This is a genomic window from Kitasatospora sp. NPDC057015, from assembly GCF_042673745.1.
Classification (GTDB): domain Bacteria; phylum Actinomycetota; class Actinomycetes; order Streptomycetales; family Streptomycetaceae; genus Kitasatospora.
This window is the reverse complement of the sequence record NZ_JBHUSG010000003.1, coordinates 1-57,671: the sequence shown is the minus strand read 5'-3', so window position 1 is coordinate 57,671 and position 57,671 is coordinate 1. Positions and strand designations below refer to the sequence as shown.

At 74.1% G+C, this 57,671-nt stretch carries 46 protein-coding genes, 2 tRNA genes and 1 pseudogene (1 of these 49 running past the window's edge); 38 read left to right on the top strand and 11 right to left on the bottom strand.

Annotated features, from left to right (window positions below; translation table 11 throughout):
• From ACFTWP_RS03555 to ACFTWP_RS03545, 3 genes are all read left to right on the top strand, one after another.
• Positions 1 to 1,072: the 3' portion of an EamA family transporter gene (locus ACFTWP_RS03555; RefSeq protein ID WP_380262248.1), read on the top strand. It extends 23 nt beyond the left edge of the window; the window shows 1,072 of its 1,095 coding nt (coding positions 24-1,095); the start codon falls outside the window, past its left edge; it ends in the stop codon at positions 1,070 to 1,072.
• 53 nt (positions 1,073 to 1,125) lie between these two features.
• Positions 1,126 to 1,764 (top strand): NAD(P)-dependent oxidoreductase, encoded by a 639-nt coding sequence (locus tag ACFTWP_RS03550; protein WP_380262246.1) that lies wholly within the window; start codon positions 1,126 to 1,128, stop codon positions 1,762 to 1,764.
• Between the two features lie 212 nt (positions 1,765 to 1,976).
• The gene (locus ACFTWP_RS03545) at positions 1,977 to 2,888 is read left to right on the top strand and encodes an LAETG motif-containing sortase-dependent surface protein (protein ID WP_380262244.1); all 912 of its coding nucleotides are present in this window, start codon (positions 1,977 to 1,979) and stop codon (positions 2,886 to 2,888) included.
• A 202-nt stretch (positions 2,889 to 3,090) separates the two neighbouring features.
• Here ACFTWP_RS03545 and ACFTWP_RS03540 read toward each other — a convergent pair whose 3' ends face one another.
• Complete coding sequence (locus ACFTWP_RS03540; protein ID WP_380262242.1) at positions 3,091 to 4,011, bottom strand: peptidase; 921 nt, start codon at positions 4,009 to 4,011, stop codon at positions 3,091 to 3,093.
• Positions 4,012 to 4,013: 2 nt separating this feature from the next.
• Positions 4,014 to 5,345 (bottom strand): VWA domain-containing protein, encoded by a 1,332-nt coding sequence (locus ACFTWP_RS03535; RefSeq protein ID WP_380262240.1) that lies wholly within the window; start codon positions 5,343 to 5,345, stop codon positions 4,014 to 4,016.
• Positions 5,346 to 5,455: 110 nt separating this feature from the next.
• Between ACFTWP_RS03535 and ACFTWP_RS03530 the strand changes: the two genes are divergently transcribed.
• From ACFTWP_RS03530 to ACFTWP_RS03500, 7 genes are all read left to right on the top strand, one after another.
• Positions 5,456 to 6,400 carry an ATP-binding cassette domain-containing protein gene (locus tag ACFTWP_RS03530; RefSeq protein WP_380262238.1) on the top strand — a complete coding sequence of 315 codons (945 nt, stop codon included), beginning with the start codon at positions 5,456 to 5,458 and terminating at the stop codon, positions 6,398 to 6,400.
• Positions 6,397 to 7,068, top strand: a complete 672-nt coding sequence (locus ACFTWP_RS03525) for an ABC transporter (protein WP_380262236.1) — start codon at positions 6,397 to 6,399, stop codon at positions 7,066 to 7,068. Before ACFTWP_RS03530 ends, ACFTWP_RS03525 begins: the two co-directional genes overlap by 4 nt.
• 180 nt (positions 7,069 to 7,248) lie before the next feature.
• Positions 7,249 to 7,755, top strand: a complete 507-nt coding sequence (locus ACFTWP_RS03520) for a DUF1269 domain-containing protein (RefSeq protein WP_380262234.1) — start codon at positions 7,249 to 7,251, stop codon at positions 7,753 to 7,755.
• Positions 7,756 to 7,960: 205 nt separating this feature from the next.
• Entirely contained in the window at positions 7,961 to 9,313 is a 1,353-nt protein-coding gene (locus tag ACFTWP_RS03515; RefSeq protein ID WP_380262232.1) for an FtsW/RodA/SpoVE family cell cycle protein, read from the top strand.
• Positions 9,313 to 10,830 carry a penicillin-binding transpeptidase domain-containing protein gene (locus tag ACFTWP_RS03510; RefSeq protein ID WP_380262230.1) on the top strand — a complete coding sequence of 506 codons (1,518 nt, stop codon included), beginning with the start codon at positions 9,313 to 9,315 and terminating at the stop codon, positions 10,828 to 10,830. Before ACFTWP_RS03515 ends, ACFTWP_RS03510 begins: the two co-directional genes overlap by 1 nt.
• Before the next feature lie 225 nt (positions 10,831 to 11,055).
• Positions 11,056 to 12,546: an amino acid permease gene (locus tag ACFTWP_RS03505; protein WP_380262228.1), complete on the top strand. Its 1,491-nt coding sequence runs from the start codon at positions 11,056 to 11,058 to the stop codon at positions 12,544 to 12,546.
• Positions 12,547 to 12,717: 171 nt separating this feature from the next.
• The gene (locus ACFTWP_RS03500; RefSeq protein ID WP_380262226.1) at positions 12,718 to 14,148 is read left to right on the top strand and encodes a hypothetical protein; all 1,431 of its coding nucleotides are present in this window, start codon (positions 12,718 to 12,720) and stop codon (positions 14,146 to 14,148) included.
• Between the two features lie 183 nt (positions 14,149 to 14,331).
• On the opposite strand, the gene ACFTWP_RS03495 is transcribed toward ACFTWP_RS03500, so the two are convergent.
• Together ACFTWP_RS03495 and ACFTWP_RS03490 are read right to left on the bottom strand one after the other, a co-directional pair.
• The gene (locus tag ACFTWP_RS03495; protein ID WP_380262224.1) at positions 14,332 to 16,038 is read right to left on the bottom strand and encodes a penicillin-binding transpeptidase domain-containing protein; all 1,707 of its coding nucleotides are present in this window, start codon (positions 16,036 to 16,038) and stop codon (positions 14,332 to 14,334) included.
• A 188-nt stretch (positions 16,039 to 16,226) separates the two neighbouring features.
• Positions 16,227 to 18,041 (bottom strand): dolichyl-phosphate-mannose--protein mannosyltransferase, encoded by a 1,815-nt coding sequence (locus tag ACFTWP_RS03490; RefSeq protein WP_380262717.1) that lies wholly within the window; start codon positions 18,039 to 18,041, stop codon positions 16,227 to 16,229.
• A 180-nt stretch (positions 18,042 to 18,221) separates the two neighbouring features.
• Here ACFTWP_RS03490 and rsmI point away from each other — a divergent pair, with 180 nt between their 5' ends.
• From rsmI to ACFTWP_RS03450, 8 genes are all read left to right on the top strand, one after another.
• Positions 18,222 to 19,079 carry a 16S rRNA (cytidine(1402)-2'-O)-methyltransferase gene (gene rsmI / locus ACFTWP_RS03485; protein ID WP_380262222.1) on the top strand — a complete coding sequence of 286 codons (858 nt, stop codon included), beginning with the start codon at positions 18,222 to 18,224 and terminating at the stop codon, positions 19,077 to 19,079.
• A gap of 215 nt (positions 19,080 to 19,294) precedes the next feature.
• Positions 19,295 to 19,720, top strand: coding sequence for a hypothetical protein (locus tag ACFTWP_RS03480; protein ID WP_380262220.1), 426 nt, complete (start codon positions 19,295 to 19,297; stop codon positions 19,718 to 19,720).
• A 151-nt stretch (positions 19,721 to 19,871) separates the two neighbouring features.
• Positions 19,872 to 21,491 (top strand): methionine--tRNA ligase, encoded by a 1,620-nt coding sequence (metG, locus tag ACFTWP_RS03475; RefSeq protein ID WP_380262218.1) that lies wholly within the window; start codon positions 19,872 to 19,874, stop codon positions 21,489 to 21,491.
• The gene (locus ACFTWP_RS03470; RefSeq protein ID WP_380262216.1) at positions 21,491 to 22,369 is read left to right on the top strand and encodes a TatD family hydrolase; all 879 of its coding nucleotides are present in this window, start codon (positions 21,491 to 21,493) and stop codon (positions 22,367 to 22,369) included. The genes metG and ACFTWP_RS03470 overlap by 1 nt, the downstream gene beginning before the upstream one ends.
• 77 nt (positions 22,370 to 22,446) lie before the next feature.
• Positions 22,447 to 23,046: a Uma2 family endonuclease gene (locus ACFTWP_RS03465; RefSeq protein ID WP_380262214.1), complete on the top strand. Its 600-nt coding sequence runs from the start codon at positions 22,447 to 22,449 to the stop codon at positions 23,044 to 23,046.
• Positions 23,047 to 23,074: 28 nt separating this feature from the next.
• A complete protein-coding gene (gene rsmA, locus ACFTWP_RS03460) occupies positions 23,075 to 24,022 on the top strand; it encodes a 16S rRNA (adenine(1518)-N(6)/adenine(1519)-N(6))-dimethyltransferase RsmA (RefSeq protein ID WP_380262212.1) in 948 nt (315 codons plus the stop codon).
• A complete protein-coding gene (locus ACFTWP_RS03455; RefSeq protein ID WP_380262210.1) occupies positions 24,019 to 24,948 on the top strand; it encodes a 4-(cytidine 5'-diphospho)-2-C-methyl-D-erythritol kinase in 930 nt (309 codons plus the stop codon). The genes rsmA and ACFTWP_RS03455 overlap by 4 nt, the downstream gene beginning before the upstream one ends.
• Before the next feature lie 102 nt (positions 24,949 to 25,050).
• On the top strand, positions 25,051 to 26,844 hold the full coding sequence (locus ACFTWP_RS03450; protein ID WP_380262208.1) for an ABC-F family ATP-binding cassette domain-containing protein: 1,794 nt from the start codon (positions 25,051 to 25,053) through the stop codon (positions 26,842 to 26,844).
• A gap of 163 nt (positions 26,845 to 27,007) precedes the next feature.
• On the opposite strand, the gene ACFTWP_RS03445 is transcribed toward ACFTWP_RS03450, so the two are convergent.
• Positions 27,008 to 28,840 (bottom strand): FUSC family protein, encoded by a 1,833-nt coding sequence (locus tag ACFTWP_RS03445; RefSeq protein WP_380262206.1) that lies wholly within the window; start codon positions 28,838 to 28,840, stop codon positions 27,008 to 27,010.
• A gap of 749 nt (positions 28,841 to 29,589) precedes the next feature.
• Between ACFTWP_RS03445 and ACFTWP_RS03440 the strand changes: the two genes are divergently transcribed.
• From ACFTWP_RS03440 to ACFTWP_RS03400, 9 genes are all read left to right on the top strand, one after another.
• Positions 29,590 to 30,147 carry a hypothetical protein gene (locus ACFTWP_RS03440; RefSeq protein WP_380262204.1) on the top strand — a complete coding sequence of 186 codons (558 nt, stop codon included), beginning with the start codon at positions 29,590 to 29,592 and terminating at the stop codon, positions 30,145 to 30,147.
• Between the two features lie 34 nt (positions 30,148 to 30,181).
• Positions 30,182 to 31,828: a hypothetical protein gene (locus ACFTWP_RS03435; protein ID WP_380262202.1), complete on the top strand. Its 1,647-nt coding sequence runs from the start codon at positions 30,182 to 30,184 to the stop codon at positions 31,826 to 31,828.
• A gap of 105 nt (positions 31,829 to 31,933) precedes the next feature.
• Entirely contained in the window at positions 31,934 to 33,454 is a 1,521-nt protein-coding gene (mycP, locus tag ACFTWP_RS03430) for a type VII secretion-associated serine protease mycosin (RefSeq protein ID WP_380262200.1), read from the top strand.
• A gap of 89 nt (positions 33,455 to 33,543) precedes the next feature.
• On the top strand, positions 33,544 to 33,966 hold the full coding sequence (locus ACFTWP_RS03425; RefSeq protein WP_380262198.1) for a hypothetical protein: 423 nt from the start codon (positions 33,544 to 33,546) through the stop codon (positions 33,964 to 33,966).
• Positions 33,967 to 34,268: 302 nt separating this feature from the next.
• Positions 34,269 to 36,146 carry an ATP-binding protein gene (locus ACFTWP_RS03420; protein ID WP_380262196.1) on the top strand — a complete coding sequence of 626 codons (1,878 nt, stop codon included), beginning with the start codon at positions 34,269 to 34,271 and terminating at the stop codon, positions 36,144 to 36,146.
• A gap of 339 nt (positions 36,147 to 36,485) precedes the next feature.
• A tRNA-Thr gene (locus ACFTWP_RS03415) sits at positions 36,486 to 36,561 on the top strand.
• A 205-nt stretch (positions 36,562 to 36,766) separates the two neighbouring features.
• Positions 36,767 to 37,435 carry a helix-turn-helix transcriptional regulator gene (locus ACFTWP_RS03410; RefSeq protein WP_380262194.1) on the top strand — a complete coding sequence of 223 codons (669 nt, stop codon included), beginning with the start codon at positions 36,767 to 36,769 and terminating at the stop codon, positions 37,433 to 37,435.
• Positions 37,436 to 37,699: 264 nt separating this feature from the next.
• The gene (gene galE / locus ACFTWP_RS03405) at positions 37,700 to 38,674 is read left to right on the top strand and encodes a UDP-glucose 4-epimerase GalE (RefSeq protein ID WP_380262192.1); all 975 of its coding nucleotides are present in this window, start codon (positions 37,700 to 37,702) and stop codon (positions 38,672 to 38,674) included.
• Positions 38,675 to 38,882: 208 nt separating this feature from the next.
• Entirely contained in the window at positions 38,883 to 39,887 is a 1,005-nt protein-coding gene (locus tag ACFTWP_RS03400; RefSeq protein WP_380262190.1) for a LuxR C-terminal-related transcriptional regulator, read from the top strand.
• A gap of 50 nt (positions 39,888 to 39,937) precedes the next feature.
• Here the strand turns inward: ACFTWP_RS03400 and ACFTWP_RS03395 are convergent, their stop codons facing one another.
• A complete protein-coding gene (locus ACFTWP_RS03395; RefSeq protein WP_380262188.1) occupies positions 39,938 to 40,435 on the bottom strand; it encodes a MarR family winged helix-turn-helix transcriptional regulator in 498 nt (165 codons plus the stop codon).
• A 111-nt stretch (positions 40,436 to 40,546) separates the two neighbouring features.
• Here ACFTWP_RS03395 and ACFTWP_RS03390 point away from each other — a divergent pair, with 111 nt between their 5' ends.
• The gene (locus ACFTWP_RS03390; RefSeq protein WP_380262186.1) at positions 40,547 to 41,368 is read left to right on the top strand and encodes a methyltransferase domain-containing protein; all 822 of its coding nucleotides are present in this window, start codon (positions 40,547 to 40,549) and stop codon (positions 41,366 to 41,368) included.
• 73 nt (positions 41,369 to 41,441) lie between these two features.
• On the opposite strand, the gene ACFTWP_RS03385 is transcribed toward ACFTWP_RS03390, so the two are convergent.
• Both ACFTWP_RS03385 and ACFTWP_RS03380 read right to left on the bottom strand, forming a co-directional pair.
• Positions 41,442 to 42,170 carry a TetR family transcriptional regulator gene (locus ACFTWP_RS03385; protein ID WP_380262184.1) on the bottom strand — a complete coding sequence of 243 codons (729 nt, stop codon included), beginning with the start codon at positions 42,168 to 42,170 and terminating at the stop codon, positions 41,442 to 41,444.
• Between the two features lie 26 nt (positions 42,171 to 42,196).
• The gene (locus tag ACFTWP_RS03380; RefSeq protein ID WP_380262182.1) at positions 42,197 to 43,162 is read right to left on the bottom strand and encodes an acyl-CoA desaturase; all 966 of its coding nucleotides are present in this window, start codon (positions 43,160 to 43,162) and stop codon (positions 42,197 to 42,199) included.
• Between the two features lie 188 nt (positions 43,163 to 43,350).
• On the opposite strand from ACFTWP_RS03380, the gene ACFTWP_RS03375 reads away from it, so the two are divergent.
• The 7 genes from ACFTWP_RS03375 (at position 43,351) to ACFTWP_RS03345 (ending at position 49,061) form a co-directional block, all read left to right on the top strand.
• Positions 43,351 to 44,040 carry a hypothetical protein gene (locus tag ACFTWP_RS03375; protein ID WP_380262180.1) on the top strand — a complete coding sequence of 230 codons (690 nt, stop codon included), beginning with the start codon at positions 43,351 to 43,353 and terminating at the stop codon, positions 44,038 to 44,040.
• Positions 44,041 to 44,053: 13 nt separating this feature from the next.
• A tRNA-Gln gene (locus ACFTWP_RS03370) sits at positions 44,054 to 44,128 on the top strand.
• A 142-nt stretch (positions 44,129 to 44,270) separates the two neighbouring features.
• Positions 44,271 to 45,737 carry a bifunctional UDP-N-acetylglucosamine diphosphorylase/glucosamine-1-phosphate N-acetyltransferase GlmU gene (glmU, locus tag ACFTWP_RS03365; protein WP_380262178.1) on the top strand — a complete coding sequence of 489 codons (1,467 nt, stop codon included), beginning with the start codon at positions 44,271 to 44,273 and terminating at the stop codon, positions 45,735 to 45,737.
• A gap of 202 nt (positions 45,738 to 45,939) precedes the next feature.
• Positions 45,940 to 46,917: a ribose-phosphate diphosphokinase gene (locus tag ACFTWP_RS03360; RefSeq protein WP_380262176.1), complete on the top strand. Its 978-nt coding sequence runs from the start codon at positions 45,940 to 45,942 to the stop codon at positions 46,915 to 46,917.
• A gap of 288 nt (positions 46,918 to 47,205) precedes the next feature.
• On the top strand, positions 47,206 to 47,796 hold the full coding sequence (locus ACFTWP_RS03355; protein WP_380262174.1) for a 50S ribosomal protein L25/general stress protein Ctc: 591 nt from the start codon (positions 47,206 to 47,208) through the stop codon (positions 47,794 to 47,796).
• Positions 47,797 to 47,906: 110 nt separating this feature from the next.
• Positions 47,907 to 48,488, top strand: a complete 582-nt coding sequence (gene pth, locus ACFTWP_RS03350; protein ID WP_380262172.1) for an aminoacyl-tRNA hydrolase — start codon at positions 47,907 to 47,909, stop codon at positions 48,486 to 48,488.
• Between the two features lie 261 nt (positions 48,489 to 48,749).
• Positions 48,750 to 49,061: a hypothetical protein gene (locus ACFTWP_RS03345; RefSeq protein ID WP_380262170.1), complete on the top strand. Its 312-nt coding sequence runs from the start codon at positions 48,750 to 48,752 to the stop codon at positions 49,059 to 49,061.
• 198 nt (positions 49,062 to 49,259) lie between these two features.
• Here the strand turns inward: ACFTWP_RS03345 and ppc are convergent, their stop codons facing one another.
• Entirely contained in the window at positions 49,260 to 52,067 is a 2,808-nt protein-coding gene (gene ppc / locus ACFTWP_RS03340; protein ID WP_380262168.1) for a phosphoenolpyruvate carboxylase, read from the bottom strand.
• Between the two features lie 303 nt (positions 52,068 to 52,370).
• Here ppc and ACFTWP_RS03335 point away from each other — a divergent pair, with 303 nt between their 5' ends.
• Complete coding sequence (locus ACFTWP_RS03335; protein WP_380262166.1) at positions 52,371 to 53,666, top strand: sensor histidine kinase; 1,296 nt, start codon at positions 52,371 to 52,373, stop codon at positions 53,664 to 53,666.
• Positions 53,667 to 53,748: 82 nt separating this feature from the next.
• Here ACFTWP_RS03335 and ACFTWP_RS03330 read toward each other — a convergent pair whose 3' ends face one another.
• Together ACFTWP_RS03330 and ACFTWP_RS03325 are read right to left on the bottom strand one after the other, a co-directional pair.
• Positions 53,749 to 54,282, bottom strand: a complete 534-nt coding sequence (locus ACFTWP_RS03330; RefSeq protein WP_380262715.1) for an SUKH-3 domain-containing protein — start codon at positions 54,280 to 54,282, stop codon at positions 53,749 to 53,751.
• 52 nt (positions 54,283 to 54,334) lie between these two features.
• Positions 54,335 to 54,805, bottom strand: coding sequence for a YwqJ-related putative deaminase (locus ACFTWP_RS03325; protein WP_380262164.1), 471 nt, complete (start codon positions 54,803 to 54,805; stop codon positions 54,335 to 54,337).
• Between the two features lie 622 nt (positions 54,806 to 55,427).
• Between ACFTWP_RS03325 and ACFTWP_RS03320 the strand changes: the two genes are divergently transcribed.
• Entirely contained in the window at positions 55,428 to 56,429 is a 1,002-nt protein-coding gene (locus ACFTWP_RS03320) for an SMI1/KNR4 family protein (RefSeq protein WP_380262162.1), read from the top strand.
• A 63-nt stretch (positions 56,430 to 56,492) separates the two neighbouring features.
• A pseudogene (locus ACFTWP_RS03315) lies at positions 56,493 to 57,671 on the top strand (hypothetical protein); the annotation flags it as partial.

Genomic DNA, 57,671 nt, shown 5'->3' with positions numbered 1-57,671 from the left:
CATCCTGCTGACCGCGCTGGCGCCCGCCGTCTGGGGCAGCACCTACCTCGTCACGACCGAACTGCTGCCGCCCGGCCGGCCCCTGCTCGCCGGCGTGGTGCGCGCCCTGCCGGCCGGGCTGCTGCTCGTCCTGCTCACCCGGCGGCTGCCGCGCGGGGCCTGGTGGTGGCGCTCCCTGGTGCTCGGGGCGCTCAACATCGGCGCCTTCTTCGCCCTGCTCTTCGTCGCCGCGTACCGGCTGCCCGGGGGAGTCGCCGCGACCGTCGGCGCCGTCCAGCCGCTGCTGGTCGCCGGGCTCTCGGCCGGCCTGCTCGGTGAGCGCCTCACCCTGCGCACCGCCCTGTCGGCCGTCGCCGGCGTGGGCGGGGTCAGCCTGCTCGTCCTGCGCGCCGACGCGCGGCTGGACGGAATCGGGGTCGCCGCCGCCCTGGGCGGCGCGGTCGTGATGGCCGCCGGCGTCGTGCTCAGCAAGCGCTGGGCCTCGCCCGCACCACTGCTCGCCACCACCGGCTGGCAGCTCGTCGCGGGCGGCCTGCTGCTGCTCCCGGTCGCGCTGCTCGTCGAGGGGCCGCCGCCGGCGACCGTGACCGCCGCGAACCTGCTCGGCTACGGCTACCTCACGGTGGTCGGCGCGGCGGTCGCGTACGTGCTGTGGTTCCGCGGGATCCGTGCCCTGACCCCCACCAGCGTGACCTTCCTGGGGCTGCTGAGCCCGGTGGTCGCCACCCTGCTCGGCTGGCTGGTCCTCGGTCAGGACCTCAGTCTGGCGCAGGGCCTGGGCGGGGCGATCGTGCTCGCCGCCCTGATAGCGGCCCAGCTGCGCCGGCCCGTGCGGCGGGCCCCGGCCGTCCCGGGCCCCGGCGACGCCTTCCGGTCCGCCGACGCCCCCCTCCCGGTCGGCGCTCCTCTCCCGGCCGACGCTCCCGTCCCCGCCGGCCGCACGGAACCTGCCGACCGACCGGCCCCCGCCGACCGACCGGATCCCGCCGGCGGCCGGGCCCGCGGGGCCACCCGGTGGTCGCAGGCTCCGGCGGCGGCCGGCCCGGCCCGTCTCGGCAGCCGCGCCGGATGACCCCGCCCGGGCATCACCGAGAACCGGACCATCGAACGAAGGAGCTGACGGGTATGCGCATCACGGTGTTCGGAGCGGCAGGGAACGTGGGGAGCCGGGTGGTGGCCGAGGCGCTCGCCCGGGGGCACGAGGTCACCGCCGTCGTCCGCGACGCCGCCCGCTTCGCGGACCTGGACCCGGCGGCCCGCGCGCTGACCGGTGACGCGGGGGTGGTCGAGGACGTGGTCCGGCTGACCGGCGGGCAGGATCTGGTGATCAGTGCGACCCGTCCGGCGCCGGGCCGGGAGGGCGAGTTCGCCGCCGTCACCCGCGCGCTGCTGGCCGGGCTCGCCCGTACCGGCGTGCGCCTGCTGGTGGTCGGCGGGGCGGGCAGCCTGACCGTGCCCGGCTCCGGCGGCGCCCTGGTGACCGACGATCCGCATTTCCCGGCCGAATGGCGGCCGATCGCGCAGGCCTGCGGCGAGCAGCTCGCGGTCTGCCGGGCCGAGCCGGCGGTGGACTGGGCGTACGTCAGCCCGGCGGCCCTGCTGGAGCCGGGCGTCCGCACCGGCGGCTACCGGCTGGGCGCCGACGAGCTGCTGGTCGACGACCGGGGCGTCTCGGCGATCTCCATGGAGGACCTCTCGGTGGCCCTGCTCGACGAGGCCGAGCGGCCGCGCCACCACCGGGCGAGGTTCACCGTCGCGTACTGACGGTCGCCCGTGCGGTCGCGGGTGGTGCTGCGACGTCAGATTCCGTACGTGTACGGCTGACCGGAGGTGACCTGCACCTGACCATCGGCAGGGGAACCCAGCCTTCGGTGGCCGGTTTCGCTCGTGTACTGTCACCGGATTCGCACCACTCAGCTCCCGGCCGTGCTTTCCCCGCCCCGGGACCAGGCGAACACCGCTTGAAGGAGCATCCCGTGTACCGATCACTTCGCAGGTCGCTGCCGGCACTGGCCGCTGTCGGCATAGCAGTCAGCACCCCCCTCGTCCTCGCCGGAAGCGCGCAGGCCGTCTCCCACGGCAACCGCTGCGACTCGGTCAACGTGCAGTACTCCGTCGACAACGGCCAGCACTGGAAGGAGGACGGCCGACTGTCCCAGCCGTCCACCAAGATCCAGGTGCGCCTCGACCCCAAGTCCCAGCCCGCCGAGGGCTGCGAGTACAAGGTCTCGCTGGCCTCGTACAACACCGAGGGCCCGACCTGGGCCAAGTCCGGCACCCAGACCTTCCTCGGCTGGGACACCACGGTGCTCGGCGCCGACAAGCGTCAGGCGACCCTCGACGTCAGCTCGCACGCGCCGACCTGTTTCGGACAGATCGACCTCTACGGCACCGACAAGAAGCACGACGGTGCCAGCGCGCCCCTCCCGCACTACCCGAACGCGGTCTTCCCGCACGACCTGATCACGGCCTGGAACGGCGGCCAGCCGTGCAAGCCCACCCCGAGCACCAGCCCCACCGCCACCGTCACCCCGTCGACCTCGCCGTCGCCGACCGCCACGGTCTCGCCGACCGCGACCGTCACCCCGACCACGAGCGCCAGCCCCTCGGCCTCGCCGTCGGCCACGCCCACCACCTCGGCCTCGCCGTCCGCCTCGACGACCCCGACCACCACCGCGAGCGCCTCCGTGCCCGCGCCGGTGCCCACCGAGGCCGGCCCGGTCGGCACCCCGACCGTCGCACCCGTCTCCACCACGCCGGCCGAGAACCTGGCCAGCACCGGTGGCAACAGCTCGCAGACCATCGCCATCACGGCCGGTGGCGCCGCGCTGCTCGCCCTGGGCGGTGGCGCGGTGGTCCTCAGCCGCCGCCGCGCGCGCCGCAGCTGACGCACCGGGACGCCCCCGGGCGTCCGGGCAGCGGTACCTGAGCGGGCGTACCTGAGTAGGCCGCGCCCGAGCAGGAGCGCCTGAGCACCCGACCCCGGCGGTCGGGTCGCTCAGGCGGAAGGGCCCGACCGGGCGGACGACGTCCGCGCGGTCGGGCCCTTCGTGCTGCCGTCCGGGGGCGGATCGCCCCCGGACGGCGCGGTCAGCGTTGCCCGGCGCCCGGGTACTGGCCGGACTGCGGTGCCTGGCTGGGGCCCTGCGCCTGCGGTGGGACGGCGCCGTAGCGGGCCGGGCGCCGGCCGCGCGGGTGCCGGGTGAGGGTGTAGCCCGCGACGCCGGCGAGGGCGGCCAGGGCGCCGCCGGCGACCGTCCAGAACCACCGGCTGTTCACGCCGGAGAACCAGCCGGTGTACCAGTGCGACTCGGGCTCGACCGGGGCCGCGGCCCGGGCGCCGGCCGCCGGCACGGCGGTGCTGCCCGGGGCGACGGTGGCGCCGGCGTTCACCGGCGGCACCAGGGGGGCCTTGAGCGAGCCGCCCTCGGGCTGGGCGTCGTCCGGGTCGCCCTTGGCGGTGATGTGCAGCTGGACCGAGGCGGCCAGACCGAGGTCCTGCTGCGGCGCGTCGGCCACCGAGAGCCGTACGTAGTACGTGCCCGGCAGCGGGTCGCCGGACCACGGCTCGGCCCAGGAGCGGACCTGGCGCAGCGTGCAGCTGAGCGCGAGCGAGGTCGCGGTGGCCTCACCGGTCGCGTTCTGGGTGCCGGCGGTGCAGGACTGGCGCCGGCGCAGGCCGTCGAAGACCTCCACGCTCCAGGTCTGCGGGCCGTGCCGGTCGGCGGCCGCGGCCAGGGCGACGTTCAGCGTCACCGCGGGCGTCTGGCCCTCGGCGGCGGCGAACGCCCAGTAGAGGTAGTCGCCGGTGGAGGCGGAGACCTTGGCGTCCTGCCCGGGGGCCAGGGTGGTGGCGGTCAGGAAGGTCGTCCCGACCTTGCTGCTGGGCGCCGTGCTGCTCGCGGAGGGCGAGGGGGACGGCGACGCGGCCGAGGCGGCCGGGGCGGCCAGCGGCACCAGGACGGGTGCCAGGGCCAGGGCGGCGAGCGAGGTCCTGAGAGTGGTACGCATGGTCAGTTCTCCCGCCAGACAGCGATGCGCCAGCGTGCGATCCAGCCGAAGAGGAGGCCGGTCAGCAGGCCGGCGAGGGTCAGCACGAGCAGCAGGATCCAGCCGTGGCCGAGCCCCATCGCCGCGCCGTCCGGAGCCGGCGAGGCCGCCGCCAGGTCGACGGTCAGCTCCAGCGGGAGGCCCGGGTCCGCGGCCACGCCCGGCTGCGGGGCCAGGGAGTTGCTGATCACCAGGCAGACGTCGGTCTGCACCGCGCCGCTGGCCGAGGCCGAGGCGGAGGCGGAGACGGACGGCGAGGCCGAGCTCATCGCGGCCGACCAGCGCAGGCCGGTGGAGGCGACGTCGGTCCGGCCGCTGCTCGCGTCGGTGCCGCGGACCAGCTCCTGGCCGGCCGTGCTGGTCGCCTGCAGCAGTACGCCGTAGTCGCGGGCCACCGCCCGGTCGACCGAGACGCTGACGGAGGCGCGCAGCTCCTGCCCGGCCTTCACCGGCACCCGGTAGACGCGGTGCTCGGAGAACTTCTCCCGGTCGCTGTAGACGCCGGGCGTCAGCACCGGCGCGGTCGCGCAGGTGTCGGTGCCGGCGGTCTTGGTGGGCGTCACGGTGTAGGTGTCGACCGAGCGGTCGACCAGCTGCTTCACCTTGTCGGTGAGCTGCGCCTGGGTCCGGACGTCGGTGTAGGTGCCGCCGGTGGCGTTGGCGATGCAGAGCAGCTGCTGGCGGGTCTTGTCGTCGTGCGCCAGGCCGAGCGTGTCGACCACCAGGTGGATGCCCTGGGCGGCGAGTTCACGGGCCACGTCGCAGGGGTCCGGCGGGGCGCAGGAGTCCTCGCCGTCGGTGATCAGCACGACCCGGCGGGTGGTCTCGCCCTTGCCGAGGTCCTGGGCCGCGCCGCGCAGCGCCAGGCCGATCGGGGTCCAGCCGGTGGGCCGCAGGGTGGCGACGGCGGTCTTCGCCTCGACCTTGTTGGTCTTGCCGACCGGGAAGAGCTGCTTGGTGTCCAGGCAGCCCTGCGTCTTGTCGTCCCCGGGGTAGTTGGCGCCGAGGGTGCGGATGCCGAAGTCGGTCTCCGCGGGCAGGGCGTCGATCACCTCGTTCAGCGATTGCTGGGCCACCGAGATGCGGCTCTTGCCCTCGATGTCGGTGGCCCGCATGGAGCCGCTGACGTCCAGGACGAGGTCGACCTTGGGGGCCTCCCCGGTGGCCTTGGCGGTGGCGCCGCCTGATGGTTCGTCGGCATGGGCGGGCAGGCCGCTGAGCAGCGCACCGCCCGCTATCGCGAGAGCGGCCAACAGGCTGCCGAGCCTGGCCGTCGGTCGTCGGTCGGTAGTCACCCGGCGAATCCTAGGGATCATCAGTTCGCGATGGCCAACGCGGGGCCCGCCCTGACGCCGATCGAACACGCCGCGAACTACCCTGCCGGGCAAAGGGATGGGAGGGGCGGATGCGGCTGACGGGCGTCGGCAAGCGCTACGGCCGGGGCGGGCGGTGGATCCTGCGCGGAGTCGACCTCGCCCTGGAGCCGGGCGCGCTGGTCCGGATCGAGGGGGCCAACGGCAGCGGCAAGTCCACCTTGCTGAAGCTGGCGGCCGGCATCGAGCGGCCGAGTGCGGGGCGGGTGCAGAGCCCCGGGCGCCGGGCGTACGTACCCGAGCGGTTCCCGCCCGCGCTGCCCTTCGACGCCCGCGGCTACCTGGTCGCGCTCGGGCGGGTGCACGGCCTGCCGGCGGCCCGGGCGCGGCAGCGGGCCGAGTACTGGCTGGAGCGCCTCGGCGTCGCCGGGCAGGCGGGCGTCCCGCTGAGCCGGCTCTCCAAGGGCACCTGCCAGAAGGTGGCGGTCGCCCAGGCGCTGCTCGCCGACGCGGACCTCCTGCTGCTGGACGAGGCGTGGACGGGACTGGACGGGCCGGCCCGGGCCCTGCTGGACGAGGCCGCCGCCGAGCGGGCCGGGTGCGGCGGCGTCGTCCTGTTCGTCGACCACGACCCGAACCGGCTCGCCGGGCTGACCACCGCCGCGCACCGGGTCGGGGAGGACGGCGGCCTGCACCCGGTGGCCACCGCGACGGCCACCGCCGGGGGCCCGCGGGTGGAGATCGACGCGGACTCCCCGGACGGGCCGCTGGCCGCACTGCTGCCCGCCCGGCTGCCCGGCGACCCGGTCCGGACCGCACTGGCCGGGGCGGGGGTGCGGCTCACCGTCCCGGCCGGGCACGCGGAGGCACTGCTGCGCCGACTGCTCGCCGGCCGGCCCGCCGTCCGGATCCTGGCGCTGCGCCGCCTGCCGGAGCCGTCGGCGGGCCCGCCCGGCCCGGGTGCGGCCGGGGCGGGTTCCGGGGCGGCGCGGACGGCGGCCGGGGCGGCCGGGGCGATCGGGGAGGCGGGCGCGTGAGGGCGCTGGTCCGCTATCAGGCGGCGCTGCTGCTGCGCTCGTACGGCTGGCTGCCGCCGTTCCTGGCGTACGTCCTGCTGATGGTGGTCGGGGTCACCCCGGGCGATCCGCTGCTGGGCAGTCAGGCGGTCGGTGCGGCCGTGCTGCTGCCGGTGAGCGCCTGGCTGGTCCGGGCGGTGCTGACCGCGGAGCCGGCCGCCTCGCGGGCCTGCCTGGCGGCGGCGGCCACCGCCCCGCGGGTGCAACTGGCGGCGCTGCTCACGGCCCTCTCGGCCGGCCTGGCGCTGGCGCTGGGCGGGGCGCTGGGACTGCTGGCAGTCTGCGGTCCGGTCGGCGACGCCGGGGTGCCGCGGACGCCGGCCGCGGCGGCGGTGGCGGCCGGGCTGCTCGCCTCCGCGGTCTGCGTGCTGCTGGGGGTGGCGGTCGGCGCGCTCTGCAACCGGCCGGTGCTGTCGCGCGCCCAGTACGGGATCCCGCTGGCCCTGGCCGCGGCGACGCTGGTACTGGTGGCGCCGTCGTCGCCGGCCAACGCGGCCGTCCGGGGCCTGGTCGACGCCGCGCGGACGGGACGGGTCGGGTACGCCTGGGGGCCGCTCGTGCTGGCGGGGGCGCTGCTGGCGGTGGTGGCCGCCGTCACCGGCCGGCTGGCGGGTCGGCGGGCGGAGTGAGCCGCCGGGGCGGGCCGGGCGGTAGGGGCGGCCGGGCTCGGCGCAAAAACAGGACACACCGGCACTAAAGGAAATAAATATGGCTATTCCTCGCTAGGGTGACGCGCAGGGCCCGGGGCACCGCCGCACCGGTGTCTCCCGGCCCCGGCCGGCACGCTCGACGAGTTGGAAGGACCTCCCGTGAGCAACCTGTTCGCGATCGCCTACCCGGATGTCGCCACCGCCCAGGCGGTACGCAGCGAAGCCCTCGGCCTGCAGAAGCAGAAGCTGATCGACCTGGAGGACGCGGTCGTCGTGGAGCGCCGCGACGACGGCAAGATCAAGCTGCACCAGGCGGTGAGCACCACGGGCGCGGGCGCCGCCTCCGGTGCGCTCTGGGGCGGGGTCATCGGTCTGCTCTTCTTCATGCCGTTCCTGGGCGCGGCGATCGGCGGCGCCACCGGCGCTGCGGTCGGCGCCTCCACCGACATCGGGGTGGACGACAACTTCATGCGCCAGGTCGGCGACAAGCTCCAGCCGGGCACCGCCGCCGTGTTCCTGCTGGTCCGTACGGCGACGGCCGACAAGGTCGTCCCGGCGCTGGCGCGCTACGGCGGCGAGATCATCCAGACCTCGCTGTCCGACGAGGCGGAGGAGCACCTGAAGTCCGCGATCAAGTCCGCCCAGGGGCACGCCGCCTCCGTCTGAGGCCGGCGCCGCGGCGACCCCGGGGGCGGGCGGGCCACGGCCCGCCCGCCCCCGGGGCGGTTCCCCGTCCGGGACGGGCGCCTGGGCTCCGCCCGAGGCGGTCCGACCGGCCTCGACCCGGTCCGACCGCTCCGATCAGCGCGCACAGGGCCGAGCGGCCCCGCCGACTCCGAAGACCCCCCGACGAGCCCCGACAGGACGGTCCGTGGCGTCCCCATCCGCCGTGGCGCGCTCGACCGCCCGGCCCCGGCCGGTGAGCACCCGCCGCAACACCGAGCTCGCCCTGGTGCTGGCCGCCGTCCTGATCGCCGTGTTCGGCTACATCGAGGTCGGCGTCAACATCGACGGCACGGTGCCCTCCGGCGCCGCCGGCTACGGCGCGGCGCTCGGCGTCCTCGCCCTGCTGGCGCACGGTGTGATCCGCTGGAAGGCCTCCTACGCGGACCCGCTGCTGCTGCCGATCGCGGTCCTGCTCAACGGCGTCGGCCTGGTGGTCATCTACCGGCTGGACCGCGCCACCCCCCGCAGCGAGGCCGCCCCCACCCAGTTGCTCTGGTCCACCCTCGGGGTGGCGCTGTTCATCGCGGTGGTGCTGTTCCTGCGCGACCACAAGCGGCTGCAGCGCTACGCCTACAGCGGCGCGCTGGTGGCGCTGGTCCTGCTGGTGCTGCCGGTCCTCTTCCCGCCGGTGTACGGCTCGCGGATCTGGATCACCCTCGGCCCGCTCTCCTTCCAGCCGGGGGAGTTCGCCAAGATCCTGCTGGCGATCTTCTTCGCCGCCTACCTGGCCGTGCACCGCGACGCGCTGGCGCTGACCGGCCGGCGGATCTGGGGGGTCCGGCTACCGGTCGGCCGGGTGCTCGGACCGGTCCTGCTGATCTGGGCGGCCTTCGTCGGCGTCCTGGTGCTGGAGACGGACCTCGGCACCTCCCTGCTCTTCTTCGGCCTCTTCGTGATCATGCTCTACGTGGCCACCGCCCGCAGCGGCTGGATCGCCATCGGCCTGCTGCTGGCCGCGCTCGGAGCGGTGGGCGTGGGCTGGCTCTCCCCGCACGTGCACAGCAGGGTCACCGACTGGCTCGACCCGCTCGGCTCGATCACGGCCGGTCAGGGCGCCAACCAGATCGCCCAGTCACTGTTCGCCTTCGCCTGGGGCGGCATGCTCGGCACGGGCCTGGGCAACGGCCACTCCATCCTGATCGGCTTCGCCGCCAAGTCGGACTTCATCCTCGCCACCATCGGCGAGGAGCTCGGGCTGACCGGTCTGATCGCCCTGTTCCTGCTGTACGCGCTGCTGGTCGCGCGGGGCTTCCGGACGGGCATCGCGCTCACCGACCCGTTCGGCCGGCTGCTGGCGATCGGGCTGGCCGCCATCGTGGGCATCCAGGTGTTCGTGGTGGCCGGCGGCGTCCTCGCGCTGATCCCGCTCACCGGGATGACGCTGCCGTTCATCGCCCAGGGCGGTTCCTCCGTGGTGACCAACTGGATCATCGTCGCGCTGCTGGTGCGGATGAGCGACGCCGCCCGCCGCCCGGCGCCCCGCCCGGAGGAGGCCTGATGCCGCGCCGGCGCCGCGCGGGCGCCCCGGCGGACGGCCCGCAGGGCCTGCCGGGCATCTCCACCACCGGCCGCCGGGCCGGCGTCTTCTGCGTCCTGCTGATCGTCGCGCTGGCCGCCCAGGCCACCCGGGTGCAGGTGTTCCAGGCGAAGCGGCTCGACCACAACCCGGCGAACCAGCGCCTCACCGTCGAGCGCTACAGCCAGCCGCGCGGGAACATCCTGGTCGGCCCGGACAGCGTGACCGGTTCCGTCCCCACCGGCGGGCGCTACGACTACCGGCGGACGTACACCGACGGACCGCTGTACGCCGCCGTCACCGGCTACTCCTCGCAGACGTACGGCAACACCCAGCTGGAGGGCACCGAGGACGAGGTCCTCTCCGGCACCGATCCCCGGCTGGCGGGCTGGGCGCTGTGGGACGCGATCGCGCGCAGGCAGAGCCCCGGCGGCGACGTCTACACGACCATCGACAAGGCCGCCCAGCAGGCCGCGACGAAGGGCCTGGGCAGTCAGAAGGGCGCGGTGGCCGCGATCGAGCCGGCGACCGGGCGGATCCTGGCCCTGGTCAGCACTCCCGGTTACGACCCCGGGTCCTTCGCCGGGACCTCCGCCGCCGACCGGCAGGCCTGGGACAAGCTGCAGGCCGACACCAACCAGCCGATGCTGAACCGGGCGCTGCGGCAGATCTACCCGCCGGGCTCCACCTTCAAGGTGGTCACCGCCGCCGCCGCGCTGTCCGCGGGCACGGTGACCGACATCAACGCGCCGACCGGCGCGCCGTACCCGTACGTCCTGCCGGGGACGACGACGCCGCTGGTCAACGACACCTCGGCCTGCGACCGGCCGAACCTCTCGCTGGACACCGCGATGGTCTACTCCTGCAACAGCGTGCTCGGCTACCTCGGAGTGCAGACCGGGCTGGACCGGATGGTCTCGACGGCCCGGGACTTCGGCTTCAACGACGCCGGTCTGGACATCCCGGTCCGGGCGGCCCGCTCCAACTTCGACACCGAGATGAACGAGTCCCAGCTCGCGCTCTCCTCCATCGGCCAGTTCGACACCGCCGCCACCCCGCTGGTGATGGCGATGGTCGCGGCCGGCGTCGCCAACGGCGGGAAGGTGATGTATCCACAGCTTGTGGACAGACTGACCAGGAGCGACGGCACGCCGGTCCAGATCATGGAGCCGCGGACGTACCGGCAGGCGCTCACCCCCGCCGTCGCCGCCCAGGTCCGGCAGCTGATGACCGACGTGGTGGAGAAGGGCACCGGCGGCAACGCCCGGATCCGCGGCGCCACGGTCGGCGGCAAGACCGGCACCGCGCAGCAGGGCGTCGACAACAGCGGCACCCCGTACGCCTGGTTCATCTCCTGGGCCGCGCCGGCCGGCTCCGACCGGCCGCCCCCGGTCGCCGTCGCCGTGGTCGTCGCGGACAGCAAGGCCACCGACGTGACCGGCGGCGGCCTGGCCGCCCCGATCGCCCGGTCCGTCATGGAGGCGGTGCTGGGCCGCTGACCCCTACCGCCCGGTACGGGGATGCGCCGCCCACGAAGTGTCCGGTTCGTGCGGACTGCTTCGACGATTCGTCCAATGCGGCCGACCGGACTGTTCGTTTGCGACACTGGTGCATTCGCGGGGTACTGTCCCATCTTTGTTCGGTTGGTCCCCGATGGCACCCCACGGGCCATCGAGTGACCGGCAGCCAGGAACACCCTCACCCCGCCCAGAAGGATCCACGTTTTGGCCAGCAACACCACCCTCGGCGAACGACTCCTCAGACGGAAGCCGGTCGCCACCCTGATCGCCGAGAGCGAGGGCCGGGACACCCCCGCGGCCGGCGCCCCCGAGGGCGGCGGACGCTCCGGCATCCACCTGAAGCGGTCGATCGGGCTCTGGCAGCTGTCCTCGATCGGCATCGGCGCCACCGTCGGCACCGGCATCTTCTTCGTACTGAGCACGGCCGTCCCCGAGGCGGGCCCGGCCGTCATCCTGTCCTTCGTCATCGCCGCCGTCACCGCCGGCCTGACCGCGCTCTGCTACGCCGAGATGGCCTCCGCGATCCCGGTGTCCGGCTCGTCCTACTCCTACGCCTACGCGACCCTCGGCGAGGGCGTGGCGTTCGGCGTCGGCGTCTGCCTGCTGATGGAGTACGGCGTCTCCGCCTCCGCGATCGCGGTCAGCTGGGCCGAGTACCTCAACAAGTTCCTGGACCTGGCGTTCGGCTTCCAGATCCCCGCCGCGCTGTCCTCCGCGCCCGGCGGCGACGCGGGCGGCTGGTTCAACCTCCCCGCGGTCATCCTGGTCGCGCTGGTCTGCTTCCTGCTGGTACGCGGCGTCAGCGAGTCGGTGAAGGTCAACGCGGCCATGGTGGCCGTCAAGATCTGCATCCTGCTGCTGTTCGTGGCCGTCGGCCTGACCGGGTTCCGCTCCGGCAACCTGACCCCCTTCATGCCGCTCGGCATCGGCGGCGTCCAGGTGGCGGCCTCCAGCATCTTCTTCTCCTTCATCGGCCTGGACGCCGTCTCCACCGCCGGCGAGGAGGTCAAGAACCCCCGCCGCACCCTGCCGCTGGCGATCATCATCTCGCTGGTCGTGGTCACCCTGCTGTACATCGGCGTCGCCGTCGTCGGCATCGGCGCGCAGCCCTGGCAGAACTTCGACGGCCAGGAGGCGGGCCTCGCCCAGATCCTCCAGAACGTCACCGGCCAGAGCTGGCCGGCCATGGTGTTCGCGATCGGCGCGATCGTCTCGATCTTCAGCATCACCCTCGTGGTGATCTACGGCCAGACCCGCATCCTGTACTCCATGGGCCGGGACGGCATGCTGCCGCGCCGCTTCGCGCAGCTCTCGCCGCGCACCGGCACCCCGGTCTGGAACACCCTCGTGGTCGGCGTCGGCGTCAGCATGCTGGCCGCCTTCATCCCGCTCCGGGTGCTGGCCGACATCACCAGCCTCGGCACCCTGGTGGCCTTCTCGGTGGTCTCGGTCGGCGTCATCATCCTGCGCCGCACCCAGCCCGACCTGCCGCGCGGCTTCAAGGTGCCGCTCTACCCGGTCGTCCCGCTGCTCAGCGTCGGCTTCTGCGTCTACCTGATCACCGGCCTGCACGCGGACACCTTCCGGGCCGGCGCGATCGCCCTGGTGCTCGCCGCCGCCGTCTACTTCGGTTACAGCGTCAAACACTCCAGGCTGAACCGGGCCGAGCAGCCCGAACTCAGCAAGACCGGCTGACCGCCCGAGGATGCGGAGCACGAGCGGCCGGGCACGACCCGTCCGCGCAGGTCAGCACCGGGCCGCCGGGGGCCGCCGACACCCGGCGGCCAGCGCGGTGCCATCGGGACACCCCGAAGCCCCTGCCCGAAGATGGCGACACGGCGCGGCCCCCGCGCCTAACCTTCCCTCATGGTGAGCACCCGCACGCCCGGCCAGCCCCGCAGCCGCGGGCGCCTCACCGGCCGCCGCAGCGCGCCGGCGGCGGCCCCGGCCGCGGCCGCCCCGGCCCAGCCGCGCCCCGCGCGCCGGCCCGGCCCGCGCCGCGGCACCCGGGTGTTCCCGCGCCAGCGCGGCGACCACGACCACCCCGGCCCGGCCGGCTCCGAACCGCTGAGCCCGGCGCGGCTGGCCGCCATGCGCCGGGTCCACCTGCTGGGCTGCGCCGTCGCGGCGATCTGGGCGGCGGCCTTCCCGCTCGTCTCCGACCTGCCCAACCAGCGGCTCTGGGGCACCGTGGCGGCCCCCGCCTACCTGCTCGCCGGGCTCATCTGCCTCACCCTCCCGCGTCGCCTCGCCGCCCGCGCCGCAGCCGCGGTGGCCGTCCTCGGCGCCGTCCTGCTGCCGCTCGCCCTGCTCGCCCTGCACGGCCGCCACCAGTCCGAGGTGATGGTGGTGGAGCGCTCGGCCCGGCTGCTGCTCCACACCGGCAGCCCCTACCTGCCCCACCCGGTGGTCGTCACCGACTACAACCCGTACCTGCCCGCGATGGCCGTCTTCGGCCTGCCGCGCACCGTCCTGGGCAGCGCCAACCCGCTGACCCTGGTGCTCGGCGACGCCCGGATCTGGTTCGCCCTCACCTTCCTCGGCTGCCTGCTGGCCTGCTGGCGACTGCTGCGTCCGACCCGGGACCGCGGCACGCTGCTGCCGCTGGCCGTCCTGACCGCCTCGCCGCTGATCGCCCTCGCGCTGGTGGTCGGCGGGGTGGACCTCCCGCTGATCGGGGTCTGCTGCCTGGCGATGGCGCTCGCCGAACGGGACCGCACGCTGGCCACCGGTCTGGTGCTCGCCCTCGCCTGCAGCCTGAAGTGGACGGCCTGGCCGGCGCTGCCCGTCGCGGTGCTGCTGATCTGGCGGCTGTACGGGCGGCGCCCCGCCACCCGGGCCGCGCTGACCGCGGTCGGCGCGGCACTGGTGGTCGTGCTTCCGGTGGCGCTGACCGAGCCGGCGGTGCTGCGCGAGCAGGTGGTCCGGTTCCCGCTGGGACTCACCGCGATCCACACCCCGGCCGGCAGCCCGCTGCCGGGCAAGGTGCTGGCGGGCTTCGGCCCGACCGGGCACACCGTCTCGCTCGCCCTGCTGACCATGGGCGGCGCGGCGGTCGCCATCTGGCTGCTGGCCCGCCCGCCGGTCTCGGCGATCGCCGCGGCCGACCTGCTGGCGGCGGGCCTCGCCATAGCGTTCACGCTCGCCCCGGCCGGTCGGTTCGGGTACCTGGCGCTGCCGGCGGTGCTGGTGATCTGGCCCCGGCTGGCGGCCCGCCGGTGGACGGCGCGACAACCGGTGCCGGCGCCCTGCCTGCTCAGCAGGCCGACGACCCCGGTGGCGCCGGTCCGGGCCTGACGCCACGGCCGGGCCCGATGCACCGGTCCGGGCCCGTACCGGGTCGGACCGGCGCGGCGGCTGGTACCCGGGTGGGGCCTCGACCTCCGGACGCGCAGCGGGCGAGGGGGCGGGCACGGGAAGGCTCCCGTACCCGCCCCCTCGCCCGCTGCGCCGGGCGTCGGCGTCAGCCGGGCGTCGGCGTCAGCCGGGGTTGCCGACCGCCAGCACGGCCGCCGAGGCGGGGCCGGCCGCGTCCACGCCGTGGCCGCCGCCCTCGACCATGGCGGCGACCGCCAGGTTGTCCCGGTAGGCGGTGAACCAGCTGTCGGTGGCCTGGCCGGCGGCGCGCTCGGCGGTGCCGGTCTTGCCGCCGATGTCGCCCTTGAGGTTGCCCATCGGGCCGGCGGCGGTGCCGCCGTGCGCGGTGGCCGCCATCAGGGCGCGCAGCTTGGTCAGGGTGTCGGGGGAGAGCTTGCCGGGCGCTTCGATCTGCGGGAGCCCCTCGATCAGGATCGGCTGCTTGAAGACGCCGCCCTTGACGGTGGCCGCGACCGAGGCCATCGCCAGCGGGTTCATCTTGATCTTGCCCTGGCCGTAGTACTCGTCGGCGGTCTCGTCCGGGTTCTGCCCGGCGCCGGGGATGACGGCGTCGACGTTGGGCACGCCGACCTTCCAGGGAGTGCCGAACCCGAAGACCTTGGCGCCGAGGTCGGCCAGGTCGCCGGACTTCAGCTTGGCCTTGCCCTCGATCACGAACGCGGTGTTGCAGGAGTTCGTGAAGTCGTCCTTGAGGGTGTACTCGGGGTGCGGCTCCTCGAAGTCGTTCTTGATGGTGTGCCCGGCCGAGGTGGTCGCGGGACACGGCATGGGGGACTCCGGGCTCAGCCCGCCCTCCAGCAGCGCCGCCGCGGTGATCACCTTCATGGTCGAGCCGGGCGCGGTGGCACCGAGGAAGGCGGTGTTGAAGCCCGTCGCCGGCGCGTTGGCCGCGGCCAGGATCTTGCCGGTGGTCGGCTCGATCGCGACCAGGGCGGCCTTGCGCTTGCCGCCCTGCGACTGGTCCAGGACGGCCTTCTCGGCGGCGGCCTGGAGCGCGCCGTCGATGGTCAGCTTCAGCGGCTTGCCCGGCTTGGGCGCGGTGATGGTGAACACGTTCTCCGGGGTGCCCTTGCCGGAGGCGTCCAGGATCACCACGCCACTGCCCGCGTCGGCCGGGTCGTTGGCCGGGAGGTTGGTCTTCGGGATGCCCGCCAGCATGCTGGTCAGCGAGGCGTACCCGGCCAGCGACTTGCCGTTGCGGTCGGTCATGTTGGACGGCGGCGCGAAGATCGGCTGCGCGGTGATCGTCTCGCCCTCGGCCAGGTGCGGGTGGATCACCGTCGGAGCCCAGTGCACGGCGGCGGTGCCGTCGCTCATCTTGACCACGCCGAGGTAGCCGTCGTAGTTCCAGGTGCTGGTGGTGCCCGCGAACTCGGCCTTCGCCTTGAAGCCCATCATCACCTGGCCGGGCGGGGGCGGCGTGGCGGTCGAGGCGGGCGCCGAGGCGCCGCCGCTCGGCGTGGCGGTGGCCTTCGGGGCGGCCGAGGGGGAGGAGGCGGTCGCGGCGGCGACGGCGGCCGCGGTGGCCGGACCGCTGGTGGCCAGCGTCAGCGCGCTCGGCTTCACCTTGTCCTTGAAGGCCGCCAGCGCGGCGGTCGCCGCCGTCGGGTCGTCGGTGAGCTTGGCGGCGGCGTCCAGGTCGCCCGAGGCCCAGGCGTCCAGGAAGGCCTTGCTGCCGCTCGCTGCCAGCTCGGCGGAGGGCGGCTCGGCGACCACCGTGCGGGCCTTGGGGGCCTTCGGGTCGTCGGAGGAGCCGCCGACCAGGCTGTAGGCGCCGTAGCCCGCTCCACCGATCATCGCGACGGACACGCCGGTGATAATGCCGATCTTCGCGCCTCTGCGCATGGTGCTGGTCCCCCAAGGGTCTGGCGACTGTCGGGCGTCCGGGTGTGGCGGACGCACGTTCGGGGACCAGCCTAGGCCGGTCCGATCCGTGCGCTCACGAAACGTGGGGGTCCCGTGATGCATCCGGTACCCGACCCGGCGGGTGGGCCGGGTCAGATCCAGCTGGTGAACCACATCCGGGCACGCCAGTCGTCCATCGGTATCGTCTGTCCCGTATAGAGGGGATAGAAGTACAAAAAGTTCCACACGACGGCCAGGAGCAGCGCGCCGGCCGCCGTCGCGCCGATGATCCGCCGGTCCGGGGAGGCCGCCCGGACGGGCCCGATCATCACCCCGACCAGCATCGTCACCGCCAGGACCAGGAACGGCACGAAGGCGACGGCGTAGAAGAGGAAGATGGTCCGCTGCTGGTAGGCGAACCACGGCAGGTAGCCCGCCGCGAGCCCGCACAGCACCGCCCCGGCCCGCCAGTCCCGCCGCACCGCCCAGCGGTACAGGCAGTAGACCAGCGCCACCACGCCGGCCCACCACAGCAGCGGCGTGCCGATGCCGAGCACCTCACGGGCGCACTCGTTGACCTGGCAGCCGCTCTGGCCGAGCTTGGGCGACTCGTAGAAGTACGAGACCGGCCGCCCCAGCACCAGCCAGCTCCACGGGTTCGACTGGTAGGTGTGCGGGCTGGTCAGGTGGGTGTGGAAGTCGTAGACCGTCGAGTGGTAGTGCCAGAGGCTGCGCAGCGGGTCCGGCACCCAGCTCATGTCGAACCGGAACGGCATCCGCACCCCGCCGAGCCCCGGCAGCGGCACGAACTCGGGCGACAGCCCGGCCCGGTGGGCCGCCCAGTCCCGCCCGTAGCCGCCCTGCCCGGGGGCGCTGCTGCTGGCGAACCAGCCGGCGAAGGAGGAGACGTAGACGACCACCGAGGTCAGCACGATCGAGCAGAAGGCGGGCACCGCGTCGCGCAGCAGCGTCCACAGGTAGGGGCGGGCCGCGCCGGCCAGCCGCCGCGAACCGGCGTCCCACAGGACGGTCAGCAGCCCGAAGGCGAGCGCCACGTACAGGCCGCTCCACTTGGTGGCGCAGGTCAGGCCGACGCAGACGCCCGCCGCGATCCGGTACGGGCGCCAGCCGAGGTTCATCCGGCGGGCGAGGACGGCGTCGGGGGCGTCGCCGAGGCGGCGGGCGATCAGGCCGCGGGTGCGGTCGCGGTCCAGCAGCAGGAACCCGAAGGCCGCCAGCGTCCAGAACATCACCACGAGGTCCAGCAGGGCGACCCGGCTCATCACGAAGTGCAGCCCGTCGACCGCCAGCAGCAGCCCCGCCACGCAGCCCAGCAGGGTGGAGCGGAAGAGCCGGCGGCCGATCCTGGCGATCATCAGGATCGACAGGGTGCCCAGCAGCGCCATCGCGGCCCGCCAGCCGAACGGGTTCATCCCGAAGACGTACTCGCCCAGGCCTATGATCCACTTCCCGACCGGCGGGTGGACCACGTACGCGGCGTCCAGCCGGAACGGGATGCCCTGCGGCGAGCCCATGATCGCCTCGTTGGCGCCGTCGGCCCAGTTGGTCTCGTAGCCGCGCTGCCAGAGCGTGTACGCGTCCTTGGCGTAGTACGTCTCGTCGAAGATGATCGCGTGCGGGCTGCCCAGCCCGGTGAACCGCAGCACCCCGCCGAACAGCGCCACCGCGAGCGGCCCCAGCCAGCCCGCCCAGCGGCACAGCCAGGCCCAGAGCCGCTCCGGCGGGAAGATCCCGAGCCGGTTCAGCACCAGCGGCGGACCGCCGGCCGAGGGCATCGGCGGCACCAGTCGCTCGGCGAGCGGGATCCGCTCGGGCTGGTGGTACCCGAACCGCTCGAGCGTGTCGCGCCAGGACGGCGGCCGGCGGTCGGCCGGGCCCTCGGGCCCGTCCCCGCCCTCGCGCGGCGCCGGGACGGCGGGGGACGGCTGTTCCGTCCGGCCCAGCACGTCGACGCCACCCGGCGGGGTGTGGTCTGTACCAGTAGGCGCGCCTGTCGCCGTGTCGCCGTTCACCCGGACATCGTAGGGGCGCCGCGCCCGGAGGCGGCCGCTCCCTCCGAAGCTGCCCGGTTCGTCCGGAAAGGCCGCCCGCACCGCGGCCCCGCGAACCCTGCGAGGATGGGGTCCGTGACAGGCGTACTGGTTTTGGCAGGCACCCCCATCGGCGACGTCTCGGACGCCCCGCCCCGGCTCGTCAACGAGCTCGCCACGGCGGACGTGATCGCCGCCGAGGACACCCGGCGGCTGCGCCGGCTCACCCAGGCGCTCGGGGTCACCCCGGCCGGGCGGGTGCTCTCCTACTTCGAGGGCAACGAGGTCGGCCGCACCCCCGAGCTGGTCGAGGCGCTGCTCGGCGGCGCCCGGGTGCTGCTGGTCACCGACGCCGGCATGCCCTCCGTCTCCGACCCCGGCTACCGGCTGGTCGCCGCCGCCGTCGAGGCCCAGGTGAAGGTCACCGCCGTCCCCGGGCCGTCCGCCGTGCTCACCGCGCTCGCGCTGTCCGGCCTGCCGGTGGACCGCTTCACCTTCGAGGGGTTCCTGCCCCGCAAGGCCGGCGACCGGGCCCGCCAGCTCGCCGAGGTCGCCGCCGAGCCCCGCACCATGGTCTTCTTCGAGGCCCCGCACCGGATCGCCGAGGCGCTCGCCGCGATGGCCGAGGCCTTCGGTGCGGACCGCCCGGCCGCCGTCTGCCGGGAGCTGACCAAGACGTACGAGGAGGTCAAGCGCGGCCCGATCGGCGAGCTGGCCGCCTGGGCCGCCGACGGCGTCCGCGGTGAGATCACCGTCGTGGTGGCCGGCGCCCCGCCGGCCGGCCCGGCCGACCTCACCCCCGGGGAGCTGGCCCGCCGGGTCGCCGTCCGGGAGGAGGCCGGTGAGCGCCGCAAGGAGGCCATCGCCGCGGTCGCGCTGGAGCTGAAGCTGCCCAAGCGGGAGGTCTTCGACGCCGTGGTGGCGGCGAAGAACGACACGCCGGCGGGCCGCTGAGCACAGGGGGTGCCACCGGGGCCGCACGCGCGTACCTTGGAGAAAAGGCCCTGGTAAACGCCCGATGATCTGAAGCTTTGGCCCGGACTTCGTACAGGGATTCCCAACACGGGTCCAAGTCTCGACAAGCCTGGCATCGACCGGGGCGGCCCGGGCATTCACCGGTATGAAAGACCCGACCCGGGCGAGTGCCCGGCGGGCGCTGGGAGACCGCGATGAGCGACACAATCGGCAGCCCCCTCGGTGGCAACGCACTGGGCGACGTCGGCCTGACCAGCCGCCCGCCCGCCCCGGTCGAGACCGTCCGGGAGGCCTACTCCTTCGCCTGCCTGAGCTGCGGGTACGGCTGGGAGCAGGCGTACGAGATCGAGCACCACGTGGCCCGGGACGGCCACATCGTGTTCGAGTACCACGCCAACGGGGTCCGGGTGCCGTCGCCGCTGCTGAAGCCGACCTGCCCCGGCTGCGGCGGTCACACCGTGCGGATCATGCGCGCGGGCCGGGTGGCCGGCAACGAGCGGAACTGGCACCACGCCCCCGGGTACCCCGCCTACGCGGAGCCCGACGTCCCGTCCCGTCCCCCGATCAAGGAGACGCCGCGCGGACGCCTGGCCGGCTTCTGGGCCTGGCTGCGGGGCTGACGCCGGGGGCCGACACGGGGTGGGCCCGGCCCGGGCCGACCCCGTCCCGGCCCCCGGCACGCCGCCCGGCCGGTGCCACCGCGCGGGCGCGGGCCGCCCACGCGGTTATCGGGTCGAGGACGGCCCCCGCACGCGACTAAGCTTTCCGACCATGGCGGCCACTGCAGACCACAGCAACACCGGGGCCCAGACCCCGGCGTACTACGTTTCCACTCCGATCTACTACGTCAACGATCGCCCCCACCTGGGCCACGCGTACACCACCGTGGCGGGCGACGTCCTCACCCGCTGGCACCGCCAGCGCGGCGAGAAGGTGTGGTACCTGACGGGTACCGACGAACACGGGCAGAAGATCATGCGGACGGCGGACGCCAACGGCGTCACCCCGCAGGAGTGGTGCGACAAGCTGGTCGAGGAGGCGTGGAAGCCGCTCTGGCAGCACCTGAACATCGCCAACGACGACTTCATCCGCACCACCCAGCAGCGCCACACCGACCGCGTCCAGGAGTTCGTCCAGGACCTCTACGACAAGGGCGAGATCTACAAGGGCGGCTACTCCGGCCCGTACTGCGTCGGCTGCGAGGAGTACAAGCTCCCCGCCGAGCTGCTCGACGGCGCCACCGAGGACGAGAAGCTCTGCCCGATCCACAAGAAGCCGGTCGAGTGGCTGGAGGAGGAGAACTACTTCTTCCGCCTCTCCGCCTACGGCCCGAAGCTGCTGGAGTTCTACGCCGAGAACCCCGGCTTCATCGCCCCCGAGTCGGCCCGCAACGAGGTGCTGCGCTTCGTCGAGCAGGGCCTGCAGGACCTCTCGATCTCCCGCTCCACCTTCAACTGGGGCGTACCCCTGCCCTGGGACGAGAAGCACGTCCTGTACGTCTGGGTCGACGCGCTGCAGAACTACATCACCGCAGCCGGCTACGGCAGCGACCCCGAGCGCTTCGCCGAGCTGTGGCCCGCCTCCGTCCACCTGGTCGGCAAGGACATCCTGCGCTTCCACGCGGTGATCTGGCCCGCGATGCTGATGGCCGCCGGGCTGCCGCTGCCCAAGCGGGTCGTCGCCAACGGCTGGCTGATGGTCGGCGGCGAGAAGATGAGCAAGTCCAACCTCACCGGCATCGCGCCGCAGGACCTCACCTCGCACTTCGGCGTGGACGCCTACCGCTACTACTTCCTGCGGGCCATCCCGTTCGGCACCGACGGCTCGTTCTCCTGGGAGGACTTCTCCGCCCGGTACACCTCCGAGCTGGCCAACGACTTCGGCAACCTCGCCTCCCGGGTGGCCGCCATGGTCGGCAAGTACTTCGACGGCGCGCTGCCCGCCGCCACCGCCGCCGGGCCCGCCGAGCAGGCCGTCGCGGAGGGCCTGGCCGCCGCCGTGCGGACCGCCGACCAGAAGATCGGCGAGGACCTCGACTTCGCCGGCGGCCTCGCCGCGATCTTCGAGTTCGTCAAGCAGGTCAACGGCTACATCAGCGACCAGGAGCCCTGGAAGGTCGCCAAGGACGACTCGGAGGAGGGCCGGGCCCGGCTCGCGACCATCCTCTACACCGCCGCCGAGTCGCTGCGCGCCACCGCGGTGCTGCTCAACCCGGTGATGCCGGTCACCGCCGAGAAGCTCTGGGTCTCGCTCGGCGCCGAGGCCGGCCTCGGCGCGCTCGCCGCGCAGACCGTCGCCACCGCGGGCGACTGGGGCCGGCTGCCGGCCGGCTCCACCGTCACCAAGGGCGAGATCCTGTTCCCCCGCCTGGAAGAGAAGCCCGCAGCCTGATGGCCAAGAAGGACGACGACCGGTCGACGCCGCCGCCCCCGCCCGCCCCGCTGGCGGTGGCGGTGGCCGACTCGCACACCCACCTGGACATGCAGTCCGGCACCCCGGCCGAGGGCCTCGCGAAGGCCGCCGCCGTCGGGGTCGCCACCGTCGTCCAGGTGGGCTGCGACGTGGCCGGCTCGCGCTGGGCGGCGGAGCTCGCCGCCGAGTTCGAGCAGGTCCACGCGGCCGTCGCCCTGCACCCCAACGAGGCGCCCCGGATCTTCCTGGGGGACCCGGACGGCTGGTCCGGGCAGCAGCGCCCGGCCGGCGGGGCCGCCGCCCTGGACGCCGCCCTCGCCGAGATCGACGCGCTCGCCGCCCTGCCGCAGGTCAGGGCCGTCGGCGAGACCGGGCTGGACTACTTCCGCACCGGCCCGGAGGGCGTGGACATCCAGCAGGAGTCCTTCCGCCGGCACATCGAGATCGCCAAGCGGCACGGCAAGGCCCTGGTCATCCACGACCGGGACGCCCACGAGGACGTCATCCGCGTCCTGCTGGAGGAGGGCGCGCCCGAGCGCACCGTCTTCCACTGCTACTCCGGCGACGCCGAGATGGCCAAGGTCTGCGCCGAGCACGGCTGGTACCTCTCCTTCGCGGGCCCGGTCACCTTCAAGGCCAACCAGCCGCTGCGGGACGCCCTGCTCGCCACCCCGCTGGAGCGCGTCCTGGTCGAGACGGACGCCCCCTTCCTCACCCCGCACCCCTACCGCGGGCGCCCCAACGCGCCGTACCTGATCCCGGTCACGGTGCGGTCGATGGCCGACACGCTCGGCCTGCACGAGGACGAGCTGTCCGCCGCGATCGCGGCCAACACGGCACGGGCCTTCGGGTACTGAGCCGGCCCCGGTCCGAACGAAGGTCGCATTCCGGCGGAACGCTTCTGCATCCTCGCGCCACCCCCATGCTGGTTAGCATGAGTGCAGTGAGGGAGGTGGCGATGACCGCCGAGCCGATCGACTGGAACCACCCGATGTCCCAGGAGTGGACGTACGAGCAGGCGAAACACCTCGATCTGCCGTTCGAATGGGATCTGGTGGACGGAGTCATCGTGGTACGGGGGCAGACGAATCAGTGGCACGACCAGGTGCGTGACGAGCTCTATTCGGCTCTGCGCAGCGCGCGGGTCGCGCCGTACGCGGCCAACGTCGAACGCTGTGTCCTGCTCGACCCGGACAACACCACCAAGCCGGACGTCGTGGTCTTCGACAAGACCGGCATCGACGTGTTCGAGCTGGAGTGCCTCCCGCCGCAGGCCGTGGCGCTGATGGTCGAGGTCGTCTCGCACGGCACCCGGACGAACGACCGCTTCCGCAAGCCCGGGCAGTACGCCGAGAAGAAGATCCCCTCCTACTGGCGGGTCGAGCGCGGCGACCACGGGCTGCCCGTCGTGCACGAGTTCCGCCGCGACGAGGAGCAGGGCGTCTACCTCCCGACTGCCGTGCACGAGGGCATCCTCCGCACCGACCTGCCGTACCCCGTCGAGATCGACCTCAAGCAGGTCGTCGAACTGTGAGCACCCGCCCCGCCCGTATCCTTGGCGGGTGAGCACCACCGACCCCACCCCTGACAGCAACCTCCTGGGCGCCTCCGACATCCGGGAGCTGGCCGCCGCCCTCGGCGTCAAGCCGACGAAGCAGCGCGGCCAGAACTTCGTCATCGACGGCAACACCGTGCGGCGGATCGTCCGCGCCGCCGACGTGACGGGCGAGGACGCGGTGGTCGAGGTCGGGCCCGGCCTCGGCTCGCTCACCCTGGCGCTGCTCGAAGTCGCCTCCCACGTCACCGCGGTCGAGATCGACCCGCTGCTCGCCCGGCACCTGCCGACCACCATCGCCGCCCGGATGCCCGCCAGGGCGAAGGACTTCGACCTGGTGCTCAGCGACGCCATGGACGTCACCGAACTGCCGGGACCGCCGCCCACCGCGCTCGTCGCCAACCTCCCGTACAACGTCGCCGTGCCCGTCCTGCTGCACATGCTGGCGACCTTCCCCAGCATCGAGCGCACTCTGGTGATGGTGCAGTCCGAGGTCGCCGACCGGCTCGCCGCCAAGCCCGGCAACAAGGTCTACGGCGTTCCGTCCGTCAAGGCCAACTGGTACGCCGAGGTCAAGCGCTCCGGTGCGATCGGCCGCAACGTCTTCTGGCCCGCCCCCAACGTCGACTCCGGCCTGGTCTCGCTGATCCGGCGCGAACCGCCGAAGACCACCGCCAGCCGCAAGGAGGTGTTCGCGGTCGTCGACGCCGCGTTCGCCCAGCGCCGCAAGACCCTGCGCGCCGCCCTCGCCGGCTGGGCCGGCTCCCCGGCCGCCGCCGAACAGGCCCTGGCCGGCGCCGGCATCGACCACACGCTGCGCGGCGAGATGCTCACCGTCGAGCAGTTCGCCGCCATCGCCGAGCACAAGCCCGCCCAGCACCAGCCCGCCGAGCCCAAGACCGCAGCCGAGCACGAGCCCGCAGCCGAGCACGAGCCCGCAGGGGAAGCCCAGTGAGCGTCACCGTACGAGTCCCCGCCAAGGTCAACGTCCAGCTGGGCGTCGGCGGCCTGCGCGGCGACGGGTTCCACGACCTCGCCAACGTCTTCTTCGCGGTCGCCCTCGGCGACGAGGTGACCGCCACCCCCGCCGCCCCCGGCGCCGGCACCACCCTCAGCTGCACCGGCCCCGACGCCGACCAGGTCCCGCTGGACGACAGCAACCTCGCCGCCCGCGCGGCCCGGCTGCTCGCCGCCCACCACGGCATCGACGCCGACGTCCACCTCCACATCGCCAAGGACATCCCGGTCGCCGGCGGCATGGCCGGCGGCAGCGCCGACGGCGCCGCCGCCCTCGTCGCCTGCGACGCCCTCTGGGCCCTCGACACCCCGCGGGAGACCCTGCTCGCCCTCGCCGCCGAACTCGGCTCCGACGTCCCCTTCGCCCTGCTCGGCGGCGTCGCCCTCGGCCGCGGCCGCGGCGAGATCCTGGAGGCACTGCCCGTCCACGGCACCTTCCACTGGGTCTTCGCCGTCGCCGACGGCGGGCTCTCCACCCCCGCCGTCTTCCGCGAGTGCGACCGCCTGCGCGAGGAGGCCGGCACCGGCTCCGCCGAGGCCGACGTCCCCACCCCCGCCGCCGACCCCGCCCTGCTCGCCGCCCTCGCCGACGGCGACCCGGCCGCCCTCGCCGCCGCCCTCACCAACGACCTGCAGAGCGCCGCCCTCTCGCTGCGCCCGGCGCTCGCCGCCACCCTGCGCGCCGGCACCGAGGCCGGCGCCATCGGCGCCCTCGTCTCCGGATCCGGCCCCACCTGCGCCTTCCTCACCAAGGACGCCGAAGCCGCCGAGGCCGTCGCCGCCGCCCTCACCGCCTCCGGCACCTGCCGCACCGCCCGCGCCACCCACGGACCCGTCCCCGGCGCCGCCGTCCAGGCCCCCTGACGACCACCGCGGCGGACGCCGGACCGGCGGTCGCCCCGGCCCCACTACTCTTGGGAGACCGGGGCACCCCCCGGCCCAGCCGATCCCAGGAGCGCAGCACACGTGGCCGTCAACCTCGCCACCATCGAGTCCGTCACGAAGGTCTACGGCACCCGTGCCCTTCTCGACGGGGTCAGCCTCGGCGTCAGCGAGGGGGACCGCATCGGGGTCGTCGGCCGCAACGGTGACGGCAAGACCACCCTCATCCGGATGCTCGCCAAGCTGGAGGAGCCCGACGGCGGACGCATCACGCACGCCGGCGGCGTCCAGATGGCCGTCCTCACCCAGCACGACTCGCTCGACCCCGAGGCCACCATCCGGCACGAGGTCATCGCCGACCGCGAGGACCACGAGTGGCTCGGCGACTCCCGCATCCGCGACATCATCGAGGGCCTCTTCGGCGGCCTCGACCTGCCCGGCTTCGGCCAGGGCCTGGACACCGTCATCGGCCCGCTCTCCGGCGGTGAGCGCCGCCGCATCGCGCTCGCCAAGCTCCTGCTCGGCGAACCCGACCTGATCGTCCTCGACGAGCCCACCAACCACCTCGACGTCGAGGGCATCGCCTGGCTCGCCAAGCACCTGCAGAACCGCCGCTCCGCGCTCGTCTGCGTCACCCACGACCGCTGGTTCCTCGACCAGGTCTGCACCCGCATGTGGGACGTCCAGCACGGCTCCGTCCACGAGTACGAGGGCGGCTACTCCGACTACGTCTTCGCCCGCGCCGAGCGCTCCCGGATCGAGGCCACCGAGGAGCAGAAGCGCCAGAACCTCGCCCGCAAGGAGCTCGCCTGGCTGCGCCGCGGCGCCCCCGCCCGGACCTCCAAGCCGCGCTACCGGATCGAGGCCGCCAACGCCCTGATCGCCGACGTCCCCGAGCCCCGCGACAAGAGCGAACTGATGAAGTTCGCCAACGCCCGCCTCGGCCGCACCGTCTTCGAACTGGAGAACGTCACCGTCAAGGCCGGCCCCAAGCTGCTGCTGGAGGACCTCACCTGGCAGCTCGGCCCCGGCGAGCGGATCGGCCTGCTCGGCGTCAACGGCGCCGGCAAGACCTCGCTGCTGCGCGCCATGCGCGACGCCTACGCCTCCGAGGGTGACGTCCAGCCCGACTCCGGCGTCATCAAGGTCGGCAAGACCGTCCGCCTCGCCTACCTCTCCCAGGAGGTCGCCGAGCTCGACCCGGCGATGCGGGTGCTGCAGGCCGTCGAGCAGATCCGCAGCCGGGTCGACCTCGGCAAGGGCCGCGAGATGAGCGCCGGCCAGCTCTGCGAGCAGTTCGGCTTCGGCAAGGACAAGCAGTGGACGCCGGTCGGCGACCTCTCCGGCGGCGAGCGCCGCCGCCTGCAGCTGCTGCGCCTGCTGATGGACGAGCCCAACGTGCTCTTCCTCGACGAGCCCACCAACGACCTCGACATCGAGACCCTCAACCAGCTGGAGGACCTCCTCGACGGCTGGCCCGGCTCGATGGTCGTGATCAGCCACGACCGGTTCTTCATCGAGCGCACCACCGACACCGTGCACGCCATGCTCGGCGACCAGAAGCTGCGGATGCTCCCCAACGGCGTCGACGAGTACCTGGAGCGCCGCGCGAGGATCGCCGCGACGGCGGTGCCCGCCGTCCCCGGCGCCGCACCCGCCAAGCCGGTCGGCGACACCCGGGCGGCGAAGAAGGAGCTCCAGCGGATCGAGCGGCAGATCGCCAAGCTCGACCAGCAGGAGTCCAAGCTGCACACCCAGCTCGCCGAGCACGCCGCCGACTTCTCCAAGGTCGCCGAACTGGACGCCAAGCTGCGCGGCGTCCGGGAGGAGAAGGAGGAGCTGGAGCTGGCCTGGCTGGAGCTCGCCGAGCAGGTCTGACGGGCGTACGGCATCAGTCGACGATGGTGAGGTCCGGCCCTGCTGCGGCCGGACCTCACGGTTCCGTCGGGGTCCGGTTCGGCCGGCGTCCGATCCTGTTGGGGTCCGGTTCGTTCGGCGCCCGATGCGGCCGGCGCCGGTCGGTTGGGTGTGGGCCCCGCGGTCACGGCTCCCGGGAGCGCAGCAGCGTCTCCAGTTCGTCCGCCGCCCGGCCCAGCGCGCTGCGCGCCGGATCGTGCGGCTCCGTCGGACGCGCGGCCGGGCGGGTCGGCGGGCGGTGCGCCCGGGCCGCCGCGGCCAGGTCGTCCAGGGCCCGCCGCACCCGCTCCACCTCGCCCGGTTCGGGCACCTGCCCGCCGTACCGGATCTGCGCCCCGTACGCCGCGAGCGCACCGCCGATCCGCTCCAGGGCCGCGGTCGCCGGCAGCCACTGCTCGGCCAGGCGGCCCGTCGGCGGCGGCTCGGCCAGTCCGTTGCGCACCTCCTGGCGGGCATCGGCCAGCGCCCGGTAGGCCGTCCGCCGCAGCCACACCTCGGCGACCGCCTCCGGGCCGGACCCGGCGACCGAGGCCAGATAGGCCCGCAGCGCACCGGTCGCGTCCACCAGCAGCGGCTCGATCCGGTGCCGGGGCCGCTCGGGCCAGAGCAGGTAGCCGAAGACCAGCACGATCGCGCTGGCCAGCACCGTGTCCAGCACCCGCGGCAGGATGTCCGCAGCGCCGCTCTGCCCGCCGAGTTGCAGCAGCACCAGCGCCATCGGGGTCATCACCACGGTGTTCAGCCCGTAGTGCACGACGGTCGCGTACGGGAGCAGCGCCACGCAGAGCGCGGCGATCAGCGTCAGCCACCACTCGTTCGTGGTGAGCGAGAGGATCGCCGCCGTCACCGCCACCCCCAGGACGGTGCCCAGCGAGCGGCTGACCGCCCGCAGGAAGACCGAACCCAGGTCGGGCTTCAGCACGAAGGCGACCGTCATCGGCACCCAGTAGCTCTTGTCCAGCGGCAGCCACGCGGTCGCGGCCTGCGCCACCGCGATGCACAGCGCCACCCGCAGCCCGTACCGGACCGAGCCGGGCGACAGCAGCCGGACCCGCAGCCGCCACGGGTCCGGCGGGGGCGCGGGAGCGGTCACCAGCACCGCCTCGCGGCCCGCCACGGTGGCGGCCGCCGAGCGCAGCGCCTCGTCCAGGGCCCGCCGGGACGGCGTGTCGGGCCGCCAGTCGGGCACCGCGACCTCACCGCCGCCCCGCTCCACCGCCCGGGCCAGCGCCCCCGGCACGGCGGCCACCTCCGGCGGAACCCCCCGCCACGCCCACAGCAGCCCGGTGGCCGCCTCGGTGGCGGCCAGCCCCGCCTCGTACATCCGACGCAGACGCAGGGCGTGGGCCGACTCGCGGGCCCGGGCGGGCGGCAGCAGGTCCTGGAGCTGGCTCAGTCGCGCGGTCAGCAACTGCCGGGACTTGGCGCCCCGCGGGGTGCCGAGGTCGGCGAGGGTGGCGCCGAGCGCGTCGTACGCGGCGGCCAGCGCCCGGTTGCGCGGGTCGGCGGCCGGCCGCCGGCGCCGGGCCGGCCGCGGCAGGCCGAGCAGCACCACCAGGGCGGCCCCCGCCGGGATCATCAGCGAGCCGGCCCACCAGGGGCGGGCCGCCGGCATGCCGCTGCCCAGGGACGCCGACACCAGCAGCAGCAAGCCGGCGGCCGAGCCGCGCGGACCGGTCGCGCTGAGCGCCCCCGAGGCGAACGCGACGGCGGTGAGCACCAGGCCGGCCACCAGCGGTCCGCTGTCGAACTCCTTCAGGGACGAGCCGATCAGCATCCCGAGGGCCGAGCAGAGGACGGCTCCGGCGATCCGCGGCGCGCGCAGCCGGGTCGGCTCCAGCCGGTCGTTCATGGTCGCGTGCATCGCGCCCAGGGCGGCGAAGATCCCCAGATCGAGGCGGTGCAGCAGCAGCCCCGCGCTCAGCGGCACGGCCATGCCGACGGCGGCCCGGGCCATCAGGACGAGCGGGAGCGGGGGCCAGGTGGGGCGGGCCGCCCGGGCCCACCAGGCGCTGGACCGCGCCGGGGGGACGGGGTCCGCGGGGTCGTGCCGCGTGGAGGCGTGATGCGTGGGGGTTGCGCCGGCGGGGACGGGGTCCGGGGGGGGCGGCGTCGGCGGGGACGGGGTCCGCGGGGGTGGGTCTCGTCGGGTCGTCCGGCCGCTCGGCTGACACGTGATCACGTCCGATCCGCTGCGATGGCCCGCTCCGCGTTCCCGGACCGGGAGGGGCCGGGCGAGCCCGGCGGGCCGGGGTCGCTGCTGTGCGACATTGCGCGGCAGAAGAGGTCGTACCGGGTTGAACCGGTCGTCCCACTCTATCGCGCCGAGTCCCCGCGTAGCGCTGGCCGGTGGGGCGGTGGGGCGGTGGGGCGGTGGGGCGGTGGGGCGGTGGGGCGCGGAGTCGGCGGGCGGCGGGCGGCGAGGTTGCGGCGGGGTACGGTGTCCGGTCGGGTCGGCTCCGACGCAGGGATGTTGACGGTGCGTCGGTCGGGCGGAGCTGTACGTGTCAAGTTCGTACCGATCTCGCGCAGGTGGGCCAAGGCCCCTGCCGGGCCGGTGGACCGGGTGGCTACGATTGACTGCGGTGGCGGCTGGCCGAGGCCGGTCGTGCACCGAGAAGGTGTACCGGACTTCGTAGGTGATGGTGTGTTGCGGTGTGGCAGCCGAGGGGCTGCCCGCACGCGGGGGAGAGGTGGATTGCTGTGGTGAGCCTTGCTGCAGACGGTGGCGGCGGCGGCACTCCGTCGGCCGAAGGGATCGGCTGGGCGATCGGCGGCGTGGCCGGGGCCGCCATGGGCGCGGCGGCGCTGGTCGCCTCGTACGGGGCGCAGAGCGTCCGGATGGAACTGGAAACCCTGGTCACGTTCAAGAAGCGGGCGGAGGAACTGCTGCAGGCCCTGAGCTCCTCGCCCGCGGCCGTGAACCAGCTGTCGCAGCTCCAGCTGAACCAGGCCAACCTCGGCACCGGCTTCGCCGAGTCCTCGGACCTGATGACGGCGTACAACCGGACGTTCAACGGCCTCCAGGAACTCGTCAAGGGCCTGGCGGTCCAGATCGAGGGCATGACGTCCGCGCTCGCCAAGACGGCCGCGAACTACGGGGCCACCGAACAGGAGCAGGCGGACACGATCAACACGGTCGCCCGACAGGCGGAGTCCTACCCCGGCGTCAGTGCGCCGAAGGTGTCCGCCGCCGCGCCGACCCAGCCCAGTGCCCCGCCCGCCACGGGCCAGGCCACGGGCGCGGGCGCGGGCGGCTACTGATGTCCGGGCGGTTCACTGACACGGGGAGCAAGTGATGGCAGGCGGAACGAACTTCGAGAGCATCGACCACGCCAAGCTCAAGGCCATGATCGCCAACTCGGACCCGTCCAAGGTCTCGGAGCGCGGCAACCAGATCTCCAGCGCGGCCAAGGCCCTGGAGGAGATCAGCAAGGTACTCGCCGCCCACCTCGGCCAGCTGGACTGGGAGGGCGCCGCAGCCGACGCCTTCAAGGCGTTCGCCACCAAGGTGCACCGGACCGCGGGCGAGATCAGCGAGGTCTCGCGGGTCACCGGCCAGGTCGTCGAGCAGGTCGGACAGGCGCTCGCCAGCGCCAAGCACGGCATCCCCGAGGTGCCCAAGACGGACATCGAGGCGGTCAGCAAGCACAAGGCGCAGCCGACCGGTCTGGTCAAGGGCGCCGGCGCGGTCGCGGGCGGCGTCTTCGGCCCCATCGGCGGGTTGCTCGGCGCCACCGCGGCGGACAAGGCCGCCAACATGGTCGACTCCAACTGGGTGACCGACGCCGAGGCGCAGGCCGCCCAGAAGCGGGTCGTGGCGGCGCACCAGGAAGCCATCCACGAGATGGAGAAGCTGGCGCAGACGTACCAGATGGCGGCTTCGCAGCTGAACGCGTTGCAGGTGCCGGAGCCGCCGACGAAGCCAGGCAGCGTCGACGATGTTGAGGACGTTCCCGTGAGCCCGAACGGCCGCGGTGACTCCACCGGGTCCGGTGGCGGCCGTGGCACCGGGGGGTCCGGCGGCAGTGGCGGCAGCGGGGGCAGTGGCGGCAGCATCGCCCCCGGTGGCCGTGGTGACGGCGGCGGATGGGTGCCCGGCACCCCGCCGCGCCCCACTCCTCCGCTCCCGGGCGGCCCCGGCGGCAGCGTCCCGATCCAGCCCACGCCTCCGACCTGGACGGGACCCGGGACGCTGCCGAGCGACCCGGGCACCGACCTGAACAGTCTGCCGCCGACGATCCCCAGGGGTGATGCGCCCGTCGGGACGATCCCGGGCGGGCCGATCCCCGGTGGCGGCGGTGGCGGTAGCCTGCCGCCCGGCGGTGGCGGTGGTGGTGGCGGCAGCGGCTGGATCCCCGGCGGCGGCATTCCCGGCGGTGGTGGTGGCGGTGGCTTCGTGCCCGGGAAGGGCGGCTTCGGCGGCGGCAGCATCCCCGCCCGCGGCGGCTCCGGGACGGTCGGCGCCGGTGGCGCCGGCAGCACCGGCGGCCGGGGTGGCACTGCGGGCGCCGGTACGACCGGCGGCAACGTGTTCGGAGCCAAGGAGGCCCAGGCCGGACGGGCCGGCACCGCAGGCGGCATGGGTGGCATGGGCGGCGGTGCGGGCGCCATGGGCGGCGGAGGCTCCGCCGCCGGCTCGCGCGGTCGCGGACTGACCTCCACGGCCGGCGGAACGGTGGGCGGCCGCAAGGGGCCCGGTGCCGGTGGCGAGTTCACGCCGGGCGGCAGCGGGCTGCGCAACCGTGCGGGCGCGGCGGGCGGCGCCGGCGGCGCGGCCGGGGGCGCCTCGGGTGCCCGTGGTGGCCAGGGCGGCATGATGGGCGGTCAGGGACCGGCGGGACGCAGCGAGCGCGAACGTCGGAACCGGGCCGACTACCTGCACGAGGACGAGGAGACCTGGACCAACGGAACTCCGCAGAGCAATCCCGGCGTGATTGAGTAAGGCCGGACCACCTGCCCGGCCACGGGGACCGATCCCGTGGCCGGGCAGATCTGTCCCGGGGTCGACCGCCCCGGGCCCACGGGGAGATCGACGAGGGAGCATGTGATGCGGCGGACGGACGCGGGAACGCGGGGGCGGCGGTTCGCCGCGGCACTGCTGGCTGCGGGCGTGGTGGTGGGCCTGGTGGCGACTCCGGCCGCCGCGGTCGACTCGATCCGGGACCAGCAGTGGCACCTGGACGCGATGAAGGCCCCCGAGATCTGGCAGACCAGCAAGGGGGCGGGTGTCACCGTCGCGGTCATCGACAGCGGCTTCAAACTGGACCACCCCGACCTGGCGGGGCAGTTCCTGCCGGGCAAGGACTTCAGCGGCCTTCCGGGCGGGGTCGGTGACGACAAGGAAGGCCACGGGACCGGTATCGCCGGCATCATCGCCGGAACGGGCAAGGGCCTGGGGGGGAAGGGCGCATTCGGGCTGGCCCCGGCTGTCAAGATCCTCCCCCTGAAGATCCAGAACGCTGGAAACTCGGGTTCGCGGGTCACCAGCGCGGAGTTCCTGAAGGAGATTGACCAGGCCATCGTCTATGCAGCGGACCAAGGGGCCAAGGTCATCAATATTTCTCAGGCCGGCTCGGCGTCCAGTTTCTCCGCTGCTGACATCAACGACCTCAAGGCAGCCGTGGCCCACGCCAGCTCCAAGGGATCGCTGGTCATCGCCGGTGCAGGGAACAGCGCCAAGGACGGAAACCCCGTCATGTATCCGGCTGCACTGCCCACGGTCGTCGCCGCAGCCGCGACCGACCGCAACGGAGTCGTGACCGACGAGTCCGAGCGCGGTAGCCAGATCGACCTCGCCGCACCGGGCATGGACATCTACCGCCCCTGCACCGGCCCCTCCGGCTACTGCAAGTCGCACGGCACCTCCGACGCCACCGCCATCGTCTCCGCCTCCGCCGCGCTGCTCTGGTCGGTCCACCCGGACTGGAGCCCGAACCAGATCCTGCGGGTCCTGATCAACACCGCCGGCAAGCCGCAGGACGGCTCGGCCCGTACCGACCTGATCGGCTACGGCACCGTCCGGCCCCGGATCGCGCTGACCACCCCGGGGGATCCGGGCCCTGCCAACGTGAGCCCGTTGATCGGCCAGATGGAGGGCGAGGCCACCCCGGCCCCGTCGGCCACCGCGCCCGCGTCCGGCCAGGCGACCGCCGCTCCCGGCTCCCCGGCGGCATCCGCGCCCGGCGAGGGCAGTGAGCCGGTCGACCTCCCGGTCACCGGGCAGGCGGCCGACAGCGGCTCCGGCAGCCTGCCGCTGGTCATCGGCGGTTCGGCGGCCGCCCTGGCGGTGATCGCCGTCGTGGTGGTGCTGCTGATGCGCCGTCGGCGTTCCGCCTCGGCCCCCTCCGCCTCCGTTCCCACGTCTCCCCTCGCGCCCGTCGGCGCCCCGTACGGCGGGCAGTTGCCGCCGCAGGGCGGCCCGGGTGCTCCGGTGGTCCCGTACGGCCAGGCTGCGCCGCCGCAGTACAGCCCGCCGGCCGGCCCGCCGCAGTACGGCACCCCGCCTCCGCCCCCGCCGCAGTACGGGCCGCCGGCCGACCCGCCGGCGCACAACCCGTACGCCCAGTAGCCCGGTGGCGGCCGGGCGCCGGCCGAATGGGTGACCAGGACCGACAGCGCGCAGGTCGCGCTGTCGGTCCTCGCCGTTAGCCTCCCGGCATGGACGACATCCGATCGCTGCCCGCCCGCCCGACCGGGGAGTGGCGCCGCCACCGCGCGGCCGAGGCCGCCGGGCTGGCCGCCGGCACCCTCGATCCGGCGGACGCCTACGCGGAGCAGCTCTTCCCCGACTCGATGCTGGCCGCCACCGACACCGTGCTGGCCGCCTACGAGGTGCAGGTCGCGGCGGCGGGGCCGGGCGGGACGGACGAGCAGCTCTTCGCGGCGGTCGAGGCAACCGTCCGGGCGCTCAACGACGTCAACGAGGCGCACGACGGGGCCGCCTACGAAACGGACGAGCGGGAGCTGCTCTGCGAGTACCTCGACGCCGTGCTGGTCGCGGCCGGGGTGGACGTCGGGGCGCTGGCGGCCCGCAGGGGGCTCGGGCGGCACGAGATCACCGACACCTGGCGCGACTGGTAGCCGGCCCCGCACGCCACCCCCACACGCCACCCCCACACGCCGCCCCCGCACGTCGGCCCCGCTGTCCGTCCGGGCGGGCCGCTGGCACTACGCTGGTCGGCGGACAGATTGGGTCACGGCCCGTCAGGCATGCCCGGAGCCGGTCCGGTTTCCAGGGGGTCACCGGCTCCCAGGGGTCACGATCCCCACGGGACCCACGATCCCCACGGGACCCACGGACCCACGGGAACGGCCGGCGGCGCGTGGCCCGGGCGCGGCCGCCGCACGCCGCGACGGCCCGTCGCGACGAGGGAGAAGCCCGCATGACCGGCCCGACCACGCCCCGCCACCAGCCGCACCCGCATCTCGGCGGCCGGGCCGAGGCCCTGCGCGCACTGGCCGGCTGGCACGCGGGCGGCCCGGCGGAGCCCAAGGTCCTGCTGCTGACCGGGGACCCGGGCAGCGGCCGGTCCCGGTTGGTCGCCGGCTTCCTGATGCTGTGCGACCCGGTCTTCCGCCGACGGATCGACCTCGCCGTGCTGGACCCCGCCACCGTGCCGCCCGCCACCGGCCCCGGCCCGCTCGTCTTCGGCGCCGCCGGACTCACCCCGGACCAGCTGCTGCTGCGCCTGGCCGACGTGCTGGCTCCCGGGGCCCGGCTGACCGCCGAGGTCTACGAGCAGTTGGCCGGCCTGGACGAGGAGGATCCGGTCACCATCGTGGTGCCGGACGTCGACCGGGTCGGGGTGCTGCGGGTGCGCGACGAGGCCTTCCGGGCGACCCGGGCCGTGCTCAGCCCGCTGGCGCAGTCCCCGGGGGTGCGGCTGCTCGCCGACCTCCCCCGTGCGCAGGCGCTCTGGCTCGCCGACCAGCTCCCGCCGGAGCAGGTACGGGTGATCGACCTGGACGACGCGCCCTGGGCCGACCTCCCGGGCCTGGCCCTGCAGGCCGCCCACACCCTCGGCGGCGGCCTCCCGTTCGCACCGTCCGTGGGGGACGTCGAACAGCTCGCCCGGGCCCTCGCCGGTACGGCGCGCAACGCCCTGGTGGTGCGGCTGGCCGCCTCGTCCCTGCGGGCCACCCCGGAGGCCGGCCCGCCCAAGCTCCCCGCGAGCGTCGGCGAGGCCCTGGACCTGCACGCCGACCGGTGCGGCGCCGACGAGCTGACGCTCCGGCGCCTGCTGACCCCGCTCGCGCTGGCCCGGGAGGGGGCCGTCCTGCCGTTGCCGCTCTGGGCGCGGCTCGCCTCCGCGGTGGCCGGCCGCGACCTCTCGCGCGCCCTGCTGGAGGGGCAGACCCTGCTGGCGCCGTTCTTCGAGCTCGTCGAGCCGGGCCAGCCCGGCCGGACGGAGCCGGACGACGGGCAGCCGGCCGTCCGGCTGGTGCACCCCGCGGTCGGCGCCGAACTGCGCGAACGCCTCGGCACCGCGGCGCTGGAGGCTCACCGGCGGATCACCGCGACCCTGCTGGAGGACGTGCCCGCCGGCGGCCCCGAACGCTGGGCGGCCACCGCCCCCTACCTCCGCGAGCAGCTGACCGCGCACGCCCTGGAGGCCGGCCGGCTGCCCGAGCTGCTGGCCGACCCCGGATTCCTCGTGCACACCCCGCAGGTGCTGCTGCGCGCCGCCGTGGAACACCTCGCCCGCGCCGGCGCGGACCTGCCGCCGGTGGCACGGACCTGGCTGCGGCTGGCCCCGCAGTTCACCCGCACCGAACTCGGCGCGGCGCAGCGGGCGGGCCTGCTGGACCACGCCTGCCACCAGGACGGCCTGCCCGGCCTGGACTTCGGCCCCGGCCTGCCCTGGCGCACGCTCTGGTGGCGGCCGCTGCCCGAGATCACGGCCGTCACCGCCGCGTACGGCCCGGACGGCGCGCCGGCCGTGCTGGCCGCCCTGCCGACGCCGGAGGGCAGCACCCTGGTCGGCTTCGACGCGGCGACGGGTACGCCGCTCCCGCAGGCCGAGCGGCTGGCGATCCCGGGTGAGGAGCAGCGGTCCGCCGCCCGGTACGCGATCAGCTCCGGCGGCGACCAGGTCCGGGTCTGGGGCCGCTCCGCGCAGGAGCCGGTGACCTCCGTCCTGCTCCCGCCCGGAAGCCTGGTCGCGGTGGACATCACCCCGGACGGGATCCTCCTGCTGGCCGACCCCCTGGGTGTGGCCGCGCTGCGGGTGACGGCGGGCGAGGGACGCACCGGCCACTGAGCCGCGCGCCCCCGCCCCCCGCGCGCCCCCGCCCCGCGCGCGCCCCCGGCCCGCGCACCGTCCCGGCAGGCCCCCGGCAGGTGGACGCCGGCACGCGGACACCGCCGGCGCGGAGGCGGCGACCGCGAGGCCGGCGGCGACCCCGCGCGGCCCTGACACCGGCCCCGAACCCACGTCCCACCGACGCCGACAGCAGCCCCCGCGGCGGTCGTCCGGCCGGTCGCGCGGCGGGCGCGCGACCGGCCCGCGACCGGCCGGACGACCGGCCGAGCCGACTCCGGGCATCGATTTCACAATCCGGCCGACGACCCTGTACTGTCTTCCTTGTTCGACCGGTTCGCCCCTATAGCTCAGTCGGTAGAGCGTCTCCATGGTAAGGAGAAGGTCTGCGGTTCGATTCCGCATGGGGGCTCCACGAAGAAGGACTCTCGCCAACGGCGAGGGTCCTTCTTGGCGTTCCGGGCACTACGGTGGAGCCCCGGCGCGGTGCGCCCTGGCGGATCGCGTACGGAATGCGCTCTGATGGTGCGTCATGCGCGGCCCGTGGCCGGCCCGGGGCGGACGCTGCCGGACGACCCGACAGGCCGCCCGGGCACCGCCGGATGGACTGGGAGGGCGCCGTGGGCGTTCGGCTCGTGGTGGTCGACGACCACCGGCTGCTGGCAGAGGCACTGGCCGCCGCCCTGCAGCAGCGCGGACACCGGCTGCTCGCGGTCGGATCGCCGTCCGGCGCCGCCTACGACCTGGTCGTCGGGCGCCGGCCCGAGGTCTGCCTGCTGGGCATCGCCGGACCGGGTGAACCCGGCGCGTTCGACGTGCTCCGGCGGATCCGCCGGGAGCGCCCCGAGATCGCCGTCGTCGTCCTCGGCCCGCTCGGCGAACTGCGCGGCGTGGCCGCGGCCTTCGCCGCCGGCGCGGCCGGCTACGTGCGCAGCGACGAACGGATCGACGTGGTCGAACGGGCGGTGGCCCGGGTGCGCGGGGGAGAGGCCGCGGTGACCGCGGACCTGCTCCGCGGAGCCTTCGACCAGCTGCTGCGCCCGGTCGTGGAGCCGGACGACGAGGCCCTGCGACTGCTGCGCTCGCTGACCCGCCGTGAGATCCAGGTGCTGGTGCGGATCGCGGAGGGGGAGGACACCCAGGCGATCGCCGAGGGCATGGGCATCGCCGCCAGCACCGCGCGGACCCACGTCCAGCGGGTGCTGACGAAGCTCGGCGCGCGCACCCGGCTGGAGGCGGCGGCGGTGGCCTCCCGCACCGGGCTGCTGGACCGGATGGCCCGCGGCTGAGGGCCGCCGCCCCGGCGGCCCCCGACCGGGCCCGTGCTCCCGGATCCGTCGTCGGGCGGATCCGGATGTTGTCTTCTGGGTATTAATGTTTCATTATGTTTGATAGGTGAGGTCGCCCACGCACCGCGGAGGCAACCGAAGCCGTTCCGGATCCGTCGTACGGTAGGGCCCAAGTTCCTCGCCGGGCACACCCCGGCGCGCAAACGTTCATCAACGATCCGGCAGACCGATGGGGGTGCCGGATCGCCTGCGGGAGGTCGCAACATGAGCAAGTACCTGGTCACCGGTGGCGCCGGCTACGTGGGCGGCGTGGTCGCCGCCCACCTGCTGGAGGCGGGACACGCGGTCACCGTCCTGGACGACCTCTCCACCGGCTTCCGCGAGGGAGTGCCGGCCGGCGCCGAGTTCGTCCGGGCCCGGATCCAGGACGCCGCCGAGGTCCTCGACTCCTCCTACGACGGCGTCCTGCACTTCGCCGCCTCCTCGCAGGTCGGCGAGTCCGTGCAGGACCCGGAGAAGTACTGGCGCAACAACGTCGCCGGCTCCCTGGAGCTCGTCGCCGCCATGCGCAAGGCCGGCGTGCGCAAGCTCGTCTTCTCCTCCACCGCCGCCGTCTACGGCGAGCCGGAGAGCGTCCCGATCGCCGAGACCGCCCGCACCTCCCCCACCAACACCTACGGCGCCACCAAGCTCGCCGTCGACCACCTCATCACCAGCGAGGCCGTCGCCCACGGCCTCGCCGCCGTCAGCCTGCGCTACTTCAACGTGGCCGGCGCGTACGGCGCCCACGGCGAGCGGCACGACCCCGAGTCCCACCTGATCCCGCTGGTCTTCCAGGCCGCACTCGGACAGCGCCCGCACATCGCCGTCTACGGGGACGACTACCCCACCGAGGACGGCACCTGCATCCGCGACTACATCCACGTCGCCGACCTCGCCGAGGCCCACCTGCTCGCACTCGACGCCGCCAAGTCCGGCGAGCACCTGATCTGCAACCTGGGCAACGGCAGCGGCTTCTCCGTCCGCGAGGTCATCGAGTCCGTCCGCCGGGTCACCGGCCGCGAGATCCCGGTCGTCACCTCCGAGCGCCGCCCCGGCGACCCGGCCGTGCTGGTCGCCTCCGCCGGACGGGCCCACGAGGCGCTCGGCTGGACCCCGCGCCGCCCCTCCCTCGACGAGATCGTCGCCGACGCCTGGCGCTTCACCCTCGACCGGGCCGCCGGAGCGCACGCCGGCTGACCCACCCCCGGCCGGCCCCCTCCAGGCCGGCCCACCCACCACGACGCCTCGCACCGGGGCCCGGACGTCCCCCGTCCGGGCCCCGACCAGGTGCCCAATCGGCCGTCTTCCGGCGAAACTTCACCAAACCCCCACCGGGCGGCCCCCTGCCCCGTACGCTGAATCCCGCTACCGGGCGGGGGCAGCGCCCTGCCAGGGGGGAGGGACGATGGGGCGGATTCGCGTCCTGGTGGTCGACGACCACCGGATCTTCGCCGAAGCACTGGCGGCGGCCCTGGCCGTCGAGAGCGACATCGAGGTCGGCGCCGCCGGAAGCGCGGGTGCCGCCGAACGAGCCCTGGAACGCGCCGCCCGCGAAGGCCGCGCCTTCGACGTCGTCCTCATCGACGCCGACCTCGGCACCGCGACGACGCCGGGCGCCCCCACCCGCCCCCACCGGCCCGCCCCCGAACCACCCGCCGCGCCCCACCCCCACACCGCGACCGCGGTACCCCAGCCACGCCGTGCGCCGGCCGCCGGACCCGCCGCCACCCCGCCCCGCGGCACCACCCCCGGCACCCCGCCCAACCCCGTCCGGCCCGCTGAAACACCGTCACCGCCCGCACCGAACCCGTCGACCCCACCGACCCCACCCGCCGCGGAGCCACCCCACCGCCCCCACGCGAGTGGCGGCACACCCCCCGACGGCATCACCCTGCTCGCCCGGGTCCGCCGCAACCACCCGGGCCTGCGCGCCATCGTCCTCGCCGAAACCGACGACCCCCGCCGCGCCGCCCGGGCCCTGCACGCCGGAGCCTGCGGCTGGGTCGCCAAGGACAGCTCGCTCGCCCGCCTCACCGCCGTCGTGCGCGGCGCCCTGCGCGACGAGACGCACCTCCCGCCCGCGCTGCTCACCGGCGTGATCAGGGAGCTCACCACCGCCCGCCGGGACCGCACCGAGAGCGAACGCCTGGTCGACGGCCTCACGCCCCGCGAGAAGCAGATCCTGCGCTGCATGGTCGCCGGGCTCGGCCGGCAGGCCGTCGCGGAACGCCTCTACCTGTCCCCGCACACCGTCCGCACCCACATGCAGAACGTGCTCGGCAAGCTGGGCGTCCACTCCACCCTCGCCGCGGTCGCGGTCGCCCGCCGGGCCGGCGTCAGCCCCTCCGATCCGGGCGCCCAGCCGGCCCCGGCGGCCGTCGCCTCGACGGCCGCGCCGGGCGTCGACTGAAGTCACCCCCGCCGCGTGCCCGGCGGGTCGGTGGCGGGGTGGCTCCGGCCCTAGCCGGGGACGTTGTCGAACGGCGCGACCAGCTGGCGCAGCAGCCCGGCCAGCTCGCCCTGCTGGCCGGCGGTGAGCTCCGCGAGCAGGGCCCGCTCGTGCGCGAGCAGCCCGGCCAGCGCCTGGTCGGCGCGGTCGCGGCCGTCGTCGGTGAGGCGGACCAGTACGCCGCGGCGGTCGTCCGGGTCGGGGAGGCGCTTGACCAGGCCCTTGCCGGTGAGGCGGTCGATCCGGTTGGTCATCGTCCCGGAGGTCACCAGTGTCTGGGTGAGCAGCTGTCCGGGGGAGAGCTGATACGGGGATCCGGCCCGCCGAAGGGCCGTCAGGACGTCGAACTCCCAGGGCTCCAGACCGTGCTCGGCGAACGCGGTACGGCGGGCGCGGTCCAGGTGCCGGGCGAGCCGGCTGACGCGGCTGAGCACCTCAAGCGGTTCCACGTCGAGGTCGGGGCGCTCTCGGCGCCATGCTGCGACCAGGCGGTCGACCTCGTCCTCCATGACGATCAGTGTATCGGGGGTTGTGTCGATGTGAAGTCTCTTGACGTCGAGAAATGTTAAGCGCATGCTGCAGATGGATATCTTGATGTCGAGATACTTGCGAGGCCCGCCATGACCACCACCCCCTGGGACCCGGCACAGTACCTACGCTTCGCCGACGAACGAACCAGGCCCCTGCACGACCTCCTCCACCGCGTCCCCGACCTCCCCGAACCGCACACCCCCACCATCCTCGACATCGGCTGCGGCCCGGGAAACTCCACCGCCGCCCTGCGCCGCCACTGGCCGCACGCCCACCTCACCGGCATCGACAACTCCCCCGACATGCTCGCCACCGCCCGCACCCACGGCGAACCCCACGCCCACTACCTCCACGCCGACGCCCGCACCTACGACCCCACCCCCCACCACCCCCACCTCATCGTCAGCAACGCCACCCTCCAGTGGCTGAACCCCGACCCCCACCCGGACGAACGACCCCGGGGCCACCTCACCCTGCTCCGCACCTGGACCGCCGCCCTCCGACCCGGCGGCACCCTCGCCTTCCAGGTCCCCGGCAACTTCGACGCCCCCAGCCACACCCTGCTCGCCGAACTGCGCCACAGCCCCCGCTGGCGCCACGCCCTCGGCCACGACGCCACCCGCGCCGGCGTCCACACCCCCGCCCGGTACCTGGACACCCTCACCGACGCCCACTGCACCGCCGACGTCTGGGAAACCACCTACAGCACCCTGCTCACCGGCCCCGACCCCGTCCTCGAATGGGTCAAGGGCACCGCCCTGCGCCCCGTCCTCGGCCGGCTCACCGACCCCGCCGACCAGACGGCCTTCCTCGCCGAGTACGGCGCACTCCTGCGCGAGGCGTACCCGCCGGGACCCCACGGCACCGTCTTCCCGTTCCGCCGGATCTTCGCCGTCGCCGTCCGGCACTGACCGCTCTGGCTACCCCCGCCGACCCCGCCGACCCCGGCCTGAGCGCCGGAGCGGCCCGGGCCCCCGCACGGACTCAGGCCTTGCGGTCCCCCACCAGCTTCGGGTGCCGCTCCATGCCCTCCAGGCCGTGCCAGGCCAGATTCACCAGGTGCGCCGCCACCTCGGCCTTCCCCGGCTTGCGCACCTCCAGCCACCACTGCCCCGTCAGCGCCACCATCCCCACCAGCATCTGCGAGTACATCGGCGCCAGCCGCGCGTCGAAACCCCGGGCCTTGAACTCCAGGCCCAGGATGTCCTCCACCTGCGTCGCGATGTCACTGATCAACGACGCGAACGTCCCCGTCGACTGCGCCACCGGCGAGTCCCGCACCAGGATCTTGAAGCCGTCGGTGGACGTGTCGATGTAGTCCATCAACGCGAACGCCGCCTGCTCCAGCAACTCCCGCGAGTGCCCCCCGGTGAGCGCCCCCGTCACCATGTCCAACAGGAGCTGCATCTCGCGGTCGACCACCACCGCGTACAGCCCCTCCTTGCCCCCGAAGTGCTCGTACACCACCGGCTTGGACACCCCGGCCCGCTCGGCGATCTCCTCCACCGACGTCCCGTCGTACCCCCGCTCCGCGAACACCGAACGACCGATGTCCAGCAACTGCTCACGGCGCTGCTTGCCGGTCATCCGGACCCGGCCGCCGCGCGGCCGGGCCGCCGGGGCAGCGGTGCGCCGGCCGGTCGAGGCACCCGTCGCGGCCCCCGTCCGCGAGGTCCGCCGGCCGTCTGCGCTGTCTCCGTTGCTCCCGTTCACCCCTACATCATGCTGCAGTCGACGGGTCATGCGGCGCGGCGGGCGGCGATCCGCTCCGCGTCCGGCCAGCGGACGTCCCGCGCCCAGCCGGCCTTCTCGAACCACCGGATCAGCCGGGCGGACGAGTCGATCTGCCCGCGCAGCACCCCGTGCCGGGCCGAGGTCGGGTCCGCGTGGTGCAGGTTGTGCCAGGACTCCCCGCAGGACAGCACCGCCAGCCACCAGACGTTGCCCGAGCGGTCGCGCGACTTGAACGGCCGGTTCCCGATCGCGTGGCAGATCGAGTTGATCGACCACGTCACGTGGTGCAGCAGCGCGACCCGCACCAGCGAGCCCCAGAAGAACGCCGTCAGCGCCCCCTGCCAGGACATCGTGACCAGCCCGCCCACCAGCGGCGGCAGCAGCATCGAGATCAGCGTCCAGAGCCAGAACAGCCGCGAGATCGCCCTTATGGCCGGGTCGGCGATGAGGTCCGGCGCGTACTTCTGCTGCGGGGTCTGCTCCTCGTCGAAGAGCCAGCCCATGTGCGCCCACCACAGGCCCTTCAGCAGGGCCGGGACGCTCTCGCCGTAGCGCCACGGCGAGTGCGGGTCACCCTCCTTGTCGCTGTAGCGGTGGTGCTTGCGGTGGTCGGCCACCCACCGCACCAGCGGCCCCTCGATCGCCAGGCTGCCGGCCACCGCCAGGGTCAGTCGCAGCGCGCGGTTCGCCTTGAAGGCGCCGTGGGTGAAGTAGCGGTGGAACCCGATGGTGATCCCGTGGCACGCCACGAAGTACATGACGGTCGCGATCGTGAGGTCGAGCCAGCCGAGCCCCCGGCCCCAGGCCACCGGCACGGCGGCGAGCAGGGCCAGGAACGGCACGCCGATGAACAGCGCGAGCGTGATCCGCTCGGCGGGCCCCTGCTTCTCACCGCCGCGGGTGGCGGAGACCAGCTGCTGGGGCGACGGGTGGGGCGGCGAAGTGCGTTCCTGGCCTGCCTGGACAGTCATGGGGCATCCCTAGAGGGAGGGGGAGGGGAGCCTACGAAGGCGTAACCTACGGCATCGTAGGTTGAGTGGCACCCCCAAGGGAAGTGCGCCGCGAGTGATCCCAACAGGGCTTTAGCGTTTTCACCCGAACGGATGGTCGACCCCGAAACCCGCCAGTAGCCCCGCCCGGCGTCGCCAGACTCCCCGGTATGAGAGCCAAGACCGAACAACGCGAAACCGCCCGCCGCCTGCGCGGTGAAGGCCGGACGTACGACGAGATCCAGGCTGCGCTGGGGGTCTCGAAGAGCTCGATATCGCTGTGGGTGCGGGACGTTCCGGTGCCGAACGCGGACAGGGTACGTCGGGACCGCCTGCGCCGTGCGGCCGAGACCCGCTGGGGGCCGGTCCGAGCCCAGCGGGACGAGGAACGCAGGGCGACCAAGGCAGCTGCCGCGGCAGAGATCGGGCCGTTGAGCGATCGCGATCTCTTCCTGGTCGGCATTGCCCTCTACTGGGCGGAGGGGAGCAAGGACAAGCCCTACGACCGTCGGGAGAGCGCCGCCTTCATCAACAGTGATCCCGACGTGGTGTCGGTGTACCTGCGCTGGCTGCGGCTGCTCGGGTTCGGCGAGGAGCGGTGGCGGCTGCGAGTGTCGATCCACGAGAGCGCTGACGTCGCAGCGGCTGAGCGGTTCTGGGCGGGATTGGCCGAGGTGCCGGTGGAGCGGCTCAGTCGCTCCACACTCAAGCGCCACAACCCCACGACGGTCCGCAAGAACGTCGGTGACAGTTACCGCGGGTGCCTCGTCGTCAGCGTGCTCGACAGTGCCGACCTCTACCGCAGGATCGAGGGGTGGTGGTCCCGCATAGTGGTGGAGACGGCGCGGCGAAAGCCGTAGGGTGTGCTTGCCATCCCCGGTTGCTCTGCTGGCATGGGCGCCCAGACTTTGAATCTGGTGGTCGTAGGTTCGATTCCTGCCCGGGGAGCCCTACCCCCCTTCGCGTGTGCTTCGCGAGCAGGTCGTTTCCGCCCCCCGGTTATCCTCGTAGCGCCGAGGCACGGACGTGCGGATTCTCTGAGCCTCAGGCTGTTCCGCCCTCCCTGCGAACCGACCGAGGAGCCTCCAGCGTGAGTGCCAATTCCCCTGCCGCTGTCATCGTGCTCGCCGCCGGTGGCGGGACGAGGATGAAGTCGAACAGCCTGCCGAAGGTGTTGCACGAGGTGTGCGGCCGTTCGCTGGTGGGCCACGCGGTGGCTGCCGCGCAGGAGTTGGCTCCGGAGCAGCTCGTCGTCGTGGTGGGGCACATGCGCGAGAAGGTGGAGGCGCACCTGGCGGCCGAGTACCCGGCGGCGCGGTCGGTGCTGCAGGCGGAGCAGAAGGGCACCGGGCACGCGGTGCGGACGGCGCTGGAGGTGTTGGCGGAGTCGGGCGTGCAGTTGGACGGCACCGTGGTGGTGACGACCGGGGACGCTCCGCTGCTGACGGGTGCGACGCTGTCGGCGCTGGTGGGGGCGCACGAGGAGCAGGGCAACGGGGTGACGGTGCTGACCGCGGTGGTGCCGGACGCGTTCGGTTACGGGCGGATCCTGCGTGACGACGCGGACGGTGCGGTGGCGTCGATCGTCGAGGAGAAGGACGCGACGGACGACCAGCGGGCGATCGCGGAGATCAACTCGGGGGTGTACGCGTTCGACGCGAAGCTGCTGGCGGATGCGCTGGGCCGGGTGACCACGGACAACGTGCAGGGTGAGGAGTACCTCACGGACACCCTGGAGATCCTGCGGACGGGCGGTCACCGGGTGGGCGCGGTGGTGGCGGGTGACTTCCGGGACATCCTGGGGATCAACGACCGGGTGCAGCTGGCGCAGGCGCGCCGGCTGTTGAACGACCGGTTGGTGGAGCGGGCGATGCGGGCGGGTGTGACGGTGGTGGATCCGGCGTCGACCTGGTTGGACGTGCAGGTGTCGTACGAGCCGGACGCGGTGGTGCTGCCGAACACGCAGTTGCAGGGTTCGACGCATCTGGGCGAGGGCTGTGAGGTGGGTCCGAACTCGACGCTGCGGGACACCCGGGTGGGTGCGGGGGCGCATGTGAGCAACACCACGGCGGATCGTGCGGAGGTGGGCGAGCTGGCTTCGGTGGGTCCGTACGCGTACCTGCGTCCGGGAGCGCGGCTCGGTCGGAAGGCGAAGGCCGGGACGTACGTGGAGATCAAGAACTCGGAGCTGGGCGAGGGTGCGAAGGTGCCGCACCTGTCGTACATCGGGGATGCCACGATCGGTGAGGGGACGAACGTCGGGGCGGCGTCGGTGACGGTGAACTACGACGGTGTGAACAAGCACCGGACGGTCATCGGGGCCCACTGCCGTACGGGTTCGGACAACATGTTCATCGCACCGGTGACGATCGGGGACGGCGCGTACACGGCGGCGGGGTCGGTCATCACGGGTGATGTGCCGGCGGGTGCGCTGGGTGTGAGCCGGGCGCAGCAGCGGAACATCGAGGGGTGGGTTGCGCGTAAGCGCCCCGGGACGTCGTCGGCGGAGGCGGCTGCTGCTGCGGGTGCTGGTGCGGACGGGGCGGCGGGGGCCTGAGGGGGTTGGTCGGGGGGTCCGAGGGCTGGTCCGGAGCGGACGCTTGTCGCTCGGGCGCGTAACCTGGAGGACATACGTGCGCCATTGGGCTTTGGGCCTGTGCTGGGGCGTACCGCCAATCCCCGACCTCCATCGCTTCAGGCGGCTGCCTGCCCGCGGTGTGGCGGGTTCATGTGCGTAAGCAACACGAGGAGACGGTGCAGTGAGCGGGATCACGACGTCGGGTGAGAAGAAGCTGAAGCTCTTCTCCGGCCGTGCCCACCCTGAGCTGGCGAGGGAGGTGGCCGCGGCGCTGGGCACCGAGCTCGTCCCGACCAAGGCGCTGGACTTCGCCAATGGTGAGATCTACGTTCGATTCCTGGATTCGGCGCGTGGTGCGGACTGCTTCGTGATGCAGAGCCACACGGCTCCCATCAATCAGTGGATCATGGAGCAGTTGATCATGATCGATGCGCTGAAGCGGGCTTCGGCGCGCAGCATCACCGCGATCCTGCCGTTCTACGGGTACGCCCGGCAGGACAAGAAGCACCTCGGTCGGGAGCCGATCTCGGCCCGTCTGGTGGCGGACCTGCTGGCGGCCGCGGGTGCGGACCGGATCATGGCGGTGGATCTGCACACGGCGCAGATCCAGGGCTTCTTCTCGGGGCCGGTGGACCACCTGTTCGCGCTGCCGCTGCTGGCGGACTACGTGGGCGAGAAGGTGGACCGCTCCAAGCTGACCATCGTGTCGCCGGACGCGGGCCGGGTGAAGGTGGCGGACCAGTGGTCGGACCGTCTGGGTGCGCCGCTGGCGATCATCCACAAGCGTCGTGACATGACGCAGGCGAACACGATCCTGTCGGCCGAGGTCGTCGGCGACGTCAAGGGCCGGGTCTGCGTCCTGGTGGACGACATGATCGACACGGCGGGCACGATCTGTGCCGCGGCGGACGCGCTGTTCGAGAACGGTGCGGCGGACGTGATCGTGGCGGCGACGCACGGCGTGCTGTCCGGTCCGGCGGCGGACCGGCTGAAGAACTCGCGGGTGAGCGAGTTCGTGTTCACGAACACGCTGCCCACGCCGGGCGAGATCCAGCTGGACAAGATCACCACGTTGTCGATCGCGCCGTCGATCGCGGCCGCGATCCGCGAGGTGTTCGAGGACGGTTCGGTGACGAGCCTCTTCGAGGGCGTGCACTGACGAAGTGTCCGGCAGCGGCCCCGATCCCCGGTGGATCGGGGCCGCTGCCGATTTCACGGTTGACGGCCGGTGCGGTTAGACTCGTGAGACTGCTCGGCGAGGGATGTCGTGTGCCCGTTCCACGGGTGTGCGCTCCGTGATCGACGCGCTGCTCAGGCCGGTTCCGCCGGTTCCTGGCAGAGGTCGTAGGCCGCCGAGTGACCCCCAATCGTACTTGTGGGTGTGGTCCCGGCGGTTTTTTCGCGTTGCCTGCACCCCCGCGCCAGTTATTTCACGAGGAGTGCAGTCGTGTCCGAGATCCGCCTTGACGCTGAGACCCGTACCGAGTTCGGCAAGGGTGCCGCCCGTCGTGCCCGTCGCGCCGGTTTCGTCCCCGGTGTCGTCTACGGCCACGGCCACGCCCCGGTGCACCTGAACCTGCCGGGCCACGCGCTGATGATGGCGCTCAAGACCCCGAACGCCCTGCTGGTCGTGCCGATCGAGGGCAAGGACGAGTTCGTCCTCCCGAAGGCCGTGCAGCGTGAGGCCATCAAGCGCACCATCGAGCACGTCGACCTGCTGCTCGTGAAGCGCGGCGAGAAGGTCACCGTCGAGATCCCGGTCATCGCCGAGGGCGAGCTGGCCCCCGGTGGCAACCTGCTCGAGCACGTCCTGAACTCGCTGCCGGTCGAGGCCGAGGCCACCCACCTGCCCGAGTCCGTGACCGTCTCGGTCGAGGGCCTGGAGGCCGGCGCCTCGATCACCGCCGGTGAGATCACCCTGCCGAAGGGCACCACGCTGGCCGTCGAGGCCGACACCGTCGTCCTGCAGGTCATCGGCGCCCAGGCCTCGCAGGCCGACGCCGACGCCGAGGCCGCCGAGGCCGCTGCCGAGGCCTGAGCCCCGCGCACTGCTTGAGTAGCCCGCTGCCCCGGCCCCTCCCCCTTCGGAGGGCCGGGGCAGCGGTGTGTCCGGGATGATGTGCGGGACGGCACGTTGAGGAGCGGTTGATGAGCGACGACGAGTACACAGGGCCCTGGCTGGTGGCCGGCCTGGGCAATCCGGGGGAGGGCTACGCCCGCAACCGGCACAACATCGGGTTCATGGTGGCGGACCTGCTGGCGCAGCGGATGGGCGCGAAGTTCAAGGCGCACAAGAGCCGCGCGCAGGTCGCCGAGGGGCGGTTGGCGGGGCAGCGCGTGGTGCTGGCGAAGCCGATGACGTTCATGAACCTCTCGGGTGGTCCGGTGGCGGGTCTGCGGGACTTCTACAAGGCGCCGACCTCCGCCCTCGTGGCGGTCCACGACGAGCTGGACATCGACTACGCGACCCTGCGGCTGAAGCTCGGCGGCGGCGACAACGGGCACAACGGCCTGAAGTCCATCACCAAGGCGCTGGGTCCCGGGTACTACCGGGTGCGGTGCGGGGTGGGCCGGCCGCCGGGGCGGATGGAGGTGGCGGACTTCGTGCTGAAGGACTTCTCCGCGGCGGAGCGCAAGGAGCTGGACTGGTTCGTGGACCGGGCCGCCGACGCGGTGGAGGCGTTGCTCTCGGAGGGCCTGGAGCGGGCCCAGGGGACGTACAACACCTGATTCGCCGCCCGCCGGTCCACTGCCGTCCGCCTGCCGGCTGACCGGTGGTCAGAAGTGCCCGTGGGCCGTCCCACCTGGCCCTGGCCCGTCCCGAGGTGGTTCCGGGAAGGCCGGTACGGCACGGTGCGCCCCGTACGCAACGGTGTTACAACGCTTGCCCGTCGTCGTCTGATCCGGCGTGAGATGCGCCCGGCCGATCGGATACGGTCGGTCGGGTACGCGATGGGGTCTGGGGAGTGCTCGATGCGGAGAATGCAGCGCGTGCGACGGTTGCGTCGCGCGCGGGTGGTGAGGCTGGCGCGGTTCGGCCGGCGGGTGGGTGCGGCCGGTGCGCTGGGCGCGGCGGGAGTGCTGCTGTCGATGGCGACCCCGGCCCATGCGGAGGGCGCCGAGCCCGGGACGGGTGTGGCCTCCTCCCCGGCGCCGGCCTCGGCCGAGTTCGCGCCGGTGCTGAGTGATTCGGTCGGCGGGGACGCGGGGCTGGTCGCGGTCGGCGGCGGCCTGGTGGTGGTGGCCGGCGGTGCGGCGCTGTGGTTGAAGCGGCGCCGTTCCGGGGTGCTGGACCAGCACTGAGGCCCGGCCGCGGGGCGGCCGGCGGGGGGATGACGTTCGGCGGTGGGGCCGGCTCCGGGTGACCGGGGCCGGCCCCGTGCTGCTTCCCGGGCGCGGCGGGGGCGAGCGGGCGGGGCATGCCGGGGTACTCCGGGCAGCACGGCGCCCGCCGGCGGTGGCCGGCGGGCGCGGTGTCGGTGCTGGTGCTGGTGCCGGTGATCAGCCGGTGTTGCGCAGGCCGGCGGCGATGCCGTTGACGGTCAGCAGCAGCGCGCGGGCGCGCAGCGGGTCCTCCGGGCGGCCCTGGGCGACCAGCTCGCGCTGGCGGCGCAGCAGCGCGACCTGGAGGTAGGAGATCGGGTCGAGGTAGGCGTCGCGGACGGCGAAGGTCTGCTTCAGCACCTCGTTGTGCTCCAGGAGTTCGCTCTCGCCGGTGAGGCGGAGCACCTCCTTGAGGGTGAGCTCGTGCTCGGCGACGATCTGGTCGAAGACGTGGTGCAGGTCGGCGGGGACGAGCTGTTCGACGTAGTGGCGGGCGATCCGCAGGTCGGTCTTGGCCAGCGTCATGGCGACGTTGGACAGGAAGTTCTGGAAGAAGTGCCACTGGCCGTGCATCTCGTCCAGGACGTCGCCGAGGCCGGCCGCGCGGGCGGCGGCGAGGCCGGAGCCGACGCCGTACCAGCCGGGGACGATCTGGCGGGACTGGGTCCAGCCGAAGACCCAGGGGATGGCGCGCAGGCCGTCGAGGCCGGCGCCGGAGTCGGGCCGGCGGGAGGGGCGGGAGCCGAGGTGGAGCGAGGCGAGCTGGTCGACGGGGGTGGCCGCGAAGAAGTACTTCGGGAGGTCCTCCTGCTCGACGAGGGCGCGGTAGGCGGTGTGGGCGGCTTCGGAGACCTGGTCCATCGCGGCGTCCCAGCGGGCCAGTTCCTCGGGGGCCTGCCGGGGGGCGGTGTGCAGGGCGGAGGCGGCGAGCGTGGCGGAGATGGTGAGTTCGAGGTTCTCGCGGGCCAGGGACGGCAGCAGGTACTTGTCGGAGATCACCTCGCCCTGCTCGGTGACCTTGATCTCGCCCTCCAGGGTGCCCCACGGCTGGGCGAGGATCGCCTCGTGCGAGGGGCCGCCGCCGCGGCCGACGGTGCCGCCGCGGCCGTGGAAGAGGCGCAGCCGGATGCCGTAGCGGTGGGCGACGTCGCGCAGGCGGCGCTGGGCGCGGTGGATCTCCCACTGGGAGGTGGTGATGCCGCCGAACTTGGAGGAGTCGGAGTAGCCGAGCATGACCTCCTGGATGTCGCCGCGCAGGGAGACGAGCAGCCGGTAGGAGGGGTCGGAGAGCATCTCGTCCAGGATGCGGTCGGCTTCCTGGAGTTCGTCGGTGGTCTCCAGCAGCGGGACGATGCCGATCTTGGCGATGCCGGCGTGCAGGTCGATCAGGCCGGCCTCGCGGGCGAGGACGGTGGCGGCGAAGACGTCGTCGGCGCCCTGGCACATGGAGATGATGTAGCTCTCGACGATCTCGTCGCCGAAGCGCTCGAAGCCCTCGCGGATGGTGTTGAAGACGCCGAGGGTCTTGGTGCCCGCGGCGTCGAGGGGTGCGGGGGTGGGGGCGAGCGGGCGGCGGGAGCGGAGCTCCTTGGCGAGGAGCTTCTGGCGGTACTCGCGGGGCATGTCGGCGTAGCGCCAGGCCTCCTCGCCGAGCCGGTCGAAGAGCTGGCCGAGGGTGTGGTGGTGGGCTTCGGCGTGCTCGCGGACGTCCATGGTGGCGAGCTGGAGGCCGAAGGCCTCGATGGTGCGGATGGCGCGGGCGAGCCGGCCGTCGGCGATGAGCTGCCCGCGGTGGCTGCGCAGCGAGTCCTGGATCAGCTTGAGGTCGGCGATCAGGTCGCGGGTGCCGCGGTAGTCGCGGCCCTCGACGTGCGGGGTGCCGTGGGCGAGGCGCTCGCGGGTGTTCTCCAGCTTGAGCCGTACGCAGGTGGCCTTGAGGCGGTAGGGCTCCTCGGCGTTCATCCGCTTGTAGCGCGGGCTGAGTTCGGGGAGGACGTGCAGGTCGTTGTTGAGCGAGGCGAGGAGTTCGACGGAGGCGCCGGCGAGCCGCTCGGAGGTGGAGAGCGAGTTGCGCAGGTCGTCGACGGCGGCGAGGGCGTCCTTGATGCCGTACTCGTGCTGCAGGTTGAGGACGTCCCAGGTGACCTGCGGGGTGACGTTGGGGTTGCCGTCGCGGTCGCCGCCGATCCAGGTGCCGAAGGTGAGCGGCCGGACGCCCTCGGGGAGGGTGAGGCCGACTCTGGCGAGCTCCTCGTGGAGCTCCTCCAGGACCTCGGGGACGGCGTCGCGGTAGAGCTCGTCCAGGTAGTAGACGGCGTTGCGGGCCTCGTCGGTCGGCTCGGGGCGGGCGATGCGCAGTTCGTCGGTCTGCCAGAGCAGGTCGATGACCTCGGCGAGGCGGCGGTCGGCCTGGCGCTTGGCCGAGGAGTGCCGGGCGGGGTCGGTGGTGGAGAGGCCGGAGGCGACGTGCTCGCGGTGGACGCGCTCCAGCAGCTCGCCGATCCGGCGGAGCTTGTTGAGGACGCTGCGTCGGGCGGCCTCGGTGGGGTGCGCGGTGAAGACCGGGCGGACGGCCAGGTGGGCGAGGGTGTCCTCGAGGTGCTTGGGGTCGGCCTCGGCGAGCTGGTCGGCGGTCTGCGCGAGCAGCGAGCCCTCGCGGGCGCGGCGGGTGGCGAACTCGCGGCCGCGGTGCACCTGCTCGGTGACGTTGGCGAGGTGGAAGTAGGTGGAGAAGGCGCGGACGAGCTTGCCCGCTGTCTCCAGGTCGATGTCGGAGAGGAGCTCGGCGGTCGCCTCGCCGTCGGTGCGGCTGAGCAGGCGGACCTGCTCGACCAGGCCCAGCAGCTGCGGGCCCTCCTGACGGACGAGCGTCTCGCCCAGCAGGTCGCCGAGGCGGCGGATGTCCGCGCGCAGGGCGGCGTTGTCTGCGATCGGACCTGCGGCGGCGTTGGGACTGTCCGCCGGGGTGGGGACCGGAGCGGTCACGGCTGGCTCCCTGTGGTGGTGGGGTTCGGCAACGGCTCTTGTCACCTGGGTGACGGTGACGCGTGCGGACCGCGCTGTCCGACGCGACCAGCATAGGTGTGTGGGTGGCCCGCGTCCGAGAGGTGGCCGGATCGCGGACACGTTCGGACGCCGTGGCCTGTCGGGGGCGGGCCCCTCCGAAGAGGTCTGGACCACTTGTGGTGCCGGTGGGGCGGTGCGGCGCGCCGCGGGAGCGGGGCGGGAGAGACGTGGGAGGGGCGTGGGGCGGGGGACGGGATCCCGCCAGCGCCTAGGCTGTCGGCTATGAGTAACCCGCCTGGGGAGGGCGCGCCGCCGGTTCGGCCGCTGTGGTGGTGGAAGCGGCGCCGTAGCGCGCTTCTGGATGTCGGTCTGGCCGCTTTCGCCGCGCTGGAGTGCGGGATCGGGGCCTACGAGTTCGTCGGGGGACGACTGGGAGCGGGGTTGCCGCTCGCGGTGGCCGCGGGGGTGGTCGGGGTGCTGGCGGGGGCCACGCTGGTGGTGCGCCGGCGGTGGCCGGCGGTTCCGGTGCTGGTCGCGCTGGTGTTCCTGCCGGGCCTGTTCGGGGTGGTCCTGCTGGCGGTGTCGCTGTACACGCTGGCGGCGACCTGGGAGTGGCCCTCGCGGCGCCGGCGGGTGGTGGCCCTGTCGGGGCTGGCGCTCGCCGAGTCGGTCGGGATGGTGCTGACCGCGATGCTCGCGCCGGGGGCCTCGACGCACGTGGTGATGGAGGGCGGTCCGCCGCTGTGGGGGCTGGTGCTGCTGGCGGTGCTGGCCGGCGTCGCGCTGACGGTCCCTCCGGTGGTCACCGGGCTGTACGTGGGTGCCAAGCGGCGGCTGGTGGAGTCGTTGAAGGACCGCGCGCACGGGCTGGAGACGGAGCTGGACCTGCTGGCCGAGCAGGCGCAGGAGCGGGCCCGCCGGGCCCGGCTGGAGGAGCGGACCCGGATCGCCCGGGAGATGCACGACGTGGTGGCGCACCGGGTGTCGCTGATGGTGGTGCACGCCGGCGCGGTGGAGCGGATCGTCGCCAAGGACCCGCAGAAGGCGGCGCAGAGCGCCAAGCTGGTGGCGGAGGTCGGGCGGCAGGCGCTGGACGAGCTGCGGGAGATCCTCGGGGTGCTGCGGATGGCCGCGGAGCCGGCGGACCAGGCTCAGGGGCCGGACGTGCTGGCCGGCCTGCCGGGGCTGGTCGAGCAGTCGAAGGCGGCGGGGATGGCCGTCACCTTCACCGTGAGCGGGCCGCGCCGGCCGTTCAGCGCCGACGCGGAGCGGACGGCCTTCCGGGTGGTGCAGGAGGGGCTGACCAACGCGCACAAGCACGCCGGCGGGGCGCTGGTGGCGGTCCTGCTGGCGTACGTGCCGAACGGCGTGCGGGTGGCGGTGGTGAACGGTTGTCCGGCTTCGGCGGGGGAGCGGGTCGGGCTGCCGAGCGGGGGCAACGGGCTGGTCGGGATGCGCGAGCGGGTGGTGGCGCTGGGGGGCACCTTCACGGCGGGGCCGGAGCGGGACGGCGGGTTCCGGGTGGAGGCGGTGCTGCCCTCGCGGCTGGCGCTGCAGGAGGAGCGGCTGCTCGGCTGAGCCGGGAGCCGGGAGCCGGGAGACGTCCACCGCGGACGCCCCGCGGACATCCGGCGGGGCGCCCGCGGGGACGGGGACCGGGTCAGTCGGGCCGCGGGTCGGCTGCGGTGCGCAGCCGCTGGGGGAGGGTGCCGAGCAGCAGGGCGGCGACCGCCTGGTCGACGCCGTCGCCGAGGTACCACTCGCCGGTGTGGTCCAGGCTGTAGACCCGGCCCGCCTCGTCGATGGCGAGCAGCGCCCGGCCGTACATCTCCTCGCCGAGCGGGGCGAGCTTGGTGTCCAGGGCGCGGCCGAGGTCGGCCAGGGTGCGCGGCTGGTGCAGTCCGCAGAGCGGGTCGAGCAGGAACGGGGTGCGGGCGAGGTCGCGGCCGGCGCCGGCCGGTTCGAAGGCGAGGCCGCCGAACTCGGCCCAGGCCTCCACGGCGGCGGGGAAGACCGAGTGCCGCACGCCGTGGGCGTCGCCCGGTGCGCCGTACCCGGCGAGGGCGTCGGCCCATTCCTCGGCCTGCTGGATCTGCCAGCGGCCCGGGTGCCAGCCGGCCTGCTTGAGGGCGGCGGCGACGTCGGCGGGGAACCGCGGTCGCAGCCGGGTGGTGGTCGGGCTGAGCGGGTTCAGGGTGTGCTCCGGCGGTCGGGGACAGGTGGGTGTGCGGTGGTGCGGCGGCCGGTCAGCGGCCGGGCGGTCCGACGGCGACGCTCTGGACGCCGAGGTGCTCCAGCAGCGGTTCGCAGGAGCGGCAGGGCGGTGCGTGGGTGCCGTGCGCGGGGTCGTTCTCCTCGCGGATCCGGACGGTGGTGAGCCGGGCGCCCTTGAGGGACTTGCGGGCCTCGCCCAGGCCCAGCGGCTTGCGGGCGGCGCGCTTGGAGCGGCCGGTGTCCACCGCGACCAGGTGTTGGGAGAGCAGCAGTGCCTCGGGGCACAGGCCGGTGAACCGTTCCAGTTGCTCGACCGGCAGGGCGTCCAGGAAGTCGCCGATCAGGGGGTGCAGGTCGGGGCGCTGCTCGGCCTTGTCGCCGGCCAGGGTGAGCACCTCGCCGCCGCGCAGGGAGAGGGCGGCCGCCAACGCGGGCAGCAGGCTGTCGCGGAGGTGGCGCAGCAGGGGGGCGCCGGCCGGGGTGGTCTCCTCGACGACGGTCATGCGGCCTCCTCGTTCTGCGCGGTTCCGGTGCTGCGCCCGGGCGGGCCCGGGGCGGGGTGCCCGCGGGGTCTTGGCCCGCCGCCGGTCGGTCGCCGGCCGGGCCTGCGGCGGTCCGTCGGGACGGGCTGCCGGAACGGTCTGTGATCTACCGGTGGGTAGCGCCGTGGTGTGGGCTGATGGCGGGTCGGACCGGCTCCGGTCCAGGCCCAAGCCTGTCAAACGCCACTGTTAGTCGGGCACCCGGGGTGTTGGGCCGGGGAGAGAATGATGGGGCATCCGGGGTGCCGAGTGTGGGAGGCGGCGCCGGTGGGTCGGCGGCGCCGGCCGGATCTGCACGCGGCCGTCACGAATCGTCCGCCGCGTCTGCGGATCCCCGCGCCCCGCTGCCGGCTTGATCCGGATCCCCGTGCCCCGCTGCCCGCGGGTCGTGCGGAGGGCCGCGACCGCTCTCGTCCGGACGGCCGTCGCACGTGCCCGGCGCGGGCTGCGGGCGGACGGGCCGGGGTGCCGCGCGGCGGGTGTCCGGGCGGTCCGGGCGAACCTCCAGGCGGGGCGACCGGGCCCGGGCCCGACCCCCTACCCTGGTGTCCAGCAATCGGCTTCAGTAGGTGGGGGCTCCCAGATGACGACAGGTCGGCCCGGCACCGCCGCCGCGCCCAACGGGGCGTACGCGGGTCAGGTGGTGCAGTTCCCGGACCCGGTACGGGCGCAGAGGCATCCGGCCGGGGTGCGGGTGGACGAGTTCGGCTACCCGGACTTCAGCGCGTACGCCGCGGCCGCCGCCGAGGTCGCCGACCCGCCGGAGGGCTTCGGCGTCGACGAGTTGAGGCTGACCGACTTCGTCTCGGCGAACGCCGCGCTGTTCACCCAGGGCCATGAGCTCTGGGCGGACCTGGAGACGGCCGTCGCCACCCCGCCCGGTTGGACCTGGCACCACGCCGTCGGCCGGGCGGCTCCCGGCTGGCGCCGGATGGAGCTCGTCCCGGTCGAGGTGAAGGCGCTGCTGCGTCACCACGGCGGCCTGGCCCGCTCCTCGGCGGACCACGGGCGGCGGGGCACCCGTCCGCTCCAGGAGCGGCGGCCGGTGCACTTCTCGCTGGCCAGGGACGGCGGGGACCCGCTCAGCGTCTCCGAGGACCTCGTCCAGCGGGCCGAGGAGCGGCTCGGCCACCGGCTGCCCGGCGCCTACCGGGCGTTCCTCAAGGTGGCGGGCGGTCGGACCCCGGTGGGTGTCGCCCTCGACACCGAGTACGGACTGCTGCTCGACCAGCCGTTCCTGACGCTCAGCGAGGAGTACGGCGTCGACGACCTCGTCTACGCCAACAAGTGCCTGCGCGACCACCTGACCAAGGACTACCTCGGCATCGCCTACGCCCAGGGCGGCATCCTGGCGCTCAAGGTGCGCGGCGAGGGCGTCGGTTCGGTCTGGGCCTGCCTGTACGACGACGCCCGGGACACCGGCGGGCCGGAGGCCGCCGAGGACCGGGTGGCGCGGCTGCTGCTGCCCTGCGGGGACGACTTCGACGCGTTCCTGCTGCGGCTGGCCGGCAGCCCGCCGGAGCTGGAGACGGTGGCGGAGCTGATGGTGGACGGCGGGTTCGCCCGGGCCGTCCCGGTGCGCTGAGATGCGCGGCGGGCGGCGGGTCGGGCAGCGGACGGATGTTGAGCGGACAGGGGTGAACCGGGCGTGGTGACGTACGCGCAGGCGCAGGAAGTCGCGGACGACTGGATCAACGGCGGGGTGCCGCGGTCGCAGCAGCGCGAGGTACGGGTCCGGGAGTTCGACCTGGGGTTCGTGTGCTGGTCGGTGGATCCCGCCGAGGGCCCGGGGGCCGACGGCGGCGAGGTGCGCCTGGTGATCGCCCGTGACACCGGGGCGAGCACCCTGTGGCCGGCCCTGCCGGTGAACGAGGTCGTCCGGCAGTACGAGGAGGTGTACGGGCGGCCGGTGGTGGCCAACCCGGCGGGTGCGGCCCGGCCGGCTCCCGGCCCGGTCGAGGCGACGTCCTTCCTGCTCAGCCCCCCGCAGTGGCTGCAGGAGGCCGGTGCGGCGGCGATCGCCGCGGAGGCGGAGCGGCTCGGTGCGACGCCCGCGGCCCCGCAGCCCGCCGTCCCGCAGCCCGCGGCGCGGCAGCCCGTCCCGCAGCCCGCGCCGCCGGCCGCCGAGCCGGAGTTCTCCGGCGGGTACGGCCAGGGCGCCGGGCCGGCCGTCCTCAGCACGCCGCCCGCCTCCGACCGGCCGGCGGGGGACGCGCCGACCATGCTCGCCCCGCCCTCGGGCCGGGACGCGCCCGGGGCGCCCGCCGCGGGCGGGCCGGCCGGGGACGCCGCGGCCACCGTGCTGCTGCCCGAGGGCCTGCCGGGCGGGCCTCCGCCGCCGCCGGGCGCCACGCCGCCGTTCCCCGCCCCGCCGACCGCCGACGGCTACGCGCCGACCGTGCTCGCCCCGCCCGGCGCGATGCCCGGCCTGGCCGGCCTGCCCGGTGCACCCGGCACCCCGCCGCCGGTCGAGCACGCCGCCACCATGCTGGCGCCCCCGGACGGCCTGCCCGGCGCACCGGGCGTCCCGGCGCCGCCCGCAGGCGGCCCCGGCGTGGACCACGCGCCGACGATGCTGGCCTCGCCCGACGCGCTGCCGGGCCTGATGGGCCTGCCGGGCGCCCCGGCGCCCGACGCGCCGGCCCCGGGCGGCCTGGGCCGCTCCGGTTCGAGTGCTCCGCCGCCCCCGCCGCCCGCCGACCTGCGCGGTGGCGGCGCGCCCGCCCAGGGTGGGGGCGGACGCGGCGCGAGCGTTCCGCCGCCGCCCCCGCCGGGCGGGCTGCGGCAGGCTCCCGGCGCCGCTCCGGCCGCCGGCGGCGCTCTGGGC

Coding starts and splice junctions, on each gene's coding strand:
- ACFTWP_RS03540 (WP_380262242.1), bottom strand. CDS start 4,011: ATGCGTACCACTCTCAGGACCTCGCTCGCCGCCCTGGCCCTGGCACCC.
- pth (WP_380262172.1), top strand. CDS start 47,907: ATGAGCGACGACGAGTACACAGGGCCCTGGCTGGTGGCCGGCCTGGGC.
- galE (WP_380262192.1), top strand. CDS start 37,700: ATGAGCAAGTACCTGGTCACCGGTGGCGCCGGCTACGTGGGCGGCGTG.
- metG (WP_380262218.1), top strand. CDS start 19,872: ATGGCGGCCACTGCAGACCACAGCAACACCGGGGCCCAGACCCCGGCG.
- ACFTWP_RS03400 (WP_380262190.1), top strand. CDS start 38,883: ATGGGGCGGATTCGCGTCCTGGTGGTCGACGACCACCGGATCTTCGCC.
- ACFTWP_RS03380 (WP_380262182.1), bottom strand. CDS start 43,162: ATGACTGTCCAGGCAGGCCAGGAACGCACTTCGCCGCCCCACCCGTCG.
- ACFTWP_RS03470 (WP_380262216.1), top strand. CDS start 21,491: ATGGCCAAGAAGGACGACGACCGGTCGACGCCGCCGCCCCCGCCCGCC.
- ACFTWP_RS03550 (WP_380262246.1), top strand. CDS start 1,126: ATGCGCATCACGGTGTTCGGAGCGGCAGGGAACGTGGGGAGCCGGGTG.
- ACFTWP_RS03435 (WP_380262202.1), top strand. CDS start 30,182: ATGGCAGGCGGAACGAACTTCGAGAGCATCGACCACGCCAAGCTCAAG.
- ACFTWP_RS03325 (WP_380262164.1), bottom strand. CDS start 54,805: ATGACCGTCGTCGAGGAGACCACCCCGGCCGGCGCCCCCCTGCTGCGC.
- ACFTWP_RS03510 (WP_380262230.1), top strand. CDS start 9,313: ATGCCGCGCCGGCGCCGCGCGGGCGCCCCGGCGGACGGCCCGCAGGGC.
- ACFTWP_RS03465 (WP_380262214.1), top strand. CDS start 22,447: ATGAGTGCAGTGAGGGAGGTGGCGATGACCGCCGAGCCGATCGACTGG.
- ACFTWP_RS03375 (WP_380262180.1), top strand. CDS start 43,351: ATGAGAGCCAAGACCGAACAACGCGAAACCGCCCGCCGCCTGCGCGGT.
- ACFTWP_RS03335 (WP_380262166.1), top strand. CDS start 52,371: ATGAGTAACCCGCCTGGGGAGGGCGCGCCGCCGGTTCGGCCGCTGTGG.
- ACFTWP_RS03395 (WP_380262188.1), bottom strand. CDS start 40,435: ATGGAGGACGAGGTCGACCGCCTGGTCGCAGCATGGCGCCGAGAGCGC.
- mycP (WP_380262200.1), top strand. CDS start 31,934: ATGCGGCGGACGGACGCGGGAACGCGGGGGCGGCGGTTCGCCGCGGCA.
- ACFTWP_RS03445 (WP_380262206.1), bottom strand. CDS start 28,840: ATGGCCCGGGCCGCCGTCGGCATGGCCGTGCCGCTGAGCGCGGGGCTG.
- ACFTWP_RS03390 (WP_380262186.1), top strand. CDS start 40,547: ATGACCACCACCCCCTGGGACCCGGCACAGTACCTACGCTTCGCCGAC.
- ACFTWP_RS03500 (WP_380262226.1), top strand. CDS start 12,718: ATGGTGAGCACCCGCACGCCCGGCCAGCCCCGCAGCCGCGGGCGCCTC.
- ACFTWP_RS03425 (WP_380262198.1), top strand. CDS start 33,544: ATGGACGACATCCGATCGCTGCCCGCCCGCCCGACCGGGGAGTGGCGC.
- ACFTWP_RS03320 (WP_380262162.1), top strand. CDS start 55,428: ATGACGACAGGTCGGCCCGGCACCGCCGCCGCGCCCAACGGGGCGTAC.
- ACFTWP_RS03420 (WP_380262196.1), top strand. CDS start 34,269: ATGACCGGCCCGACCACGCCCCGCCACCAGCCGCACCCGCATCTCGGC.
- ACFTWP_RS03530 (WP_380262238.1), top strand. CDS start 5,456: ATGCGGCTGACGGGCGTCGGCAAGCGCTACGGCCGGGGCGGGCGGTGG.
- ACFTWP_RS03480 (WP_380262220.1), top strand. CDS start 19,295: ATGAGCGACACAATCGGCAGCCCCCTCGGTGGCAACGCACTGGGCGAC.